This window comes from Halomonas rhizosphaerae, assembly GCF_030010555.1.
Lineage (GTDB): Bacteria > Pseudomonadota > Gammaproteobacteria > Pseudomonadales > Halomonadaceae > Halomonas > Halomonas rhizosphaerae.
Genome location: NZ_JASCQP010000025.1, coordinates 1 through 54,544, shown reverse-complemented (window position 1 = coordinate 54,544; position 54,544 = coordinate 1). Strand labels below are relative to the sequence as shown.

At 63.9% G+C, this 54,544-nt stretch carries 55 protein-coding genes and 1 pseudogene (1 of these 56 cut by a window edge); 30 read left to right on the top strand and 26 right to left on the bottom strand.

Going from position 1 to position 54,544, the window contains the following annotated elements; translation table 11 throughout:
* Nucleotides 1–802 carry the 3' portion of a uracil-xanthine permease family protein gene (locus tag QLQ83_RS09745; RefSeq protein WP_282735330.1) on the top strand. The gene continues 440 nt to the left of window position 1, outside the view, so 802 of the gene's 1,242 nt are visible here — the last part of the coding sequence; its start codon lies off the left edge, out of view; the stop codon is at nucleotides 800–802.
* 6 nt (nucleotides 803–808) lie between these two features.
* Here the strand turns inward: QLQ83_RS09745 and QLQ83_RS09740 are convergent, their stop codons facing one another.
* A complete protein-coding gene (locus tag QLQ83_RS09740) occupies nucleotides 809–1,393 on the bottom strand; it encodes a cupin domain-containing protein (RefSeq protein ID WP_282735329.1) in 585 nt (194 codons plus the stop codon).
* Nucleotides 1,394–1,586: 193 nt separating this feature from the next.
* Between QLQ83_RS09740 and mobA the strand changes: the two genes are divergently transcribed.
* The 7 genes from mobA (at nucleotide 1,587) to QLQ83_RS09705 (ending at nucleotide 6,933) form a co-directional block, all read left to right on the top strand.
* Nucleotides 1,587–2,219 carry a molybdenum cofactor guanylyltransferase MobA gene (gene mobA, locus QLQ83_RS09735; protein ID WP_282735328.1) on the top strand — a complete coding sequence of 211 codons (633 nt, stop codon included), beginning with the start codon at nucleotides 1,587–1,589 and terminating at the stop codon, nucleotides 2,217–2,219.
* The gene (mobB, locus tag QLQ83_RS09730) at nucleotides 2,216–2,812 is read left to right on the top strand and encodes a molybdopterin-guanine dinucleotide biosynthesis protein B (protein ID WP_282735327.1); all 597 of its coding nucleotides are present in this window, start codon (nucleotides 2,216–2,218) and stop codon (nucleotides 2,810–2,812) included. The genes mobA and mobB overlap by 4 nt, the downstream gene beginning before the upstream one ends.
* Entirely contained in the window at nucleotides 2,809–4,062 is a 1,254-nt protein-coding gene (locus tag QLQ83_RS09725; protein ID WP_282735326.1) for a bifunctional molybdopterin-guanine dinucleotide biosynthesis adaptor protein MobB/molybdopterin molybdotransferase MoeA, read from the top strand. The genes mobB and QLQ83_RS09725 overlap by 4 nt, the downstream gene beginning before the upstream one ends.
* Nucleotides 4,063–4,074: 12 nt before the next feature.
* Nucleotides 4,075–4,935, top strand: a complete 861-nt coding sequence (gene moaC / locus QLQ83_RS09720; protein ID WP_282735325.1) for a cyclic pyranopterin monophosphate synthase MoaC — start codon at nucleotides 4,075–4,077, stop codon at nucleotides 4,933–4,935.
* 2 nt (nucleotides 4,936–4,937) lie between these two features.
* Nucleotides 4,938–5,393, top strand: coding sequence for a molybdopterin synthase catalytic subunit MoaE (moaE, locus tag QLQ83_RS09715; protein ID WP_282735324.1), 456 nt, complete (start codon nucleotides 4,938–4,940; stop codon nucleotides 5,391–5,393).
* On the top strand, nucleotides 5,390–6,382 hold the full coding sequence (gene moaA, locus QLQ83_RS09710) for a GTP 3',8-cyclase MoaA (protein ID WP_282735323.1): 993 nt from the start codon (nucleotides 5,390–5,392) through the stop codon (nucleotides 6,380–6,382). The genes moaE and moaA overlap by 4 nt, the downstream gene beginning before the upstream one ends.
* 260 nt (nucleotides 6,383–6,642) lie before the next feature.
* A complete protein-coding gene (locus QLQ83_RS09705) occupies nucleotides 6,643–6,933 on the top strand; it encodes an H-NS family histone-like protein (RefSeq protein WP_133633719.1) in 291 nt (96 codons plus the stop codon).
* Nucleotides 6,934–7,303: 370 nt separating this feature from the next.
* On the opposite strand, the gene QLQ83_RS09700 is transcribed toward QLQ83_RS09705, so the two are convergent.
* From QLQ83_RS09700 to QLQ83_RS09685, 4 genes are all read right to left on the bottom strand, one after another.
* Complete coding sequence (locus QLQ83_RS09700; protein WP_282735400.1) at nucleotides 7,304–8,911, bottom strand: ribonuclease J; 1,608 nt, start codon at nucleotides 8,909–8,911, stop codon at nucleotides 7,304–7,306.
* 169 nt (nucleotides 8,912–9,080) lie between these two features.
* Entirely contained in the window at nucleotides 9,081–9,842 is a 762-nt protein-coding gene (locus tag QLQ83_RS09695; RefSeq protein ID WP_282735322.1) for an amino acid ABC transporter ATP-binding protein, read from the bottom strand.
* The gene (locus tag QLQ83_RS09690; protein ID WP_282735321.1) at nucleotides 9,839–10,513 is read right to left on the bottom strand and encodes an amino acid ABC transporter permease; all 675 of its coding nucleotides are present in this window, start codon (nucleotides 10,511–10,513) and stop codon (nucleotides 9,839–9,841) included. Before QLQ83_RS09690 ends, QLQ83_RS09695 begins: the two co-directional genes overlap by 4 nt.
* A gap of 17 nt (nucleotides 10,514–10,530) precedes the next feature.
* The gene (locus QLQ83_RS09685) at nucleotides 10,531–11,289 is read right to left on the bottom strand and encodes an amino acid ABC transporter substrate-binding protein (RefSeq protein WP_411971125.1); all 759 of its coding nucleotides are present in this window, start codon (nucleotides 11,287–11,289) and stop codon (nucleotides 10,531–10,533) included.
* A gap of 364 nt (nucleotides 11,290–11,653) precedes the next feature.
* On the opposite strand from QLQ83_RS09685, the gene QLQ83_RS09680 reads away from it, so the two are divergent.
* Nucleotides 11,654–15,637, top strand: coding sequence for a bifunctional diguanylate cyclase/phosphodiesterase (locus QLQ83_RS09680; protein ID WP_282735320.1), 3,984 nt, complete (start codon nucleotides 11,654–11,656; stop codon nucleotides 15,635–15,637).
* Nucleotides 15,638–15,715: 78 nt separating this feature from the next.
* Here the strand turns inward: QLQ83_RS09680 and QLQ83_RS09675 are convergent, their stop codons facing one another.
* Complete coding sequence (locus QLQ83_RS09675) at nucleotides 15,716–16,447, bottom strand: FadR/GntR family transcriptional regulator (protein WP_282735319.1); 732 nt, start codon at nucleotides 16,445–16,447, stop codon at nucleotides 15,716–15,718.
* Nucleotides 16,448–16,712: 265 nt separating this feature from the next.
* Between QLQ83_RS09675 and QLQ83_RS09670 the strand changes: the two genes are divergently transcribed.
* From QLQ83_RS09670 to QLQ83_RS09630, 9 genes are all read left to right on the top strand, one after another.
* Nucleotides 16,713–17,705: an asparaginase gene (locus QLQ83_RS09670; protein ID WP_282735318.1), complete on the top strand. Its 993-nt coding sequence runs from the start codon at nucleotides 16,713–16,715 to the stop codon at nucleotides 17,703–17,705.
* A gap of 97 nt (nucleotides 17,706–17,802) precedes the next feature.
* Nucleotides 17,803–18,804, top strand: coding sequence for a TRAP transporter substrate-binding protein (locus QLQ83_RS09665; protein WP_282735317.1), 1,002 nt, complete (start codon nucleotides 17,803–17,805; stop codon nucleotides 18,802–18,804).
* Nucleotides 18,805–18,807: 3 nt separating this feature from the next.
* Nucleotides 18,808–19,329, top strand: coding sequence for a TRAP transporter small permease (locus QLQ83_RS09660; RefSeq protein WP_282735316.1), 522 nt, complete (start codon nucleotides 18,808–18,810; stop codon nucleotides 19,327–19,329).
* Between the two features lie 38 nt (nucleotides 19,330–19,367).
* On the top strand, nucleotides 19,368–20,645 hold the full coding sequence (locus tag QLQ83_RS09655; RefSeq protein WP_282735315.1) for a TRAP transporter large permease: 1,278 nt from the start codon (nucleotides 19,368–19,370) through the stop codon (nucleotides 20,643–20,645).
* Between the two features lie 9 nt (nucleotides 20,646–20,654).
* The gene (locus QLQ83_RS09650; RefSeq protein ID WP_282735314.1) at nucleotides 20,655–21,938 is read left to right on the top strand and encodes a M20 family metallo-hydrolase; all 1,284 of its coding nucleotides are present in this window, start codon (nucleotides 20,655–20,657) and stop codon (nucleotides 21,936–21,938) included.
* Nucleotides 21,922–22,392, top strand: a complete 471-nt coding sequence (locus QLQ83_RS09645) for a RidA family protein (RefSeq protein ID WP_282735313.1) — start codon at nucleotides 21,922–21,924, stop codon at nucleotides 22,390–22,392. The genes QLQ83_RS09650 and QLQ83_RS09645 overlap by 17 nt, the downstream gene beginning before the upstream one ends.
* Before the next feature lie 16 nt (nucleotides 22,393–22,408).
* Entirely contained in the window at nucleotides 22,409–23,809 is a 1,401-nt protein-coding gene (locus tag QLQ83_RS09640) for an amidase (protein WP_282735312.1), read from the top strand.
* Nucleotides 23,810–23,867: 58 nt separating this feature from the next.
* A complete protein-coding gene (locus QLQ83_RS09635) occupies nucleotides 23,868–25,136 on the top strand; it encodes an amidase (protein WP_282735311.1) in 1,269 nt (422 codons plus the stop codon).
* Between the two features lie 206 nt (nucleotides 25,137–25,342).
* A complete protein-coding gene (locus QLQ83_RS09630) occupies nucleotides 25,343–26,506 on the top strand; it encodes a Fic family protein (protein WP_282735310.1) in 1,164 nt (387 codons plus the stop codon).
* A gap of 115 nt (nucleotides 26,507–26,621) precedes the next feature.
* Here QLQ83_RS09630 and QLQ83_RS09625 read toward each other — a convergent pair whose 3' ends face one another.
* The 5 genes from QLQ83_RS09625 to QLQ83_RS09605 all read right to left on the bottom strand — a co-directional run bounded on the left by QLQ83_RS09625 (nucleotide 26,622) and on the right by QLQ83_RS09605 (nucleotide 31,450).
* On the bottom strand, nucleotides 26,622–27,368 hold the full coding sequence (locus QLQ83_RS09625) for a M15 family metallopeptidase (protein ID WP_326521405.1): 747 nt from the start codon (nucleotides 27,366–27,368) through the stop codon (nucleotides 26,622–26,624).
* Nucleotides 27,369–27,384: 16 nt separating this feature from the next.
* Nucleotides 27,385–28,662, bottom strand: coding sequence for a TRAP transporter large permease (locus tag QLQ83_RS09620; RefSeq protein WP_282735308.1), 1,278 nt, complete (start codon nucleotides 28,660–28,662; stop codon nucleotides 27,385–27,387).
* Entirely contained in the window at nucleotides 28,659–29,150 is a 492-nt protein-coding gene (locus tag QLQ83_RS09615; RefSeq protein ID WP_282735307.1) for a TRAP transporter small permease, read from the bottom strand. Before QLQ83_RS09615 ends, QLQ83_RS09620 begins: the two co-directional genes overlap by 4 nt.
* Nucleotides 29,151–29,368: 218 nt before the next feature.
* Entirely contained in the window at nucleotides 29,369–30,403 is a 1,035-nt protein-coding gene (dctP, locus tag QLQ83_RS09610) for a TRAP transporter substrate-binding protein DctP (RefSeq protein WP_282735306.1), read from the bottom strand.
* 111 nt (nucleotides 30,404–30,514) lie between these two features.
* Nucleotides 30,515–31,450, bottom strand: coding sequence for a LysR family transcriptional regulator (locus tag QLQ83_RS09605; RefSeq protein ID WP_282735305.1), 936 nt, complete (start codon nucleotides 31,448–31,450; stop codon nucleotides 30,515–30,517).
* Nucleotides 31,451–31,615: 165 nt separating this feature from the next.
* On the opposite strand from QLQ83_RS09605, the gene QLQ83_RS09600 reads away from it, so the two are divergent.
* Nucleotides 31,616–31,774 carry a type II toxin-antitoxin system PrlF family antitoxin gene (locus tag QLQ83_RS09600; protein WP_282735304.1) on the top strand — a complete coding sequence of 53 codons (159 nt, stop codon included), beginning with the start codon at nucleotides 31,616–31,618 and terminating at the stop codon, nucleotides 31,772–31,774.
* Nucleotides 31,775–31,836: 62 nt separating this feature from the next.
* On the opposite strand, the gene QLQ83_RS09595 is transcribed toward QLQ83_RS09600, so the two are convergent.
* Nucleotides 31,837–32,127, bottom strand: coding sequence for a type II toxin-antitoxin system RelE/ParE family toxin (locus tag QLQ83_RS09595; protein ID WP_282735303.1), 291 nt, complete (start codon nucleotides 32,125–32,127; stop codon nucleotides 31,837–31,839).
* Nucleotides 32,115–32,393 (bottom strand): CopG family ribbon-helix-helix protein, encoded by a 279-nt coding sequence (locus tag QLQ83_RS09590; RefSeq protein ID WP_282735302.1) that lies wholly within the window; start codon nucleotides 32,391–32,393, stop codon nucleotides 32,115–32,117. Before QLQ83_RS09590 ends, QLQ83_RS09595 begins: the two co-directional genes overlap by 13 nt.
* A gap of 231 nt (nucleotides 32,394–32,624) precedes the next feature.
* Between QLQ83_RS09590 and purU the strand changes: the two genes are divergently transcribed.
* Complete coding sequence (gene purU, locus QLQ83_RS09585; RefSeq protein WP_282735301.1) at nucleotides 32,625–33,479, top strand: formyltetrahydrofolate deformylase; 855 nt, start codon at nucleotides 32,625–32,627, stop codon at nucleotides 33,477–33,479.
* A 76-nt stretch (nucleotides 33,480–33,555) separates the two neighbouring features.
* On the opposite strand, the gene QLQ83_RS09580 is transcribed toward purU, so the two are convergent.
* Complete coding sequence (locus QLQ83_RS09580) at nucleotides 33,556–33,960, bottom strand: type II toxin-antitoxin system HicB family antitoxin (RefSeq protein WP_133633763.1); 405 nt, start codon at nucleotides 33,958–33,960, stop codon at nucleotides 33,556–33,558.
* Between the two features lie 17 nt (nucleotides 33,961–33,977).
* Nucleotides 33,978–34,160: a type II toxin-antitoxin system HicA family toxin gene (locus tag QLQ83_RS09575; protein WP_133633765.1), complete on the bottom strand. Its 183-nt coding sequence runs from the start codon at nucleotides 34,158–34,160 to the stop codon at nucleotides 33,978–33,980.
* 267 nt (nucleotides 34,161–34,427) lie between these two features.
* On the opposite strand from QLQ83_RS09575, the gene QLQ83_RS09570 reads away from it, so the two are divergent.
* Nucleotides 34,428–35,099, top strand: coding sequence for an energy-coupling factor ABC transporter permease (locus tag QLQ83_RS09570; RefSeq protein WP_282735300.1), 672 nt, complete (start codon nucleotides 34,428–34,430; stop codon nucleotides 35,097–35,099).
* A 181-nt stretch (nucleotides 35,100–35,280) separates the two neighbouring features.
* Here QLQ83_RS09570 and QLQ83_RS09565 read toward each other — a convergent pair whose 3' ends face one another.
* The 3 genes from QLQ83_RS09565 to lexA all read right to left on the bottom strand — a co-directional run bounded on the left by QLQ83_RS09565 (nucleotide 35,281) and on the right by lexA (nucleotide 37,752).
* Nucleotides 35,281–35,718: an REP-associated tyrosine transposase gene (locus QLQ83_RS09565; protein WP_282735299.1), complete on the bottom strand. Its 438-nt coding sequence runs from the start codon at nucleotides 35,716–35,718 to the stop codon at nucleotides 35,281–35,283.
* Between the two features lie 297 nt (nucleotides 35,719–36,015).
* Nucleotides 36,016–37,074, bottom strand: a complete 1,059-nt coding sequence (gene dinB, locus QLQ83_RS09560) for a DNA polymerase IV (RefSeq protein WP_282735298.1) — start codon at nucleotides 37,072–37,074, stop codon at nucleotides 36,016–36,018.
* A gap of 24 nt (nucleotides 37,075–37,098) precedes the next feature.
* Nucleotides 37,099–37,752, bottom strand: a complete 654-nt coding sequence (gene lexA, locus QLQ83_RS09555; RefSeq protein WP_282735297.1) for a transcriptional repressor LexA — start codon at nucleotides 37,750–37,752, stop codon at nucleotides 37,099–37,101.
* Nucleotides 37,753–38,116: 364 nt separating this feature from the next.
* On the opposite strand from lexA, the gene QLQ83_RS09550 reads away from it, so the two are divergent.
* Both QLQ83_RS09550 and QLQ83_RS09545 read left to right on the top strand, forming a co-directional pair.
* Entirely contained in the window at nucleotides 38,117–38,785 is a 669-nt protein-coding gene (locus tag QLQ83_RS09550; protein ID WP_282735296.1) for a TetR/AcrR family transcriptional regulator, read from the top strand.
* On the top strand, nucleotides 38,785–39,303 hold the full coding sequence (locus tag QLQ83_RS09545) for a L,D-transpeptidase (protein WP_282735295.1): 519 nt from the start codon (nucleotides 38,785–38,787) through the stop codon (nucleotides 39,301–39,303). Before QLQ83_RS09550 ends, QLQ83_RS09545 begins: the two co-directional genes overlap by 1 nt.
* Before the next feature lie 140 nt (nucleotides 39,304–39,443).
* Here the strand turns inward: QLQ83_RS09545 and QLQ83_RS09540 are convergent, their stop codons facing one another.
* The 3 genes from QLQ83_RS09540 to pilB all read right to left on the bottom strand — a co-directional run bounded on the left by QLQ83_RS09540 (nucleotide 39,444) and on the right by pilB (nucleotide 43,149).
* On the bottom strand, nucleotides 39,444–39,635 hold the full coding sequence (locus QLQ83_RS09540; protein WP_282735294.1) for a DUF2283 domain-containing protein: 192 nt from the start codon (nucleotides 39,633–39,635) through the stop codon (nucleotides 39,444–39,446).
* A gap of 131 nt (nucleotides 39,636–39,766) precedes the next feature.
* Nucleotides 39,767–40,999, bottom strand: coding sequence for a type II secretion system F family protein (locus QLQ83_RS09535; protein WP_282735293.1), 1,233 nt, complete (start codon nucleotides 40,997–40,999; stop codon nucleotides 39,767–39,769).
* Nucleotides 41,000–41,352: 353 nt separating this feature from the next.
* Nucleotides 41,353–43,149 carry a type IV-A pilus assembly ATPase PilB gene (gene pilB, locus QLQ83_RS09530; protein ID WP_411971124.1) on the bottom strand — a complete coding sequence of 599 codons (1,797 nt, stop codon included), beginning with the start codon at nucleotides 43,147–43,149 and terminating at the stop codon, nucleotides 41,353–41,355.
* A 404-nt stretch (nucleotides 43,150–43,553) separates the two neighbouring features.
* Here pilB and QLQ83_RS09525 point away from each other — a divergent pair, with 404 nt between their 5' ends.
* Entirely contained in the window at nucleotides 43,554–44,015 is a 462-nt protein-coding gene (locus tag QLQ83_RS09525; RefSeq protein WP_282735292.1) for a pilin, read from the top strand.
* 575 nt (nucleotides 44,016–44,590) lie between these two features.
* Nucleotides 44,591–44,734, top strand: a pseudogene (locus tag QLQ83_RS09520) (ISL3 family transposase); the annotation flags it as partial.
* Nucleotides 44,735–45,008: 274 nt separating this feature from the next.
* Here the strand turns inward: QLQ83_RS09520 and QLQ83_RS09515 are convergent.
* Nucleotides 45,009–46,739 (bottom strand): PglL family O-oligosaccharyltransferase, encoded by a 1,731-nt coding sequence (locus QLQ83_RS09515; protein WP_282735290.1) that lies wholly within the window; start codon nucleotides 46,737–46,739, stop codon nucleotides 45,009–45,011.
* A 192-nt stretch (nucleotides 46,740–46,931) separates the two neighbouring features.
* On the opposite strand from QLQ83_RS09515, the gene mscL reads away from it, so the two are divergent.
* Nucleotides 46,932–47,378 (top strand): large conductance mechanosensitive channel protein MscL, encoded by a 447-nt coding sequence (gene mscL / locus QLQ83_RS09510; RefSeq protein ID WP_411971123.1) that lies wholly within the window; start codon nucleotides 46,932–46,934, stop codon nucleotides 47,376–47,378.
* 20 nt (nucleotides 47,379–47,398) lie between these two features.
* Here mscL and QLQ83_RS09505 read toward each other — a convergent pair whose 3' ends face one another.
* Both QLQ83_RS09505 and QLQ83_RS09500 read right to left on the bottom strand, forming a co-directional pair.
* A complete protein-coding gene (locus QLQ83_RS09505) occupies nucleotides 47,399–47,845 on the bottom strand; it encodes a CopD family protein (RefSeq protein ID WP_282735288.1) in 447 nt (148 codons plus the stop codon).
* Between the two features lie 86 nt (nucleotides 47,846–47,931).
* On the bottom strand, nucleotides 47,932–48,114 hold the full coding sequence (locus tag QLQ83_RS09500) for a hypothetical protein (RefSeq protein ID WP_282735287.1): 183 nt from the start codon (nucleotides 48,112–48,114) through the stop codon (nucleotides 47,932–47,934).
* 117 nt (nucleotides 48,115–48,231) lie between these two features.
* On the opposite strand from QLQ83_RS09500, the gene cysQ reads away from it, so the two are divergent.
* Together cysQ and QLQ83_RS09490 are read left to right on the top strand one after the other, a co-directional pair.
* On the top strand, nucleotides 48,232–49,125 hold the full coding sequence (cysQ, locus tag QLQ83_RS09495) for a 3'(2'),5'-bisphosphate nucleotidase CysQ (RefSeq protein ID WP_282735286.1): 894 nt from the start codon (nucleotides 48,232–48,234) through the stop codon (nucleotides 49,123–49,125).
* Between the two features lie 93 nt (nucleotides 49,126–49,218).
* A complete protein-coding gene (locus QLQ83_RS09490) occupies nucleotides 49,219–50,637 on the top strand; it encodes an MBL fold metallo-hydrolase RNA specificity domain-containing protein (RefSeq protein WP_282735285.1) in 1,419 nt (472 codons plus the stop codon).
* On the opposite strand, the gene QLQ83_RS09485 is transcribed toward QLQ83_RS09490, so the two are convergent.
* On the bottom strand, nucleotides 50,622–50,837 hold the full coding sequence (locus tag QLQ83_RS09485) for a hypothetical protein (protein ID WP_282735284.1): 216 nt from the start codon (nucleotides 50,835–50,837) through the stop codon (nucleotides 50,622–50,624). The genes QLQ83_RS09490 and QLQ83_RS09485 overlap by 16 nt on opposite strands.
* A 234-nt stretch (nucleotides 50,838–51,071) precedes the next feature.
* Here QLQ83_RS09485 and QLQ83_RS09480 point away from each other — a divergent pair, with 234 nt between their 5' ends.
* Both QLQ83_RS09480 and QLQ83_RS09475 read left to right on the top strand, forming a co-directional pair.
* Nucleotides 51,072–51,509, top strand: a complete 438-nt coding sequence (locus QLQ83_RS09480; protein ID WP_282735283.1) for a low molecular weight protein-tyrosine-phosphatase — start codon at nucleotides 51,072–51,074, stop codon at nucleotides 51,507–51,509.
* Nucleotides 51,510–51,857: 348 nt separating this feature from the next.
* Entirely contained in the window at nucleotides 51,858–52,973 is a 1,116-nt protein-coding gene (locus tag QLQ83_RS09475) for a Wzz/FepE/Etk N-terminal domain-containing protein (protein ID WP_282735282.1), read from the top strand.
* Nucleotides 52,974–53,463: 490 nt separating this feature from the next.
* Here QLQ83_RS09475 and QLQ83_RS09470 read toward each other — a convergent pair whose 3' ends face one another.
* Nucleotides 53,464–54,453: an IS481 family transposase gene (locus tag QLQ83_RS09470; protein ID WP_282735281.1), complete on the bottom strand. Its 990-nt coding sequence runs from the start codon at nucleotides 54,451–54,453 to the stop codon at nucleotides 53,464–53,466.
* Nucleotides 54,454–54,544 lie beyond the last annotated feature (91 nt).

Sequence of the window (54,544 nt, the reverse complement as noted above, 5' to 3'; positions counted from 1 at the left end):
CGGCGAGACCAGTGAGAACATCGGCTACGGCGCGGCGATCTTCCTCTCCATGACCAGCCTGCTGGTCACCCTGGTGCTGGCGGTGTTCGGTCGCGGCCTGATCCGCCTGATCCCGATCATGGGCGGTATCGTCACGGGCTATGTGCTTTCGCTGGTGATGGGGGGGGTGGACTTCACGCCGGTGCAGGAGTCGGCCTGGCTGTCGCTGCCATCGTTCACCGCGCCGAGCTTCCACTGGGCGGCGATCCTGTTCATGATTCCGGTCGCCATCGCCCCGGCGGTAGAGCATATCGGCGACATGGTCGCCATCGGCTCGGTGACTCGCAAGAACTACCTGGAGAAGCCCGGCTTGCATCGCACCCTGCTGGGCGATGGCCTGGCCACCACCGCGGCGGCGATCTTCGGCGGACCGCCCAACACCACCTACTCCGAGGTCACCGGGGCCGTGACCCTGACCCGTGCCTTCAACCCCAGGATCATGGTGGTCGCTGCCTGCATCGCCATTGTCCTGGCCTTCGTCGGCAAGCTCGGCGCGCTGCTGCAGACCATCCCCGGTCCGGTGATGGGCGGCATCATGACCCTGCTCTTCGGCTCCATCGCCGTGGTCGGCATGAACACCCTGGTGCGGGCCGGCAAGCCGCTCACCGCGCCGCGCAATCTGGTGGTGGTCTCCCTGGTGCTGGTCTTCGGCATCGGCGGCATGCAGTTCGGCAATGGCCAGTTCACCCTTCAGGGCGTCAGTCTCGCCGCTCTGGTCGGCATCGTCCTCAACTGGGTGCTGCCCCGTGCCGAGGAGGAGTGATCCTGCTCAGGCGTGGTGTTGCTCCTGGCCCGCGTCGGAGAAGGTCGGCGGGGTGCTGGCGCTGACGATCACGCACTCCTCGCGGCCGGGGTTACGGAAGCGGTGGGGCAGGCGGGAGTCGAAGTAGTAGGCGTCGCCTGCGCCCAGCACCCCCACCTCGCCGTTTACGGTGATCTCGATCTGCCCCGCGATCACCACGCCGCCTTCCTCACCATCATGCTCCAGCATCTCTTCGCCGCTGTCGGCCCCGGGCGGGTAGCGCTCGTGGATGATCGACATGCGCCGGTCGGGGCGGCGGGCGGCTACCAGCCGCCAGGAAAGCCTGCCATCGCCGATATCGGTCAGTTCGTCCTGCCGATAGAAGGGCTGCGGCTGGCTGGGCTCGTCGCCGGCGAAGAAGGCGCTGATCGACACCGGCAGGGCGTCCAGTATCTTCTTCAGCGAACTCACCGACGGGCTGACGTTGTTCTGCTCGACCAGCGAGATGGTGCTGTTGGTGACACCGGCCCGCTTGGCCAGCTCTCTCTGGGACAGCCCGCGCGAAAGCCTCAGCTGCTTGAGCCGGGCGCCTACATCGAATGCCTCTTCCATGGGTCGGTCCTTACCGCGGTTGTTGCCGCATTCGTGGAATATTTTCAACATAGTGTACCTCCTTGGCGGCACGGGGATAAGCCACGGCTTGACCGGCGTCAGGGCAGGGGACCAGCGTGGACGGCCGGCATGGCACCCGCCGCCGGGCTGAGGCATCATGACTCACAACATGACCGATTCGTCAGGAGCGCCAATGATCACCCGAGACGACCTCACTGGCCTGATCCTGGCCGGCGGCCAGGGACGCCGGATGGGCGGTCGCGACAAGGGGCTCGAACCCTTCGCGGGACGCCCGCTGGTGGCCCATGTTCATGAGCGCCTGGCGGGGCGGGTCGCCGAGGTGCTGATCAACGCCAATCGCAATGCCGAGGCCTATGCGCCGCTGGCCGACCGCGTGATCCAGGATGCCGAAGGCGGCTTCCAGGGCCCGCTGATGGGCATCTACAGCGGCCTGCGGGCTGCGATCACGCCCTGGCTGCTGGTGGTGCCCTGCGACAGCCCGGCCTTGCCCCATGACCTGGTGGATCGCCTGGTGGCCGGCATCGGCGAGTGCGATATCGCCGTGGCCTTCGACGGCGAGCGGCTGCATCCGGTGGTGGCGTTGATCCGTACCGCCCTGGCCGAGGACCTGGCGTCCTCCCTGGCCGATGGCGAGCGCAAGATCGACCGCTGGTACGCCCGCCACGCCTGGTGCCGGGTGGACGTCAGCGACTGCCCGGACGCCTTCGCCAACCTCAATACCGATGACGAGAAGCGACGGCTTGAGCGCGCCCTGAGCGAGGGAAACTCAAACCGCGGAGGAAAGAAGGAGTCCCTGAGCCCATGAGCGATGGCGTACCCGAGAGCCTCTCGTTCGACGACGATCTGCCACTGCTCGGCATCGCCGCCTGGAGCGGAACCGGCAAGACCACCCTGCTGGAGCAGCTGTTGCCACGCCTCGGCGAGCGGGGCCTGCGGGTGGCGGTGATCAAGCATGCTCACCATGCCTTCGACGTCGACCAGCCCGGCAAGGACAGCCACCGCCTGCGCCAGGCCGGCGCCTCGCCGATGCTGGTGGCGTCCCGCGCCCGAGTGGCGCTGATGATGGAGACCCCCGGGCGTAAGGAGGCGGATCTGGCCGAACTCATCGACATGGTGCGGCCTCAGCATCCCGACCTGATCCTGGTGGAAGGCTTCAAGGCCTGGCCGCTACCCAAGCTCGAGCTCTATCGTCCCGAGGTGGGCAAGTCGCTGCGCGTGGCCGAGGACCCCTGGGTGTGCGCCGTGGCCAGTGACGCGTCCCTCGCGCTGCCCGAGGGCGTCGCGGCACTGGACCTCAATGATCTCGAGGCACTCACCGACTGGATCGCCGCCTGGCCCGCTCGCTGGCCGAGCTGCCAGCTGCCCCGCGAGCGCAGGTGTGAGGAGACCGCGCCATGACGCTCTCCTGCTTCGATCTCGGCGAGCGCATGCTCCCGGTAGAGGAGGCACGCGTGCGTCTGGCCAGTCTCGTCGAGGCACCGCTACCCGCCGAACGGGTGGCGCTGGCCGAACTGCACGGACGTGTGCTTGCAGAAGATGTCGTCTCGCCCATCGATGTGCCCCAGAACACCAATGCCGCCATGGATGGAATAGCCCTGGCCTGGCCTGGGGACGCCGAGTTGCCGGGTGAGTGGCGAGTCGTCGGCGAGGTGCTCGCCGGCAGTCGCCTGGACGAGGCGCTGGGTGCCGGCGAGTGCGTGCGCATCACCACCGGGGCGCCGCTGCCGCCGGGGGCCGATACCGTGATCATGCTCGAACAGCTCGAGGAGCGAAGCGAGACGGTGGTGGTTCGCCAGCCCGAGAGCGTCAGGCGTGGCCAGCACGTGCGCCAGGCCGGCGAGGATATTCCCCGGGGCCAGACGGCGTTGCGCGCCGGTAACCGGCTGGGAGCGGCCGAATTGGGCCTGCTGGCTTCGCTGGGCCTGGTTGATGCGAGCGTGCATCGCCGCCCGCGGGTGGCCATCTTCTCCACCGGCGACGAGGTGACCGCTCCCGGTGAGCCCCTGCCGCCGGCAGGTATCTTCGATGCCAACCGCCATACCCTGGCCGGTCTGCTGGCCGAGCAGGGCGCCGAGTTGATCGACCTGGGCATCCTCCCCGACGACCGGGACGCCATGGTCGCCGCCCTGGGCGATGCCGCCGGGCGGGCCGACATGGTGATTACCAGCGGCGGCGTGTCGGTGGGCCACGCCGACTTCACCCGTGCGGCGCTGGAGGCAGTCGGTCGCCTGGCCTTCTGGCGGATTGCCATCCGTCCCGGGCGCCCCCTGGCCTGCGGCCTCTTGGGGGAGCGGGGCGTACCCTTCCTGGGGCTGCCTGGTAACCCGGTGGCGGTGATGGTGACTTTCCTGCAATTTGTGGCGCCGCTGCTGTCCAAGCTGCAGGGAAGGCCGGTGCGAGAGCCGCTACGGCTGACGGCTATCGCCGACGAGGCCCTGAAGAGCCGTCTCGGGCGAACCGACTTCCTGCGCGGTTGCTACCATGCCGACGCCGAGGGCCGCCTGCACGTGCGCAGCACCGGCGCCCAGGGCTCCGGGATCCTGTCCTCGATGGTGGCGGCCAACTGCCTGATCGAGCTCACCGACGAGCGCGAGGGAGTTGCCCCGGGCGAGACGGTGAGCATCCAACCCCTACATCGACTGCCATGAGACGCTGACCCCATGCCTCTGTCCAACCCGTCCCTGACCCATCTCAATGCCCGCGGCGAGGCCCACATGGTCGACGTCGCCGACAAGCCCGAGAGCCGCCGCGAGGCCAGCGCCTCGGGCCTCATCCGCATGCAGCCCGAGACCCTGGCGCTGCTCGCCGAGGGCGGCCTGCCCAAGGGCGACGTGCTGGCCACGGCGCGTATCGCCGGCATCCAGGCCGCCAAGCGCACTCACGAGCTGATCCCGCTCTGCCATGCCCTGGCCCTGTCGAAGATCGCCATCGACTTCGACCTCGACGAGCCAGAGTCCTGCGTCCATGTCACCGCGACCTGTCGCCTCAACGGTCGAACCGGGGTGGAGATGGAGGCGTTGACGGCGGTCTCGGTGGCCTGCCTGACTCTCTACGACATGTGCAAGGCGGTGGACAAGGGCATGGAGATCGGCGCCATCCACCTCGACACCAAGACCGGTGGCAAGTCCGGCGACTATCGGCGGGACGAGGCCCGCGGGGAGCGCGCGGTAGCGCCCTCCATCATCGAATCCGCCCCGTCGCCGATCGTCACCGGCGAGGGGGCTTCCGGAGAAGTCTCGGTGGGGCAGCGTTGCGATATCGCCGCGCCCTGCATCCGCGTCAAGTGCCTGGCCGAACTGCGCGAGCGTCTCGGGGTGGGCGATGTCTCGGTACCGGTCGAGCGTCTGCCGAGTTCCGATGTGGCCGGCCTCAAGACGGCCCTCAAGGCCCTGGATCCCCGCTTCGAGGGTCTCGACCAGGGGCGCGTGCTGTGTGCCGTCAATCAGGTGATGGCCAGCGATGCCACGCCGCTGACCGACAACGACGAGGTCGCCTTCTTTCCCCCGGTGACCGGAGGCTAGCGATGATCCGCGTGCAGGAAAGCGTCTTCGATGCCGGCGTAGAACAGCGCGCCCTGCTCGAAGGGCGTAGCGACATTGGGGCGGTGGTGAGCTTCACCGGACTGGTGCGCGACTTCAACGAGCGTCCCGAGGTTCAGGCGCTCACCCTGGAACACTACCCAGGCATGACCGAGGCGGCCCTCGGCGAGATTGTCGAGCAGGCCGAGTCCCGCTGGCCACTCCAGGGCGTAACCGTGATCCACCGGATTGGACGCCTCGCCCCGTCAGACCCTATCGTGTTGGTAGTGGTCGCCAGCGCCCATCGACGCGCCGCCTTCGAGGCCTGCGACTTCATCATGGATTACCTCAAGACCCGCGCGCCTTTCTGGAAGAAGGAGCACACCGCCAGCGGGGACTACTGGGTTTCGGAGCGCGACGGGGACCATCATGATGCCCGTCGCTGGGAGATGTCTTCATGACCGATGAGCTGATCGACGATTTCGGCAGGCGAGTGCGCTATGTGCGCATCTCGGTCACCGATCGCTGCGATTTTCGCTGCGTCTACTGCATGAGCGAGGAGATGACCTTCCTGCCGCGTGCCCAGGTACTGACCCTGGAGGAGTTGGGGATGGTCGCTCGGGCCTTCACCGAGATGGGCGTGGAGAAGGTCCGGCTGACCGGGGGCGAGCCTCTGGTGCGTCGTGACATCGATCGCCTCGTCGCGGATATCGGGGCGCTGCCGGGGCTCAAGGATTTTGCCATGACCACCAACGGCGCGAGCCTGCCCAGGTTCGCCACTCGCCTACGCGAGGGCGGGCTCAAGCGTCTCAATATCAGCCTCGACTCCCTGGATCCCGACCGTTTCCGTCGTCTCACCCGTACCGGCGACCTGCACAAGGTCATCGACGGCATTCGTGCCGCACGCGACGCCGGCTTCGAGCGGATCAAGCTCAACGCCGTCATCCTCAAGGGGCGCAATGATGACGAGGTGATCGACCTCGTCGATTTCGCGCGTGACGAGGGCCTCGATATCAGCTTCATCGAGGAGATGCCGCTGGGCGACGTGTCGGACCACTCCCGTGCCGAGACCTTCTGTTCCAGCGACGAGGTCCAGGCACACATCGAGTCCCGCCACACCTTGATTCCCACCACCGAGTCGACCCTCGGCCCGTCGCGCTACTTCATGATGCCCGACAGCGAGTCCCGGGTCGGCTTCATCTCCCCCCACAGCCACAATTTCTGCGATACCTGCAATCGGGTTCGCGTCACCGTGGAGGGGCGCCTGCTGCTGTGCCTCGGCAACGAGCACTCCGTGGACCTGCGTGCCGTGCTGCGCCGCTATCCCGGCGATATCGAGGCGCTTAAGCAGGCCATCGTGCGCGCCATGCCGCTCAAGCCCGAGCGTCATCACTTCACCACCGACGGCGACGTCCAGGTGGTACGCTTCATGAACATGACCGGCGGCTGAGCCGTCACCATCGCTACCCTGAAGCCAGCACCATGGCATAACGGGCGACATCATGATGTCGCCCGTTGCCTTACGGGCGAGGGAAATCCTGGCGGGATTTCGCCAATGTCCCTCGGCTGCCTGGCCCAGTGCATTCTAATTTCTCCCGGCTTTCTTCCATTTTTTAACGCGACTTTTCTTGCCAATGTCATGCAAGTGCATATACTTTTGACGTGTCATTACATAAAGCAACCGTCCAACATTCGGCATGGAGACCGCTAATGTCCAGCGAATCCCTGGAGCGCATCGCCCGCAACAAGAACGTGGCTCGTGCCGCGGCACGCCAGCTGAGCATGGAACAGCTCCACAAGCTGGCCGAGGTCATCGGTGAGGTGATCGAGCAGAAGAAGGACGAGGAAGTTCAGCGCCAGGAAGAGGAAGCCGAGAAGGCCAGGAAGCTCGCCGAGATCCGCGAACAGATCAATGAAGCCGGCCTTTCCCTGGATGACCTGGTGACCGAGCAGCCCAAGCGCAAGCGCGGTCGTCCGCCGAAGAATGCCAGCAAGGCCTGAGGGGTTTTATTCTGCGCCTTGCTGCCGTGGCTCCCACAACCTTATGCAGTTTCCGACCTCTCGTGGGAGCCGTCGTTTCGACGCTTCGACTTGCACGGCGATTGGGTGTTGGTCTCCGCTATTCGCGGTGCAAGCACCACTCCCACAGAGGCTATGAGACAATTGTAGGAGCCGTGCTTGCACGGCGAATTTTTGAAACCGGGCAGCCAATCGCCGTGCAAGCACGGCTCCTACAACTCCGTGTAGCCTTTCGAGGCACTTGTGGGTGCCGTCAGTTCGACGCATCGACTTGCACCGCGATGGGTCGGGTAAGAACGAATCGCCGTGTTAGCTGCAGCGTCGAACTCACGGCACTCAAGACTTCTCCGTTCTACTTCCCCAGCAGCTCGGCTTCGACTGCCAGAATCTGCAGGTGCACCTCGGGTACCCGGTGCAGGTGATCGGCGAGCCATCCGAGCAGTCTAGGCTGCAGGGCCAGGCGCAATTCCGCCAGGGAATCCACCTGGATCTCCTCGAGGCAGTCATCGAGCCAGTCGGCGAAGGCAGTCTCGTCCATGGGGCTCGCCTGGCTGGCATCGAGCATCAGTCGACCGATGCGGGTCCAGCCGGTGTCAGTGGCAGCCACCGAGATGGCCAGGTAAAGGCTCCCATGGCGTGAGCGGTTTCCGCTGTCGCTACTCCCCAGGCCGGGCAACGCGGATACGGCATCCTGGCTGACGATATGCGGCTTCTGGGGATGGCGCGTCTCCAGAAAAAGCCCTTGGGCATCCAGGCGGATCAAATCCCCGTTCACCGGCGTCACCGGTGCCTGGATGCCTAACGCCTCGGCCAGGGCACGGTGGGCCTCTTGGTGGCGTGGTTCGCCATGTACCGGCAGCAGGTGGCGTGGCTTCACCCAGCCGTAGAAGGTGCGTAATTCGTCCTGCGCCGGGTGGCCCGAGGCGTGCAGTTCGGGGTGATTCTCCTCGTCGAGGATAGCCACGCTAAATTGCTTCAGCCCGCGCTTCAGGCGGTCGATCAGTCGCTCGTTGCCAGGGATGGCCTTGGCCGAGAAGATCACCGTGTCGCCGGCCATCAGCTCGAAGTGTGGATGGCGGCCCCGGGAAAGGCGTGACAGCGCGGCCCGCGGCTCGCCCTGGCTGCCGGTGGCGATCACCAGCACCTCTTCCGGCGGCAGATAGCCCAGATCGGTCACCGGCACCAGCGGTGGCAGGTCGTCCATGTAGCCAAGCTGGCGTGCCACGCCCACCATGCGCTCCATGGAGCGCCCCATCAGGCTGACCCGGCGACCGCAGCGTTCTGCCGCGCGACCGATGGCCAGCACCCGTGCCAGGTTGCTGGCGAAGCAGCTCACCACCACGCGTCCCTCGCAGCCGGCGATGGTGTGGGTCAGCGCCTCGGCGACCTCGCCTTCGCTGCGGGAGTGGCCGGGCATGGGGGCGTTGGTGGAATCTCCCACCACCAGGTCCACGGGCGCGATGGCGCGAAAGGTCGCGGCCGAGATCGGGGGGCCGATCAACGGCTCGGGATCGAGCTTCCAGTCGCCGGTGTGCAGTACTCGATGCTCCCCGGCCGCGATCAGCAGCGCACAGCTCTCGGGAATCGAGTGGGTCAGCGGCAGGTAGCGCAGGGTGAAGGGGCCGGTCTCCAGCGCCTCGCCGGGTTCGATGACCCGGATGGCGTCGGTGGCCAGCCCGCGTTCGACGAACTTGGCTCTCAGCAGGCCGGCGGCCAGCGGGGTGGCGTGGATCGGGCAGCCCCACCGGGGCCAGAGCCAGGCGGCGGCCCCGATGTGATCCTCGTGGCCATGGGTGATGATCAGTGCCCGAGGACGGATCGACAGGGTCTCCAGGGTGGAAAGGTCCGGCACCTGGAGCGGATTGTCGGGCAGGTCCTGGCGGATCATCATGCCGCAGTCCACGGCAATCCAGTCGTCCTCGTGGCCCCTCTCCCCATACCCATAGAGGCTGAGGTTCATGCCGATCTCGCCACAGCCACCCAGCGGCAGGAAATGCAGGGGAGGGCGACGGCGAGGGCGGATCTGGACGCGTGGCTGTGGCATCGAGGAGGGCGAGGGCCTGGGAAAGTGTACGAACACTATACGGGAAGCCCGCCGGGCCCCACAACGCGCCCGTCAGCCGTTCGGCTTAGGTCGGGGAGTCGATCGACACCTGGGTCGCCAGTACCTTGCGCAGGAAGTCCCGGGTGCGGGGATCCTTCGGCGAGCCGAAGAGCTGGCTGGGTGGTCCCTGCTCGACGATGCGACCGCCCTCCATGAAGATCACCCGGTCCGCCACGTCCCGGGCGAAGCTCATCTCGTGGGTGACCACCAGCATGGTCTGACGCTCTCTCGCGAGTTGCTTCATCAGGCCCAGGACCTCCTCGACCCATTCGGGATCCAGCGAGGAGGTCGGCTCGTCGAAGAGGATCACCTCGGCCTGGGCCGCCATGGCGCGCCCGATGCCGACGCGTTGCTGCTGGCCGCCGGACAGGGCGGCGGGGTAGGCATCGGCCTTGTCGGCCAGGCCGATACGCTCCAGGATCTCCCTGGCCCGCGCATGGGCCTTCTCCTTGGGCCAGCGGTTGACGACGATCAGCCCCTCGGCGATGTTCTCCAGTGCCGTCTTGTTGGCGAACAGTGCATAGTTCTGGAACACGAAGGCCGTGCGCCTGCGTGCCGTCAGTATGTCGGCTCGGCTGGCCCGCGTGACGTCGACGTCCAGGTCGCCGATGGTCAGCCGGCCGGCATCCGGGCGCTCGAGGAAGTTCAGGCAGCGCAGCAGCGTCGACTTGCCGGTCCCCGAGGGGCCGATGACGACGATGATCTCGCCCTGCTCGATGGCCAGGTCGATGCCGTCGAGCACCGCGGTTCCGCCGAAGCGCTTGACGAGTCCCTCTACCTTGATCATCGGCGATATGCCTCGTTGAGTCGGATTTCCAGGCGCCGCTGGAACCAGGCCAGCAGCTCGACGATGACCCAGTAGAAGATTGCCACGGTGATGAAGGCCTCGAAGTAGAGGAAACTGCCGGCGGCCTCCTTCTGGGTGGCGCCCATCAGCTCGGTAACCCCCAGGGTGAATGCCAGGGAGGTCGCCTTGATCATGTCGATGAAGTAGTTCATCAGCGTCGGGACCGCGACCCTCGTGGCCTGAGGCAGCACGATGCGCCGCATCAGCTGGCCGTTGGTCATGCCGATGGAGAGCGCCGCCTCCGTCTGGCTCCTGTCGACCCCGACGATGGCGGCGCGGATGGATTCCGCCATGTAGGCCGAGAAATGCAGGGTCAGGCCCATGATGGTGGCGGTAATGCCATTGATCTGGGTCAGGAAGGCCAGCAGCTGGGGCAAGCCGTAATAGAACAGGAACAGTTGTACCAGCAGTGGCGTGCCGCGAAAGAAGGAGATGAACAGTAGCGTGGCGGCGTTCAGGCCCGGGATTCGCAGCACGCGGATCACCGCGAGGCCACAGGCCAGCACCAGGGCCAGTGCCATCCCCACCGCGGCCATCTGCAGGGTCAGCGGCAGATAGCGCAGCAGGATGGGCACCAGCCCCAGCATGTAGTCGACATCGAGCAAACGCATGGGAGCGACTCAGCGCCTCAGGGGCGAGTGATGTCGGTGCCGAACCACGCTTCCGAGATCGCTTGCAGCTCGCCCGACTCGCGCAGGGTGGCCAGGGCGGTATCGACCCGGTCACGCAGGGCGCGGTCCTCCTCGGTGTCCCGGAAGGGCAGGGCATTGCGGATCTTGGAGAAGGGCTGGCCGGCCAGCGCCAGGGGCAGCGGCTTCTCCTTGATCACCTGGCTGGCACTCACCCGGTCCATGACGAAGGCGTCGACGCGACCCAGGGCCGTGTCCTGCTCGATGTTGCTCTCGTAGGTGCGGATGTCGATCTCGTCGGCATAGGGCAACTCGCGCAGCAGTTCCTCGTAGTTGGAGCCGAGGTTGACGGCAACGGTCCTGCCTTTCAGGTCTTCGACGCCCTGGATCTCCTCGTTGCCTTCCCTGACCACGACCTGGGCGCCATCGTAGACGTAGGGCTCGGTGAAGGCGTACTTGGCGGCCCGCTCCTCTGTGATGGTGATCTGGTTGGCGATGGTATCGATCCGACCGGACTCGAGCATGCCGAACAGTCCCGAGAAGTTCGCCGTGACGAACTCGACCTCGACCTCCATCTCCTCGGCCACGGCCTCCATGACATCCACCTCGAAGCCCTGGAGCTTGTCCTGTTCGACGAAGGTGAAGGGGAAGTAGCCGCCGGACATGCCGACCTTGATGGCGTGGTCGTCGGCCTGGACCAGGCCGCCAGCGGTCATCAGGCCTGCGGCCATGGCGGTAAGGGCTATGCGCTTGAGCATGGGTTGCTCCTGTGTATTCGCTGAAACCAGGGAAGACGTCGCGGTGTTCGCGCCGTTGTTGGGAAAATACACTAGAGAATAAGAAACCGTTTTTCCAATAGCCTTTGGTTATTAGGCTCGTGGCCAGTAGCGAAAGCGTCATTCCCCCTTTGCCGTTCACCCTGACGCGTCTGCCCCGCCGGCCGAAGGTCGGCAACGCCATGGGCCGGGAATGGTAAGCTGAGGATTCTCAGCCTATTGGATGAGGACAGAGGCTGGTGTTCCCAGGCGAAGCACCGCACCATCTGGGGCACCGCGACAAGGCGGCGACTGGGCCGGGTAGTGCCAGGCACCTTGTAGATCACGCGCAGGGAGCACGACGTTCATGCCGTTCAAGACCCGCGATATTGCCCTGGATAGCTGGCTGCTGATGGTATCGGCGGCTTTCGTGCTGATGGGCCTGGCCGGGATGCTGGAGTGGTTCCACTACCCCCCGCAAACGCTGCTGGGCCCGGATGCCTCACTGGCCGCCATGTTGTCCGGTGTTGGCCTTCTCGCCGTGGTCCAGCACTGGCAGCGCACGCGCCTTCTGGCAGGTGGCGGCCTGCTGGTCTTGATGGGATATACCCTGCTGCACAATGCCGCGGTCGGCGGGAGCCAGGAGGGCGCCTCCTGGCTGTCCGGGGAACCGCGGGTTTCCTCACTCCTGGCCGCCTTGCTGGTGGTGGTAGCCGCCTGTCTAGTCTCGGGGCTCGGGCGACAGGGTCTGCGTCGGCTGTGGCAGGTGTGCGGGTGCCTGCTGCTGCTCTTCGGGCTCACCATGCTGGGGATGATGCGCGTCGTCTCGGGGGATGGTCCTGGATGGGAGGGCATGACCGCATCCCCGCTGGTGGTGGCGCTGTTCGCGCTGATGTTCGGCGGCGCCATGGTGGCGGCGACTGCCAGGACGGCCCAGCGACAGCTCAAGCTGGGAAGGGCGGCCGTCATGGCAGGCCTGGCCGGGGTGGTGGCCAGCAGTCTGGCGTGGTACCTGCTCAGCTGGCAGCAGCAGCAACGGATCGACCAGCAGGCGGAGTATCTGCTCGACAACGTTCGCCTCAATGCCGAGCAGGTGATGGGGTCGCACTTGATGCTGATGCAGCGCATGGCCGAGCGGTTGGATGCCTCCGCCATGGGCCTGGAGCCCGCCGTGCTGAACCGTGATGCGGCCAACTACCTGCGTGATACCCCCAGCCTCGAGGTCATCGGCCTGCTGGGCAGCGACCAGGACTGGCGCTGGGGCCGGGCGCGCAGCGAGGAGGCCCGGCGCTGGTGGGCGCAATGGGCGGATTCCGAGCGCGTGCGCGACTGGCTGGACATGCCGTTTCCCCAGCCGCGCATGATGGTGCCCGATGACGGCGCCCCGGGTCTGGCGATCATGGCGATCGCGGTCCCGCGTCGCGACCAGCAGCTGGTGGCCGTGCTGGACATGGCGACCCTCCTGGAGCGTGGGCTGCGCATTCAACTGGGCGGCTTTCAGGTCAACCTCTCCCGTGATGACGAGGCGCTCCTCTCGCTGGCGGCGCCGGGCATGGTCGCGCGAGATGTGACGGATTCCCCCACCTTTGCGGCACGCCACATCGGGCTGCCGGGCGGACCGATGCTCAGTCCCTCCGTGCACCCGGCGTCCGAGGCGAGCTGGCTGCAGGCCGTTATCGTGCCGTCAGCCGTTGGTCTGGGCGGGCTGACGCTGACCTATCTACTGGTCTTCAGCCTGGGGATGGTGCGCCTGGTCCTGGGGCACTCCCGGGAGCTGATGGCGGCGCGGGAGCAGCTCGAGCAGCAGCAATCCATCCAGGCGATGATTGCCGAGGAAGTCCCGCTCGACCAGACGCTCGATGCCATCTGCCTCATGCTCGAGGGGCAACTGCAGGGAGGGCTATGCTCGATCATGCTGGCCGACGACGAAGGTCGCGCGCTGCGCCTGGTGGCGGGCAACAGTCTGCCGGTGAGCTACCGGGAGGCGATCGGCTCGATTCCCATCGGCGCCGGCATGGGCGCCTGTGGCAGCTCGGCCCATGGCCGTGAAGTGGTGGTCTGTGAGGACCTCGCGCATGATCCACGCTGGAAGGGGTTCAGGACCCTGGCCATGAACGCGGGGCTCAGGGCCTGCTGGTCCTATCCGGTGATTGCCAGTGATGGTCGGTTGCTGGGCACCTTTGCGACCTACTATCGGCGGCCGGCCAGACCGGATGAGTCCGAACTGGAAATGACGCGCCAGGCCGTGGACCTGGTGGCCCTGGCGGTGGAGCGCGAGCAGGACCGGCGTTCGCTGTGGGAGAGCGAGCAGCGCTACCGCTCGTTGTTCGCCTATAACCCGGATGCGGTGTTTTCACTGGATCTGAGGGGACACTTCGCCACGGCCAATGAGCATTGTTCTGCGCTGACCGGCTTCCCCGTCGAGCAGATCATGGGCGCGCACTTTTCCCAGTTCCTGCAGCCCGACGACCTGGCGTATGTTCAACAGAAATTCGAGATCACCGCGGCCGGCGACCCCTGCCGCTATGAACTGCAGATCCCCCATCGGGACGGCAAGGTCCGCCGCCTGGACATCACGAATCTGCCGATCGTGGTCGGTGAGCGCATCCAGGGGGTCTATGGCATCGCCAAGGATGTGACGCAACGCCGGGAACACGAGACCCGGCTGCGGATCCTCGAGCGCGGCGTGGAAGCCAGCGTCAACGGGGTGCTGATCGCGGACGCAGGCGAGCCCGATCTGCCGATCATCTATGCCAACGACGCCTTCCAGCGCATGACCGGCTACACACGCGAAGAGATCATCGGCCGCAATTGTCGCTTCCTGCAGGGCGCCGAGACCGATACGGCGGCGGTTGAGCAGGTTCGCCAGCAGCTGGCTCGCCAGTGCGAGGTGCACGTCACCCTGTGCAACTATCGCAAGGACGGCACCCCCTTCTGGAACGATCTCTACATTGCCCCGGTGCGCGATGAGGAGGGGCAGGTCACCCACTATGTGGGCATCCAGCATGACATCTCCGAACACAAGGCCTATGAGGCCCGCCTGGCCCACCACGCCAGCCATGATGCCTTGACCGGCTTGGCAAACCGCGCGTTGCTCGAGGATCGGCTGGTCCATGATTTCGAGCTGGCCAGGCGTCAGGGGCATCTGCTGGCGGTCCTCTTCGTCGACCTCGACGAGTTCAAGCCGATCAATGACAGCCTGGGCCACGCCATCGGGGACCAGCTGCTGCTGGGGGTCTCACAGCGCCTGTCCGCGGCGATGCGCGCGGGCGACACCCTGGCGCGCCTGGGCGGCGACGAGTTCGTGGTGCTGCTGCCGGACCTGCACAACGAGGAGCAGGCGCTGCAGGTGGCGGAGCGGCTGCTGGCGCTCATTGCCCGGCCCTATCGGGTCGGCGAGCATGAACTTTCGCTGTCTTGCAGTATCGGCATCGCCGTCAGCAGTGCGGAGGTGTCCCAGCCCAACGAGCTCATCCAGCAGGCGGACATGGCCATGTACCGGGCCAAGCAGCAAGGCCGCAATGCCTACCATTGGTTCACGCCCGCGATCACCCATCGGCTGGGCGATCGCGTCGCGCTGCGCAATGAACTCCAGGAGGCGATCGATGTGCAGGCCTTCGAGCTGCACTATCAGCCATTGATCGACCGGCAGGGTCGGGTCGTGGGCGTGGAGGCGCTGTTGCGCTGGCCAAACCCCCTGCGCGGTTATGTCTCTCCGGCACAGTTCATTCCCCTGGCCGAGGAGACCGGCCAGATCATCCCGATCAGCGAGTGGGTACTCCGCCGGGCCTGCCATGACCTGCGAATGCTCGACGGGGCGGGGCAGGGCCTCCTGAATGTCGCCGTCAACCTCTCGCCGCTGCAGTTCCACCGCTCGAGCTTTCTCGGCAACCTGCGCCAGACCCTGGCCGTCACCGGCTTACCGGCGCCAAAACTGTCCCTGGAGCTGACCGAAGGCGTGTTGATGAACGATACCGAAAGTGCCATCGACACCCTGCATGCCCTCAGGGAGATGGGCGTGGGCGTCGCCATCGACGATTTCGGGACCGGCTTTTCCAGCCTCAGCTACCTCAAGAACCTGCCCATCGACACGGTGAAGATCGACCGCAGCTTCGTCAGTGAAGTGACGCGTAATGCCGAGGATGCCGCCATCATCCAGGGCATCATCTCCATGGCGCACCACCTCGGGCTTATGGTGGTCGCCGAAGGCATCGAGCATGAGGAACAGCATCGCCTGCTGATGGCGCATGGCTGCGATCTCTTCCAGGGCTTCCACCTTGCGCGTCCCATGCCACTGGAGCGCCTCATCGAATTCCTCGAAGAGAGCCGATCAGTCTCCCTGGGTGAGTAGCGTTGCCAGCAGCGGGAAGGCTCGGGAGTAGGCAGGTTCAGCGCGTCAGCATCAACTCGACCAGCTTACCCGTCGGACTCACTCCCGATACGTCAGGTTGGTCTCCCAGCTTTTCGCGCTTTCCTCGATGGCGCGTCTTACCCCCTCGGCATCACCCGCCTGGAAGGCGGCATAGATCGCCTTGTGATCGTTGAGGGCGGTTTCCGGCAGTGTCTGCATCGAGGTCTCGAGGGCCGCCTCGATCAACTCCAGTAGCGTCCGGCCGACCCGGATCGTCATGGGATTGTGGGTGGCATGCAGGATGGCGCGATGGAAGCTGACATCGTGGCGTGATGTCTGCTCGCCGTTGGCAATCGCCGTGGCCATGTCGTCAATGGCCTGCCGAATGCGCTGATGGTCTTCATCAGTGGCGTTGGTCATTGCCTGGAGGGTGTAGGCGGGCTCGAACATCGCCCGGAACTCGAGCACGTCGCGCGTCATGCCACGCGCCAGGATCATGCCGAAGGCCATGGGGTCGACCAGGGGATCCCCCGGCTCGCGCCGGATGATGGTGCCATGGCCTCGCCGGACCTCCACGATACCGATCGCCTGGAGCATCTTGATGGCTTCGCGAACGCTCGATTTGCCGATGCCCAGGCTCTGGGTCAGTTCGGTCTCGGAAGGCAGGTAGTCGCCTGGCTTGAGGTCACCACGAATCAGCGCGGACTTGATCCGCTCCAGTATCTGAAAGGCAATCGAGCTGCGTTCGATGGAGCCGCCGAAGCGTTCCGACGGCTCCGGCGAAATGGCCGGGTTGGACAAGGTGTTCATCAAAAGTTCTCTTGCTGTCGTTGGCCTACGAGAGCATGGGTCGCTGGCGTGCTGAGCCCGGTCGTTTGTGGCGAGACATCACTCTACGCAATGTGGAGCGTGACAAACGGCGCTTGCATCTCGGCATGAGCTGAGTCTAGCATGACCCAAGTCATCAGACATCAGATGTCTCATCAGTGGGCCGGCTCAGGGACGAGACGGTCGTCGAGATGACCTGCATGTGAAGCCCATCAGGGCGCGAGAAAATCAGATTCGGTGCCATGCCATGACCAAACAGCGCGTCATCGTGCTCACTACAGGTGGCACGATTGCCAGCAAACCCGGCGGGACCGGACGCAACGTGTCCGGGGCCATGTCAGGCGAGTCGCTGCTGGAACGTGTGGCCGTGCCGCAGACGCCCGACCTGGAGGTCGAGGTTCGATCGATACTCCAGAAGCCAAGCAATGCCATCAGCCTGGACGACCTGATGGAGATGGCTCGCCAGTGTCAGGCACTGGAACAGGATCCCGATGTGATCGGCATCGTTATCACGCATGGCACCGATACGCTGGAAGAGACCGCCCATTTCCTCGACATCACGCTCTCGCTCGAGGCCTGCGCCCTGGTCATGACCGGCTCGCAACGTGCCCCGCACGAGGAGGGCACCGATGCCTTTCGCAATCTTGCCAATGCCATCACCGTTGCCGCAGCCCCCCGAGCAAGAGGCATCGGCGTGACGGTCGTCTTCAACGAGTCGATTTTCGCCGCGCGCAGCGTCCGCAAGCTCAACAGTTATCACGTGAACGGTTTCGGGGCACCGGGTTTCGGCGCGCTGGGGTATGTGGATGGCCAGCGGGTCCACCTGGCTCAGCTGCCACGCCGGGCAACCCCGCTCCCACTCGGCGATCGCCTGCCCCGTATCGACATCCTCTCGAGCTACCTGGATGCCAGCCCGCGACTGATCGAGGCCGCAGTGGCCAGCGGCGCACAGGCGCTGGTGGTGGAGGGCCTTGGCCGCGGGCATGTGCCGCCGACGTGGTTGGAGACCATCGGCGAGGTAACGCGTGGCGGTATACCGGTCGTCGTGGTCTCCGGCTGCCACGAAGGGCCGGTCAACACTCGCTATGAGTTCCCAGGGAGTCTGGCCAGTCTCCAGGCACACGGGGCCATTGCCGTTCGCGACTTGAGTGCGCGCAAGGCTCGCCTGACCCTGGCTGTCCTGCTTTCCACCGAAGGCACGGAGGGCATTGCCGCTCGCTTTGAACAAACGATGTCCTGATCCTGCTGAGTCGGAGGTGTTGATTCGGCAGGTACTTGACGCCAAGCCAGCGCTTGGCCCCACCACCACAGCCCACCCACATAGATAGGTGCAAACAATGAATAACAAGTTGACCAAGGTATCACTGGCGGCCGCAATCGCGGCAGTATCTTTCGGGTTCAGCCAGGCGCAGGCGGCGGATTTCAACTTCACCTTCGCCCACGTGCTGATCGAGGAAACCCCGAACGGACAGGCGGCGCTGCGCTTCAAGGAGGAAGTCGAGGAAAAGTCGGACGGACGGATCAGCATCGAGGTGCTCCCCGCCGCGCAGGTGGGCGGTGATGTCGAGATCATCGAGCAGATCCAGATGGGGCTGGTCGATATCGGCATCCCGCCGACGGCCACCCTGGGGAATTTCGAACCGCGCATGCAGATCCTCGATCTGCCGTTCCTGTTGCCGGATTACGACACCATGGTCGAGGTGCTCGACGGTGACGTTGGGCGTGAGATCCTCGATACCCTCGATGACGACAACATGTATGGCGTGAACTTCTGGGGGGCCGGTTTCCGCCACATCACCAACAATGTCCGTCCGATCGAAACCCCGGAGGACCTTGCCGAGGTTCGCATGCGGACCATGCAGGCGCCAATCATCATCTCGACCTATGAAAATCTCGGTGCCAATGCGACGGCGATGGCCTTCACCGAGGTGTACAACGGCCTGCAGCAAGGGGTCGTCGAGGGTCAGGAAAACCCGCTGGCCAACATCTACACCATGCGCTTCTACGAAGTGCAGGATTACCTGTCGCTCACCAATCATGCCTATCACGCCTATGCGGCGGTCATCAACAGCGACTCCTGGAACTCGCTGCCCGAGGATCTGCAGGAAGTGATGATCGAGGCGTTCGATAACGGTCGCCAGGCGTCGCGCGAGCTCACCCTTCAGGATGAGGAACGAATCCTTCAGGAGATCGAAGGCGAGATTGCGATCAATGAGATCACGGACGAAGCGCGTGAAGCCTTCATCGAGGCGAGCATGCCGGTGCATGAAGAGTACGAGGATATCGTGACGACAGAGCTTCTGCACAAGGTCTACGACGCCGTGGGCATCGAGTACTGATCCATGTTCGAAGCGCTCAATAAACTCATTGATCGCTTGGAAAAGGTGGCGATGGTCGCTTTCATGTCGATTGCGACCATCATCACCACCTTCCAGGTCGTCTATCGCTACGGCTTCAATAGCTCGCTCTCCTGGGCGGAAGAGGTCGTGATCTACTCCATTGTCTGCATGAGCTTCGTCGGGGCCAGCATGGGGGTTCGCCATGGGGTCCATATCTCGGTGGACGTGCTGAATGCCTTCGCACCCCCTGCGGTGAATCGTTGGCTTCACATCCTCACGGCCGTCCTGGGCATCGCGTTCGCCATTGCCCTGGCCTATCTGGGGTTCAGGCTGTTCTTCAGTACCCTTGATCGTGGGATGCTGTCCCCTGCGATGCGCATGCCCATGGCCTGGGTGTACTTTCCCATTGGCCTTTCAGGGCTATTGCTCATCATCCGCTATTGCTGGGTGATCCGGGAAGTGTGGCATAAGCCACCTGTCTCGATGGCCGAAGAGCTGGCTGCCGAGAAAGACAAGCTGGTGTGACGGTCGTCCTGCCCATCGCGACTACCTGAGGAAACCTCATGATTACGGCCTTGTTGCCCATCTTCTTTGCGGTATTGCTGTTGGGGCTGCCGATCTTCGCGGCGCTGGCCTTTGCCGTGATACTCGCCATCCAGTTCTTTGGCAACACCGACCCGGTCATCGTGCCGATGCGCATGTTCTCGGGCATGAACAACTTTTCGCTGATGGCGATTCCCTTCTTCATCCTGGCCGCCGAACTGATGCGCATTGGCGGCCTGTCAGACCGCCTGATCGATCTGGCCAAGGCGCTCGTCGGCTGGGTGCCCGGTGGGCTGGCAGCGGCGACGGTGCTGTCCTGTCTGTTCTTCGGTTCCATCTCGGGGTCGAGTCCGGCCACGGTGGTCGCCATCGGCAGTATCATGTTCCCCGCCCTGGTGGCGGCCGGTTATGACAAGCGCTTTGCCATCGGAGTGATCGCCACGGCGGGGACCCTGGGGCCCATCGTGCCCCCCAGCATCGCACTGATCATCTACGGTTCGGTCACCGGCACCTCGGTGGGGCGCCTCTTCGCCGCCGGACTGCTGCCCGCGATCCTGATTGCCTCGATCCTCATCGCCTATTGCATCGTCTACGCGTCCTTCAAGGGCTATGGCCGCAGCACGTTCCCGTCGCTGCGCGAGATCGGTTCGGCATTCAAGGCGGCGGCCTGGGGGTTGGGCTTGCCGGTCATCCTGCTGGGCGGGATCTACAGCGGTGTTTTCACCCCTACGGAGTCCGCCGCCGTGGCCTGCATGTACGGCCTGTTCGTCGGGATGGTGGTCTATCGCAAGATCGACCTGAAGAACCTGCTGTCGACGCTCAACAGTGCGGGGCTGATGTCGGCGTCCCTGTTGCTGATCACCGCGGGGGCATCGGCCTTCTCCTGGTTGCTGGCAATTACCGGGGCACCGACTCAGCTGGCAGGGGAGGTGCTCTCATGGACCGAAGACCCAATCCAGGTCATGGCGCTGTTCAACGTGGTCATGCTCATTGCCGGCTTCTTCCTCGACAGTGCCTCGGCGATCATTGTGCTGTCGCCACTGCTGCAGCCCATTGCCGCTCAGGTCGGCGTGGACGCGACCCATTTCGGCGTGATCACGCTGATCAACTTCTCGGTCGGCATGATTACCCCGCCCGTGGGCCTCAACCTCTTCGTGGCCATGGCCATCTCCAAGATGACATTGCCCGAAGTGTTCAAGGCCTGTCTGCCGTTGATCGGCCTGATGCTGCTGTCCCTGGTGATCATTACCTACGTGCCCTGGTTCAGTACCTACCTGCCTGACTTGATCTACCGCTGAGGAGGCGTCATGACAGAGATAGCGCATCTTCATGAAGCGCTGGATGGGCAACGCCTCTGGGACGATGTCCAGGCGCTGGCGACCATCGGGGGCCTCGAGCCCAAGGGGATTCGACGGCTGGCCCTCGACGCCCAGGACAATCAGGCTCGCCTGTGGCTCGCCGAGCAGGGCCTGTCGCTCGGCTGCCGGGTCTATTTCGATGCCCTGGGCAATCTCTTCCTGCGTCGCGAGGGGCAGGATGCCTCCCTGGCCCCGCTGTTGATCGGTAGCCACATGGACAGTCAGCCCCAGGCCGGTGCGCATGATGGGGCCCTGGGCGTTCTGGCCGGCCTGGCCGTGCTCAGGACCTTGCAGGAGCAGGGCATTGAGCACCGTCGCCCGCTCGAGATCGTCTCCTGGACGAACGAGGAGGGCGCGCGCTTCGCACCAGGTGCCTCGGGATCTTCCTGGTTCGCCGGGCAGCGGGAGTATGACGATATCATGGCCGCCCTGGACGGCGACGGCGTGCGCTTCGGTGATGCCCTCCAGGAGTGCCTGACCCTGCTTGAGGACAAGGGGCTCGAGTACCGTCCGGCCCCCTTTGTACCGCACGCCTTTCTCGAGCTTCACATCGAGCAAGGGCCGGTGCTGGAACAGCAGGGGAAACCGGTGGGGGTCGTCAGCGGGATTCAGGGGGTCAACTGGTATCGCATCCAGGTCGAAGGCGTGGCCAATCATGCCGGCACCACGCCGCGACAGGCCCGCCGGGACGCCTTCGATGGTGCCCATGAGCTGGTGACAGCGCTGAAGGCGGCGACACGGGAACAGGACGATGACCTGCGCTTCACCATCGGCAAGTTCTCTCTGTGGCCCGATGCCGTCAACACCATTGCCCAACGGGCCAGCTTCACCATCGATCTGCGCCATCCCGACGCACGGGTGCTGGAGGCACTCGACCGCCACTTCCATGCCCTGGCCGAGGAGCAGTGGAGTGGCTGTGATGTCACCCTCGAGGTGACCTCGCGGGTGGCGCCGGTGGCATTTCCCGAGCCTCTGCTGGCCGTGCTCCGCGAGAGCGCCGACAGTGTCTGTGCAGAGGCGCCGGAACTGGTTTCGGGTGCCTTCCATGATGCCATCCATCTGGCGCATGTCTGCCCGACGGCCATGCTCTTCACGCCCTGCCGAGCGGGCATCAGCCATCACCCCGACGAGCATATCGAGCGTCAGGATGCCGACATCGCGGCGCGTGCCCTGGCACACGCTGCCGAGACACTACTGATAACAAGGAATAACGCCCATGACTCAGACCATTGACGCGGCCGTCGCCGCTCAGGGTCTCACCCTCCCCGCCATCCCGCGACCCCGCGGCGCCTTCCTGCCCTGGTCACGGCTGGGCAGCCAGCTGTTCCTGGCGGGCCAGATCTGTGAACGAGATGGCGAGGTCCTCTATCCGGGTAAGGTGGGCACCGAGTTCGACCTGGCGACCGGCAAGCTGGCCGCTCAGGCTTGTGCGCTCAATCTTCTCGCCTCGCTCAGCGATGCCGTAGCAGGCGATATGCGCCGTGTGGTGCGCTGTGTGCGCATGAACGGGTTCGTGAACGTGGCGCCCGGCTTCCACGACGTGCCGCTGGTGATCAACGGTGCCTCGGATCTCTTCATTGCCCTGTTCGGAGAGAATGGACGCCATGCCCGCACGGCGATCGGTGTCGCCACGCTGCCCGGAAATGCAGCCGTCGAAGTGGAAGCGATCTTCGAGATTCGCGACTGATACCAGGAGTCACGCCATGACGGATTCACCCCTGATGCGCCCGCTGCGCGAACAGTATGCCGGGCTTCGCAGCGGCAAGCTCACCGCCGCCGCCCTGGCCGAGGCCTCTATGGAGGCCAACAGAACCCGCGGCCAGCGGGATCATGTCTACCTGACCTGGAATGGCGAGGTCGCCCTGGAGACGGCCAGGGCCACCGATCGCGTGCTGGCAAGTGGCGGTGACACGGGGCCGCTGATGGGCGTGCCGGTGTCGATCAAGGATATCTATGCGGTACCGGGACTGCCGACCTATGCCGGATCCGCTCGGCGATTGCCGCGACACTGGGAGGAGCCCGGCCCCATGGTCTCGGCGCTGCTGCGGCAGTTGCCCAGCGTCATGGGCAAGACCCATACCGTGGAGTTCGCCTTCGGTGGTCTGGGCACCAATGCCCACTGGGGGGCGCCCCGCAATCCCTGGGACCAGGCCCATCACCGGACACCCGGTGGGTCCAGTGCCGGTGCCGGTGTATCCTTGGTCAACGGCACGGCCAGTCTGGCGCTGGGAACCGATACGGCAGGCTCGGTACGTGTGCCTGCCGCGATGACCGGTGTGGCAGGTCTCAAGACAACGGTCGGGCGCTGGTCCACGGCGCAGATCGTGCCATTGTCGGCCACGCTGGATACGCCGGGCTTGCTTGCCCGCAGTGTGGACGATCTGGCCTTTGCCTTCGATGCGCTGGACGGGGTCCTGACGTCGCGATCCCGCGGCATACCATCGCGCCCATCACTGGCCGACCTGACCTTCGGGGTTCCGGAGGCCTATTTCTGGGAGGACTGCAGTCCGGGCATCGCCGAGTCCGTTCAGGCCGCCATTCGTCAGCTTGAGGCCGCAGGGGCGCGCATCGTGACGCTCGATCTGCCCCGTACCGATGAGGTCTTCACCCTGTTCCAGCAGGGCGGGCTGGCAGCGGTAGAGCTGGCCGCCTTTCTCAAGACCCAATTACCGGAAGCCATCGACGGCCTGGATCCCAATGTGGCGGCCCGGGTCAAGGCGGCCGACGACATCCCCGGCTGGGAATACGTTCGTCGCTGTGACGTGCTCAAGTCGCTGTCGGCAAGCGCCGCCGAGTGCCTGACCCGCGTCGATGCCCTGTTGACCCCGACCGTGACGCTGACGCCGCCGACCCTGGAGAGCCTCGAGCCGGACGGGGCCTATGCCAGGGCCAACATGCAGGCCCTGCGTAATACCGTGGTGGGCAACTTCATGGGGCTGTGCGGGCTGACACTGCCGGTGGGCAAGGATGCTGCGGGCATGCCGGTGGGGTTGCAGGTGCTGGCCGGGCCCTGGCAGGACGCGCGGCTGCTGGCCATCGGTCAGGCCATCGAGGAGGAACTGGGTAACAGCCTGGCCATCCTCGGCGCTCCGCCGGCCCCGTGATATCGCCGTGACCGGGCCACGGCAGCCGGTGACCCAAAGCGCAGAGAGGAGAGCAGGCATGACCGACAGTGTCGACGACACCATCGACGCCTTCCGGGCCCGGGTGGCCCGAGGCGAATGCGAGGAGCTGACCTGGTGGCATGCCTGCCAGGCGCGCATCGAGGCGCGTGAAGCGGGTGTCCAGGCCTGGGAATACCTCATGCCAGCGACGTCGACCGCGATCCTTCCGGGTACGGGGCAGCGCTTGCGCGGGGTGCCGGTGGGCATCAAGGACATCATCGACACCGCCGAGATGCCCACCACCTGGGGGACCGGCGGCTATCTCGTGTCGCCGGAAGCCGTCGTGGATGCCGCCGTGGTCACCCTGCTCAAGCGTCAGGGGGCCATGCCGCTGGGCAAGACCGTGTCCACCGAGTTTGCCTACTTCACGCCCGGCAAGACGCGTAATCCCCAGGATCTCTCGCGGACGCCGGGCGGCTCCTCCAGTGGTTCGGCCGCCGCCGTGGCGGCCGGCATGGTGCCGCTTGCCCTGGGCACTCAGACGGCCGGCAGCATCATCCGTCCGGCGAGTTACTGCGGCGTCTTCGGCTTCAAGCCCACCGTCAATACGGTCTCCTTCTCGGGGATCAAGGCCTTCGCGCCCTCGATGGATACGCTGGGCTGGTTTGCCCGCCACATCGAGGACATCTGCACGACCTTCACGGCCCTGACTCGCGCCGAGTCCATCGAGGCGCTGCCCGATCTCGGCGGCATCCGGGTCGGGCTGCGCAGCCTGCCCGGCGACAGGCCGCTCGATGCCGGTGTCGCCCAGGCCCTGTCCAATACCGCCAGACACCTGGAGCAGGCCGGTGCCAGGGTGAGTGCCTTGCCCCTGGATCCCCGCTATGACGACCTCGTTGCCCACCACCAGGTGGTGCTGGCCTACGAGGCGGCGCAGTCGCTGGCCAGCGAGTTTCAGCAGCATGGCGAGGAGATGGGCGCCAGGCTGGTCGAGCTGATCGAGGAGGGTCTGGCGACCTCCTATGCCGAGTATCGGGCGTCCCTTCTGGCGGCCGAAGAGTGCCGACAGGCCCTGTCGCGGGTGTTTGCCGATGAGGTCGACGTGATCCTGGCGGCGAGCGCCCCGGGCGTTGCCCCGCCAGGGCTGGATGCCACCGGCGACCCGGTCTACTGCCGGGCCTGGACGCTGCTCGGCGTGCCGTGCCTCAACCTGCCGCTGAACACGGGGCAAGAAGGGCTACCGGTGGGGGTGCAATTGATCGCCGACCGCTGGCAGGACGAGCGTCTGCTGTCGATTGCCCGAACGCTGGTGCCGCCTGCAGGGTAGGGGGCCTTCGCACGGGACGCGCATGGGCATCCAGGCGGTTTGACGCCGATGATGACACGATCCGAGCGTTGATGGCCTGTCAGGTGGCCGGTAGCAAGGGGACCTCGCCACTTGCCTGCTGAGTCGAATGGGCGCATTATTCAAATCATAATGTGAGCCGAATATGGTGTGTAATCGGCTCTCTGGCTTCGTCCAGGTGATGTGAAATGACGGTTCAAGCCCCGAGATGGATCTGGCAGCATCACGACTGGCCTCGTTTCACCTGGCAGGCGGGAGAGATTCAGCCCCGCCTACAGAAGTGCTGGAGGAATCTGGGCATCTTGCTTGGCCGGTCAGGAGCGCTCGGCCTCGGTGATGAACAGGAGGCAGAAGCGAAGACGGCTCTGGATACGCTTTTGCAAAACATCGTCACCTCATCGGCGATTGAAGGTGAGCGCCTCAATGTCGCCTCTGTGCGTTCTTCTCTTGCACGGCAGCTTGGCATTGAGGAACCGGACGGCCCACCCTCGCCGCGGGCCGAGGGCATGGCTGAATTGATGCTGGATGCCATCCTGAATTCTGACTCACCGCTGGATGCAGAGAGGCTGCTTCAGTGGCATCGATGGCTATTCCCTGATGCTGAATCTTCCCTGACGGAACTGCGGCCTGGCCAGTGGCGTGGATTGGAGCCGATGCAGGTTGTATCGGGCCGAATGGATCGACCCAGGGTGCATTTCGAAGCGCCACCCAGAGAGGGTTTGGAGATTGAGATCGATCGGTTCCTGGAATGGTTCGAGTCCAGCCGTCATGATCCAGCGCTGGATCCTCTCATTCGAGCGGGCATGGCGCATTTTTGGTTTGTGACCCTTCATCCGTTCGAGGATGGCAACGGGCGTATCGCCCGGGCAATCGCCGATCGCGCCTTGGCGCAAGCGGACCAGCAGAGTATTCGCTTGTATGCCATGTCAGCAGCGATCCTGGCGCGAAGGGACGATTACTATCGCTGCCTGGAAGCGAGCCAGCGGGGAACTCCGGACCTTACCGCGTGGCTCGCCTGGTTCCTGGATACCTTGGACGCCACGCTGTTGGACGTACTCGACAGGGTCGGTCGTACCCTGGTCAAAGCCCGTTTCTGGCAGCGCTTCCGGATGGCCGGTCTGCTCCCCGCGCAGATCAAGGTGCTTAACCGGCTGCTTGATGGAGGGGAAAGGGGATTTGAGCAAGGCATCAGTGCTTCTCAATATCAGAAAGTGACGAAGGTCAGTAAGGCAACGGCCACGCGCCACCTGGCCGGGCTTGTGGAGAAAGGTTGCCTGGTTAGGCTCTCTGCAGGAGGTCGAAGCACGCGCTACCAGGTGCCGGAACTGCTTCGCCAGGAAGAGGATCAATAGGTCCACCAGAGCCGAGGGATTCCCATCCAGGCGTTGGAGTAAGTCTTCTCGGTGTAAGGCAGGGCCAGTTCTGTTTCGTGTGGCGGGTAGCGAATTGTCGCAGTAGGCCCCTGGCTCACAGCTGTCGCCGCCAGCGACTTTCAATGGTCTCGAGTTCCGCCGGCCCATAGAGGGCCTGGGCATGGCCACTGTAATGGGCCCATAGCTGGTCGCCCGCATCGTAGTGCCACCACTCGCTCGGCAAGTTGGTGAAGCCCTGCTCCCGCATCGCGCCATAGAGGCGGCGGCGGTTGTCGCGGGCCTGTCGCTGTCGGGCGTCCGGGCGAGGAATCTCCTCCAGCGCGACGGTGTGGGAGGCCGGCACGGCCTCGTCGAACAGGGTGCCCATGTCCAGCGGCAGCCCGTCGGCATCGCTCAGGGTCACATCCACGGCACCGCCGGTGAGATGGGGGCTCGGCGAGCTCGCCTCACGACTGGGCACGGAAACGAATTCCCGCGTTCGCTCCAGTAGCGTCTCGTCGCTGAGCTCGGGATGGTGAGAGCGGATGGCCTCCTGCAGCGTATCGAAGAGGTACTGCTGCACGCGCCAGGGTCGCCAGCCGTCCAGGACCACCAGCCCGTATTCGGCAGGCAGGGAGCGTGCCACCTCCAGCAGCCGCCGATAGACCCCTTCACGGACATAGCATTCGTTGATCGCCCCGGGAACGTCCTGCTTGGCATAGACCGGGAAGATCCTGATCGGGGACGGTGCCAGGCTCAACGGCACCAGGGGCTCGTCACTTCCCGTGATGGGGATGCGGCTCACCACCGACCAGTCGGGGTCGGGGTGGCGGTCGATGGGCGATGACAGGGAGCGGTTCACGGGCGTCTCCATGGGGTCAGCCAAGCTGGGTCGGTAGCCAGAGGGTCAGGGAAGGGAAGAGGATCAGCAGGATCAGTACCAGGATCGCCGTCACCACGAACGGCCAGATGGTACGAAACAGCGAGGTGATCTCGAGCCGACTCACCGCGGCCGCGACGAACACGCAGGCGCCCATCGGCGGGGTGATCAGGGCAATCGTGATGTTCAAGGTGATGATGATGCCCAGGTGCACCGGGTCGATGCCCGCCATCATGGCCACGGGAGAGAAGATCGGCGTCAGCAGCATCAGGGCCGAGACCTCCTCCATGAACATGCCGGTGACGAAGGTGATCAGGCTCAGCAGCAGCAGGATCACCACCGGCTGCTCGATGTAGGGCGCCAGCAGGGCCACGAACTCGTTGGGCACCTGGGCATAGGAGAGCAGCCAGCTGATGGTGGCCGAGGCGGCCATGATCAGGAAGATTGCCGAGGTCAGGCGCGTGGTGTCGAGCATGGCCTTCCAGAAGTCGGCGAGGCGCAGATTGCCCTGCGCCAGGCCGCACAGCGCCACATAGAGCGCCGTCAGTGCCCCGGATTCGGTGGGCGTGACGAAGCCCATGACGATCCCCGAGACGATGATGAAGGGTGCCACCAGCGCGGGCAGGGCGCCCAGGGCCGTGACGACCAGCTCCCGGCGAGAGGGGAGTCCGCCACGCTTTTCCAGTCCCTTGTGCCAGGCATACCAGGCATTCATGGCCATGAACGCCAGGCCCAGCAGCAAGCCCGGGATCACGCCGGCAAGAAACAGGTCACCGACCGAGGTGTTGGTGAGCGAAGCGTAGAGGATCATGAAGATGCTGGGCGGGATGATCGGCCCGATCAGCGAGCTGCCGGCCGTCAGGCCCGCGGCGAAGGCGGTGGAGTAGCCCTCCTTGCGCATGGGCGGCACGAGCAGCGAGCCCAGCGCCGAGGTGTCGGCCACCGCGGAGCCATTCACCCCGGCGAAGAAGATGCTGGAGACCACGTTGACATGGCCCATGCCGCCGCGCAGGTGCCCGACCAGCAGCTTGGCGAAGGCCATGAGCCGGTCCGTCAGCCGCGTCACGTTCATCAGGTTGCCGGCCAGGATGAACAGCGGAATGGCCATCAGCGAGAAGACATTGATGCCGCCGAAGAACTGCTGGGGCATCATGCGCGGGATCATCGCGGGATCGACGAACATGAAGCCCACCACCGCCGTGGCCAGCAGCGAGATGAACAGCGGCAAGCCCAGCAGGACATGCACGAGGAAGACGGCCAGCATGGTCAAGGTCATGCGGGATCCTCCGTGAGTGTCTTGAGGGGCGCCGGACCATGCCACAAGGCATGCCAGGCCAGCAGCGCGAAGCCGATCGGCACCGACAGCATGGGAAGGGTCCTGCTGATGCCCAGCCCCTGGCTGGTGAACATCGAGACGGACATTGCGTAGCGATAACTGACGATGGCGGCGCCAATGGCAATGACCAGCGTCAGGAGCCACTGGTAGAGGTTGAGGAGGCGGCACAGCGGCGCCGGAAGCAGGCGCTCGATCAGCGCGACGCGCATGTGGCCACCCTCCACCCAGACGGCTCCGGCCCCGAGCAGCACGCTGCCGATGATCAGAAAGCGGGCCAGCTCGTCTGTCCAGATCGGCGCTCCGCCGGCGAGGTAGCGCATGAACACGCCGAAGAGGATCACCGCCAGATCGATAAGCAGGAGGCTGCTGGCAACAGTCAGTGACACGGACCGGCTGACGGCCAGTACGCGGGAGTTAGATAACGTCATGAAGGAATGCCATTTGTCATGGGGCAGGGGGGTAGCCCCTGCCCGAACTACAGGACGTCTCAGGGACGGCGCGGCTTAGGCTCTGTCTGAAAAGTCGGCGAGCGAAGGCCAGACAAGGCAAAAATCGGCGAAAAGACGGAGTTTACGGGGTGTAAATGAGTACTTTGAGCCGGTTTTTAACGCCGTATGGACGAGCGCAGCCAGTTTTCGGACAAAGCCTACTCGGCCAGGTGGGTCATCCCGGCATCCTCGAGTGCCATGTCGATGAAGGACGGGTCGATGTCCTGCTCGCCGAGCCATTCCAGATAGGCCGGCTGGCCCTGCTCGCGAAACGCTGCCAGCTCGTCCTCGGAGGGCCGGATCACCTCCATGCCCTGCTCCTCGAGGTAGGCGATGCGCTCGTCGACACGGGTCTCGTTGTGCTCGCGGGCCAACTGGTTGGCCTCCTCCACCGCCTCCATGACGGCCTCGCGCGTCGCGTCGTCCCAGCCGTCGATCATGGCGCCGTTGCCGACCAGGAACTGGTCCGAGTACTGGATGTTGGCCAGCGTCAGGTAGTCCTGCACCTCGTAGAGGCTGCCCATGATGATGTACATCGGCGGGTTCATCTGGCCATCGGCGACGCCTGTCTTCAGCGCCATGTAGACCTCGGTCCAGGGGATCGGCGTGCCGGAGGCCCCGAAGGCTTCGTAGAGCGCGACCTGGCTGGGGTCCATGGCACGAAAGCGCAGCCCCTCGAAGTCGCTGGGCGAGGAGATGGGTTTCTCGTCGCTGGTGAAGGCCAGAAAGCCGCCTTCCTCGACCACGGCCAGCAGCTCCACGCCGGTGCGCTCGCGCAGGGCGTCCTCGACGGCCTGCCAGTACTGGCCTTCGTCGAAGAAGGTGCGTGCCGATTCGAAGTCATCGAAGAGGAAGGGAATGGCGCTGACGAACACTTCCGGCACCAGGGGAGACATGCCCGCGAAGGAGGCGATGTTCAGGCTGGGGCTGTTCATCGTCTGCTCCATGCGCTCCTGTTCCTCCCCCAGCATGCTGTTGGGGTAGAGCTTGAGCTCGATGTCGCCGTCGGTCTTTTGCTCGACCAGCTCCTTGAGGTTGGTGGCGAAGACATGCACGGCGTTCTTGTCGGGATCCGGGGCGCCGTTGTAGCTCAGGTCCACGGTCGTGGCGGCATGCGCCTGGCTGGCCAGGGTGCCCGCGGCCAGGACGGCGGCGGTGAGGGAGGACACGGCAAACGATCGAGTAGGATTCATGCTTGGACTCCGGGCGTTGTTGTTGGCGGAACGGCCGGCCTGTTGGCCGGTATATGGGCAGACTAGGCGTTGCTGCGTTGACTAATCAAACCCTAAAGCGTTGCTTTTACGTCAACACTTGGCGCTGAGCAGGCGCGGTGCATCGGCATTGAAAAAGCGCATCCCCCGGCAGAGGTGTTCCAGACAGGCCTTCGAGGCCACCGTGAGCTCGCGGCCGGTGAGGCTCACGATCTGGGCCCGGGCATCGCTGAGCACAGGATAGGCCATGGGGAGGACGGTGATATCCCCTTGCTGGATCTCCTCGGCCACGGTCAACTCGGGCATGAAGGTCACCCCGATGCCCGAACGCACGAAATTCTTCAATACGGCCACCGAGTTGGTGTGCAGGCGCGCCTGCAGGAAGATGCGCTCCTGGTGGGCCACGGCATTGACCATCTGGCGCATGCCGAAGGGGTTATCCATCAGGCCGATCGACCAGCGCACCAGGTCCTGCAGGGCGACCGGCCGCGGGCAGTGGGCCAGTTCATGGTCGGTGGGGACGATCAGGTCCAGTGGCTGGCGCGTCTCGACATGGCAGGTCAGCTGCGGGTCGACGGGGGGCGCATAGAGGAGGGCGAGCTCGACCTCGCGATCCTTGACCAGTGCCATGGCCTCGTTGACCCCGGCCATCACCACCTCCAGCTCGATCCCCGGGTAGGTGGTCATGAAGGATTGCAGGGGAGCGGAGATCAGGTCGGCGATGAAGCCTTCGCCCACCGCGATCCGGACCTGGCCGCTGACCAGGCCCTGCAGCGCCGACAGGCGGGAGATCACGGCGTCCTCTGCCGCCTGCTGGCTATGGTAATGATCAACCAGCATGCGCCCCGCCTCGGTCACCTTGATGCCACCGGCATGGCGTTCCAGCAGCCGGGTGTCGAGCTCTTCCTCGAGGTAGCGAATCTGCCGGCTGATCGCCGAGACATCGATGCCGAGGTAGGTGGCCGCCTTGCGCAGTGAGCCGCGACGAATCACTTCGCTCAGGTAGGACAGCGCGCGAGTGTTGAGCATCGGCCGCAGTGCCTCGTGAAACAGAGATGGAAAAGGAGAGCAGTGCGTCTCTGGGGCGGACCATACATTCTTTAAATGATGATCTCATGTTGGTAGCCATGCCGTGGCTGAATACCCTGCCACATAGGTATGTCAAGCCTGGATTCATAGAATAACCGCAGCACTTTGGACACCACAGAGGGCACCTTCCTAACGTTCTTGGAGAAGGGCCTGATAAATCGCCCAAACCGTATCCGACCCGTCAAGACCAAGACCTTTGTCGAGGCCGAGCGCCTGACGGCGGACATTGAGGTGGACCTCGCTGAGGCGCTTGCTGCTTACTAAAGACCGTTTGGGAATCACGCGAGATTGTAGCGGTGAGTAGGCACGCTAATGATTGCTACCCGTTAGAAGCCGGCTTCTCTCTGGTGACGGATGGCCAGTACCACCACTGTTTCCCCATCGAGACGGTACCGTGGGATGTAACCGCTATCACCAAAATCAATCAGCCAATCCCGGTATTCCTCGGGCAGATCATCAATCGGGCGGCCGATATGTGGGAATCTTCCAAGCTCCTGGAGGCCCTGGATGATCGCCTTGGCGGCTCTCTCGGCTGCTGCTGGATTCTTCGGCCGTAGGAACTCACGCAGTCGCTCCAGATCCCGGACTGCCGCCGGGGAAAAGATCACGTGTGGCATCTTGGGGCCGACGCCTCATCATCCTTCCCCCAACTGACCAGCCACTGCTCCACTTCGTCAGCGGTCGCATGCAGCCCAGTCGCTTGGTATTCCTCCCAAGCGTTGAGCGTGTCCTGCCTGAACGTCTCTCGTCTTTCCTCTTGCTCCACATACTGCTCGATGGCCTCACGCATGAGCCAGTGTGCCGAGCGCTGACGGGCGTCGGCGAGACGCTGCACCCGCTTTTTCAGATCGTCGTCGAGTTTGATGGATGTTGGTTTTGCCATGCCGACCTCCGTAGCAAAAGGTAATACCTGTAACTACTATAGGTCGTGTCGGCATACCTGTCGATGGCCAGCCCATGGTGGACTGGCTGGTGCCACGGCTGGAGGCGGCAGGCCGGGCAGGGGAACTGGACGGGAACCAGATGGGTGTTCGAGTCCGTCCCGCACGTGCCCGAAGCCCCTGTTTTGGCTACACTGTCGCCCCCAGCCACCGCCGCAACCCGGGATCATCCGATGTCACACTACTACCGCCTGGTGGTTTCCTGTCCCGACCGCCTGGGCATCGTCGCCAGGGTCTCCAACTTCATCGCCGGGCACGGTGGCTCGATCACCGAGGCCAGCCAGCACTCCGACCTGGAGGCCGGGCGCTTCTTCATGCGCTATGAGATCCTGGCCGACTCCGTGGGCATGCCGCCGGAGACGCTGCGCGAGGCCTTTGCGCCGATCGCCGACGAGTTCGAGATGACCTGGGCGCTCACCGATACTCGCCAGCGGCGTCGGGTGGTGCTGATGGTGTCGCGGGAGACCCACTGCCTGGTGGACCTGCTCTATCGCTGGACGGCGGGGGAGCTCGATTGCGACATCGCCTGCGTGATCTCCAACCACGAGGACATGCGCGGCCTGGTGGAGTGGCACGGCATCACCTACCACCATGTACCGGTCAAGGCCGACGACAAGCCGGCCGCCTTCGCCGAGGTACAACGGCTGGTCGACGACGCCCGCGCCGACTGCGTGGTGCTGGCGCGCTACATGCAGATCATGCCGCCCGCGCTCTGCGAGCGCTTCCAGGGCCGGATGATCAACATCCATCACAGCTTCCTGCCGTCGTTTGCCGGGGCCAGGCCCTACCACCAGGCGCACCAGCGCGGCGTGAAGCTGATCGGGGCCACCTGCCATTACGTCACCGAGGAGCTCGATGCCGGGCCGATCATCGAGCAGGACATCCATCGGGTCAGCCACTGCCACACGCCCAGCGACCTGGTGCGCTTCGGGCGCGACGTGGAGAAGGCGGTGCTGGCCCGCGGCCTTCGCTGGCACCTGGAGGACCGCGTGCTCATCCACGGCAACAAGACCGTTGTCTTTGCGTGAGGTGATCTCGTGACGTTGCGATCGCCCGCGTCGCGGTCGACGCGGGCGATCTCTCTATCGGTAGGGCGCTCGTTCGCTATAAGTGACGCAGCTTCTCCAGAGCGGCGTTGCTCAGGAACGTTGACCGGCTTTTTACGCCATGCAGCGTCACGTACTCGTCAATCTGCCGGAGCACCGTGCCTGGCAAGGTGACGGTGACCTTCTCGGCTTTTCCCAGGTACGGGGTCAGGTCGATATCGATCATCCCCCAGCCCCAGCCCTCGAAGTCCGGATTCCGGCGGTGTTCGTCGATTCTGCCCGGTTTGGGGACGGGCTCGCCGCGAGCCACCATCTCTTGAAGCACAATATGCGCGGCCTCGACGGCATTATCGTAGGCTTCCTCCGGGGTATCCCCGGCACTGATGGCGCCGGGAATGTCGGGGAAAACGATGCCTGTAGCGGTGTTCTCGTCTCCCCACTCGATAGCGATGGGATATTGCATCGTGTGCCTCCGCAGGGTCAGGAAAGCCCCGCCTGTTTGCGAATCTGGTGGACAGTGCCTTTCGGCAAGTCTTTCTTCGGGTGTGGGACAGGAAGGGCACCGGGCCTCTTGGGATGTTTGAAAACGTGGTGGCTGCCCCGTATTCGATCCAGCACCCAGCCAGCAGCTTCCAGCTCTTTGATGAGTTCGCTGCTTTTCACCGCTTTCTCCCGCTGCATTGTAGCCCAAATTATACGGCCAGCCGTATTGTGGTGTACACCCCGCTACCTCTTGCCGCCAACCAGGATGGTCTCCCTTGATGACTCTCCTCGTCACGTCCACGGCGCAGGCCCGGGCGTGCCCGAAGCCCCTGTTTTGGCTACACTGTCGCCCCCAGTCTTAGCCGCAACCCGGGATCATCCGATGTTACCCGACTACCGTCCCACCACAGCTGCCTGCCGCTGGTCCTTGCCTGACGGAGTGACCCCATGACGATTGCCGAGCCGGTTCTCGCTCCCTGGCTGCTGTGGCTCTGCGGCCTGGTCTCGCTGGTCGTCGTCGGCCTGGCGCTGAGCCGCCGGCCGTGGGTCGCGCTGCTCGAGGACCATGCCCTGCAGCACCGTTGGCTCGCCGCCACCGTGATGGTGATGCTGCTCTGGCAGCTGCGCGCCCAGGCGGTGGACTGGCTGACCCTTCACCTGATGTTCACCGCCTTGCTGACCCTGGTCTTCAAGGCGCCGCTGGCGCTGCTCTCGATCACCGCGATCAATATCGCCATGGTGCTCTTGGGGCGCATCGAGTGGTCGCTGCTGGGGGTGAACGTGCTGGTCACCGGGGTGGTGCCGGCGCTGGTGATGGGCATCGTCTGGCGACTGGTCGACCGTCGCCTGCCCGACAACCTGATGGTCTTCCTGTTCGTCTGCGGCTTCTTCGGCTCGGCGCTCGCCACCCTGGCGGCGGGCCTTGCCGCCGTGGGGCTGATGGCGCTCGGCGCCTCCGATGCCGAATCACTGCGCCAGGCGCTGGAGTACGCCCGCTTCCTGCCGCTGCTCATGCCGAGCGAGGCCTTCATCACCGGCATGCTGATGAGCATTCTGCTGGTTTACCACCCCGGCTGGGTCGCCACCTTCAATGATCATCGGTATATCGATACGAAGTGAGCAGCCAAGCGGCCAAGCACGCCGCTTTGCGTAGGAGCGGACGGTTCGACGCTTCTACTTGCGCCGCGAAAGGTGTAGTGCTCCGAATCTGTAGGAGCGGTGCTTGCACCGCGAAAGGCTGAGAGCAATGAATCGCCGTGCAAGTCGAAGCGTCGAACCGACGGCTCCCGCATCCACCTCCCTACAGCCACGCCGCATTCCAGTATGGGTAGTCCATGATGTTGTCCACCAGGCCTGCCCGAAGGGGGTTGGCCACGATATAGCGGGCAACCGACTTCAGGTCCTCTTCCTTCCTCAGGGCATGGTCATGAAAACCGCGCTGCCACACGGCTTCGCCGATATCTCGGGCTACCTTGGCCTTGTAGAGCTTTACCGCGGTAGAAATCGAAGACCCCTTGAGCTGAATCAGCCAGTGCAGGTGGTCAGGCATCAGCACAAAACTCAGGGTATCCACATGCCGGTGAACCGCATCGCAATACAGGTAGCGGCAGGCCAGGCTCGCCCTGATCGCGTTGCTGAAATGAGGTTTCCGATCCTGGGTGACAATTGTCAGCAGGTAACAGTACCCGGGAATGGACCTGCGGCCCTTTCGAAGATCATGGCTGTGGAGCTGGTGCATGCATGTGGATCCCTCGATTGCCGTGATTTTCAGTCTAGATCTCAGCTGGGCTTCTGTGACATTCCCCTTGTAGGAGCGATGCTCGCATCGCGAAAAGCGGATATCGGCATACAATCGCCGTGCGAGTCGATGCGTCGAACCGACGGCTCCTACACCAGGTTCAGGTCATCAGTAGGAGCGGTGCTTGCACCGCGAAAGGCTGAGAGCACTGAATCGCCGTGCAAGCACGGCTCCTACAAAAGCGAGGTAGCATTTAGGCGGCCGCACATCGCCGTGCAAGCACGGCTCCCACAAGGTCTAGATCGGCAGGTCCAGCTGCTGCCGTGCCTCCTCAGGCACCAGGCGCACCCCGACGCCGAGCAGGCGCACCGGGCGTCGGGCACGGGCCCAGGCCTGTTCCAGCAGGCGAGTGTAGCTCTCGGCATCGGGAATGAGGCCACGGCTCTCCAGGGTGGTGAGGCTGAAGTCGTCGAAGCGCACCTTGACGAAGAGCCCGGCCATCGGCGGGTGGCCGTGGCGCTCCAGGCGGCCCTGCAGCTTGTCGCAGAGCGGGGCGAGGGCGGCACTGGCGGTCGCGAGGTCGGGCAGGTCGTGGTCGAAGGTGGTCTCCACGCTTACCGACTTGCGCTCGCGCTCGACCCGCACCGGGCGGTCGTCGATGCCGCGCGATAGCTCGTAGAGCCGGCGCCCGAACTTGCCGAACTCGTCCAGCAGGCGCTCGATGGGAAGCTCACGCAGCTCCGCGCAGGTGCGGATGCCCATGGCGTCGAGCTTGGCGCCGGTGGCCGGCCCCACGCCGTGGAGCTTCTTGACCGGCAGCTCGCGCACGAAGGCATCGACCTGCTCCGGCGGGATCACCGTCAGGCCGTCGGGCTTCTCCCAGTCGCTGGCGATCTTGGCCAGGAACTTCGACGGGGCCGCGCCCACCGAGACGGTGATGCCGGTGCGCCGATAGCACTCCTCCTTGAGCCAGCGCGCCATCCAGGTGGCGCTGCCGCGAAAGCCCTCGACCTCGGTGACGTCCAGGAAGGCCTCGTCCAGCGACAGCGGCTCCACCAGCGGGGTGAGTTCGTGGAACACCGCCTGGATCTGCCGCGACACCTCGCGATACTTCTCGAACTGGCCGCGCATCAGCGTCAGGTGAGGGCAGAGGCGCAGCGCCCGGGCGGTGGGCATGGCGGAGTGGATGCCGTAGGTACGGGCAGGGTAGTTGCAGGTGGCGATCACCCCGCGCTGCTCCCGCGAGCCGCCGATGGCCAGCGGGATGTCGCGCAGGTCGGGGTTGTCGCGCATCTCCACCGCGGCGAAGAAGCAGTCGCAGTCGGCGTGGAGGATCTTGCGGACGCGCTCCGTCATGTGACCATGGGCAGCCGGCGCCGATCAGAGCGCCTGGCCGCTGCCGCCCCGGATCACGCCCACGCCGATGCCCTCGATCTCCAGCGGGTCATGGCGCAGGTCCACCTCGATGGGCGCGAAGTCGGGATTCTCGGCCTCCAGGGTGACCACATGACCCTGGCGATGGAAGCGCTTGACGGTGACCTCGTCCTCCAGGCGCGCCACCACGATCTGGCCGTCGCGGATGCGCTCGGTGCGGTGCACCGCCAGCAGGTCGCCCTCGAGGATGCCGGCATCCTTCATGGAGAGGCCGCGCACCCGCAGCAGGTAGTCGGCCCGCGGGGTGAAGTACTCAGGGGGCAGCGGGCAGTAGCGGTCGATGTGCTCGGCGGCGAGGATCGGGCTGCCGGCGGCCACCTCGCCGATGATCGGCAGGCCCTGGGCCGGCTCGTCCAGCCCCTCGTCGTTGGCGGCCTCAGGCTCCTGGGCGGGCAAGCGGATGCCCCGGGAGGTGCCGCGGATCACCTTGATCGCCCCCTTGCGCTCCAGGGCGCGCAGGTGCTCCTCGGCGGCGTTGGCGGACTTGAAGCCCAGCGCCCGGGAGATCTCCGCCCGGGTCGGCGGGTAGCCCAGCTCGTTCATGGTCTTGACGATGAAATCGAGCACGTTCTGCTGCCGGGCCGTGAGTGAGCGACTCATGGAACCTCCAGGGTCGGTAACCAGGGGGTGGCGATCGCCTCGCCACGCGTCTGGTCAAGTATACAGCATGTCTTTCTGTCCAGTAAAAGCTCGAAGCGCCGAGCGCCCAAGCGCCGAGCAGGATGATGGCACCGCCCGTTACGGCGTCGATATTATCTCCCGAACGAATCACCAAGGCCGAGAGCTGTACCTGGCCCCTTGGTTTGCTTGGGCCCTTGGCCGCTTGGCTGCTTGGCTTGCTTGGCTGCTCTTTTAGCCCCCGTTTTAAACGTCCGCCACCCTGCGGCATTGAGCCGCGCCCATGGCTGTCATACACTCCCGGGACATTCAAACAATTGTTTCCAATGACAGGGAGCCGCTGCACATGGCCCAGCAGCCCGACACCGTCACGCGCATCCTCGATACCGCCGAGGTGCTGTTCGCCGAGCGCGGCTTCGCCGAGACCTCGCTGCGCAACATCACCAGCAAGGCCAAGGTCAACCTGGCGGCGGTCAACTACCACTTCGGCTCCAAGAAGTCGCTGATCCAGGCGGTGTTCGCGCGCTACCTCGACCCCTTCACCGTACGCTTCCACGCCGCGCTCGACGAGCTCGAGGCGCGCCACGAGGGCGGCGTCATCCCGCTGGAGGAACTGCTGGAGACCATGGCGCGCAGCGTGCTCGAGGTGCCGGCGGAGCGTCACAGCCTCAAGGTGTTCATGCGCCTGCTGGGGCTCGCCTACAGCCAGGCCCAGGGGCACCTGCGCCGCTACATCCAGGAGGAGTACGGCAGCGTCTTCACCCGATTCACCGAGCTGGTGCGCCGGGCCACGCCCGAACTGCCCGACGCCGAGCGCTTCTGGCGGCTGCACTTCATGTTGGGCACGGTGATCTTCACGCTTTCCGGCCTGGATGCCCTGCGCGATATCGCCGAGAAGGACTACGGCGAGCACGTCAGCGTGCGCGACCTGGTGCGTCGCCTGCGTCCGGTGGTGGTGGCGGCCATGAACGCGCCGCTGCCCGAGCCCGCCCCGGCCCAGCGCGAGGCCGGCTGATGCGCACCCCCCTGCTGACCGAGCTGCCGCCGGAGGAGGGCGTGTGGCTGGAGATCGCCACCGCCACCCAGCGGCTCACCGTCTGGCGGGGGCGCGAGGTCGAGTGGTCCTGCGAGGTCTCCACGGGCGCCAACGGCACCGGAGAGGAGGAGGGCAGTGGTGCCACGCCTCTGGGCTGGCACACCATTCGCGCCGCCATCGGGGCGGGCAACCCGCCGGGCACCGTCTACCGCGGGCGCCGGCCCACCGGCGAGGTCTTCAGCGAAGCCCTGGCGGCCGAGCATCCGGGCCGCGACTGGATCCTCACCCGCATCCTCTGGCTGAGCGGCCTGGAGCCGGGCCGCAACCGTGGCGGCAAGGTGGACTCCCAGCGTCGCTACATCTACCTGCACGGCACCCCGCCGAGCGAGCCCATGGGGGTGGCCCGCTCCCATGGCTGCATCCGTGTGCGCGATAGTGAGCTGCTGGCGCTGTTCGAGATCGCCATGCCGGGCACGCCGGTATGGATTCACGATTGAAGGGCAACGGGCAGTGTGTTGTAGGAGCCGTGCTTGCACGGCGATGCGGTGCCTCCGCCTTTCGCGGTGCAAGCACCGCTCCCACAAAACCACCTGCATGTTATGGGAGCGGCGATTGACATAATGCGCTCGGCGCTAAATCACGCCGCCTCGCTCTTGAGCAGCGGCCAGGCGCCCTGTTTCGAGGCTTCCAGGATCACCACCTCCACAATGGTGCCATCCTCTGCATAGCTGATATGGGTATACCAGTCCTGGGAGCGCTCACGAACGATCGGCTTGTCTGCAAGGTGCAGGACCAGGATGTCATCCGCCTCGTCATAGGTGGTGCGCATGCTCAACCCTCCTATTGGATCAGATTCCTGGTCCTTTATATCCTCGGCTGGCCGCTTGGCCGCTTGGCCGCTTGGCCGCTTGGCCGCTTGGCCGCTTGGCCGCTTGGCCGCTTGGCCGCTTGGCCGCTTTGTTAAATCACGCTCCCCAGCTCGAAGATCGGCAGGTACATCGAGATTACCAGGCCGCCGACCAGCACGCCCAGCACCACGATGATGAAGGGCTCGAGCAGCGAGGTGAGGGTATCCACCTTGTTGTCGACCTCCTCCTCGTAGTAGTCCGCCACGCGGTTGAGCATGGCGTCAAGCGAGCCGGCCTCCTCGCCGATGCCCACCATCTGCACCGCCAGCGCCGGGAACTGCTCGGTCAGGCGCATGGCGAAGTTGAGCTGCTGGCCGGTGGCCACGTCCTCGCGGATCTGGGCGATGGCGCGCTCGTAGACCATGTTGCCCGCTGCGCCCTCGGCGGTCTCCAGTGCCTCCACCAGCGGCACGCCGGCGCCGAAGGTGGTGGCCAGCGTACGCGAGTAGCGCGCCACCGAGGACTTGTCGAGGATGTCGCCGATCACCGGGATGCGCAGTGCCAGCTTGTGCATGCGGAAACGGAAGGCCTCGGATTTTTTCATGCCGGTGCGGATCAAGAAGATGAAGGCCGCGAAACCCAGCAGGCCCCACCACCAGTATTGCTGGGCGAACTCCGACAGCGAGATGGTCATGCGGGTCATGGCGGGGAGCTCGGCGCCGAAGCCCTGGAAGAGGCTCTCGAACTGGGGCACTACCTTGATCAGCAGCAGGGCGGTGACGCCGATGCCCACCGCGATCACCGCCGCGGGATACCAGAGCGCCTTCTTGACCCGGCTCTTGAGCGACTCGATCTTCTCCTTGTACGTCGCCACCCGTTCGAGCATGCGGTCAAGCGAGCCCGACTGCTCCCCGGCCTCCACCATGTTGGCGAACAGCCGGTCGAAGTGCTCCGGATGGCGCCTGAGCGCCTCGGAGAAGCTGGCACCGGCGGCTACGTCGTTCATCAGCTCCTGCACCAGTGCGCTCATCGCCGGCTTCTTGAGGCTCTCCGCCACCACCTGGAAGGCCTGCAACACCGGCACGCCGGCGCGGATCATGGTCGCCATCTGGCGCGCGAATAGCATGATGTCCTTTGGCTTGATCTTGCCCATGCCTCCGCCGATCCCGCTCTTGCGGCGGATCTGCTTGACCATGATGTTCTGGCCGGAGAGGACCTTCTCCACCTCGGCCCTCCGGGGGGCGATGATCTCGCCCCCCACCTTGCGGCCGTTGGGTCCCTTGCCCGTCCAGCGCCAGCGGTAGAGCTTGGTCTTCTGTGACTTGCGCATGGTCGATGTTGCCATGTTCATTTCCCTGTCCCCGCGTTGTGGTTTGTCAGCGTCTTGCACGGCGGTTGGTGATTGGAGTAGTGGGCGCCGTGCTTGTACGGCGTGAAGTACCACCGTCATTGACGGTGGCCGATGCCTATCGCGATGCGAGCATCGCTCCCACAGGTGCTGATGCCGCCACTGAGCCCATTGTGGGAGCTGTGCTTGCACAGCGATTGGTTGCCGGAACAAATAATTCGCGATCCGAGCATCGCTCCTACAATACTGTGCCGCTTGGCCGCTTGGCCGCTTGGCCGCTTGGCCGCTTGGCCGCTTGGCCGCTTGGCCGCTTGGCCGCTTGGCCGCTTGGCCGCTTGGCCGCTTGGCCGCTAGTCCTTCGTCACCCGGTTCACCTCGGCCAGGCTGGTCAGCCCTTGCATTACTTTCAAGAGCCCGCTTCTACGCAGGTCCGGGTGGCCCTCCTTTCGTGCCTGGACGTCGAAGTCCCGGGAGTTGCCTTGGGTCATGATCAGGTGGCTCATGTCGTCACTGATCGGCACCACCTCGTAGATACCCACCCGGCCCTTGAAGCCCTGGGTGCAATGCTTGCAGCCCACCGGCTCATAGATGGTGGCGCCGGCCACCTCCTCCTCGGTGAAGCCCTGCTGCAGCAACACCTCGCGAGGGATGTCCGCCGGCTGCTTGCAGCGCTTGCACAACCGCCGCGCCAGGCGCTGGGCGATGATCAGGCTCACGGAGCTCGCGATATTGAACGGCGCCACCCCCATGTTGGCCAGGCGGGTCAGCGTTTCCGCCGCCGAGTTGGTATGTACCGTGCTGAGCACCAGGTGGCCCGTCTGGGAGGCCTTGACGGCGATCTCGGCGGTCTCCAGGTCGCGGATCTCGCCGACCATCACTACGTCCGGGTCCTGGCGCAGGAAGGCGCGCAAGGCGCTGGCGAAGTCCAGGCCGATCTTGGGCAGCACGTTCACCTGGTTGACCCCCGGTACCTTGATCTCCACCGGATCCTCGGCGGTGCAGATGTTGCGCTCCACCTGGTTGAGGATGTTGATGCCGGTATAGAGGGTCACCGTCTTGCCGCTGCCGGTGGGGCCGGTGACGAGTATCATGCCCTGGGGGTCGTCGAGCACTCCCTCATACATCGCCTTCTGTTCCGGTGTGAAGCCCAGCTGCTCGATGCCCAACTGGGCGGAGCTGGGGTCGAGGATACGCAGCACCACCTTCTCACCGTAGACCGTGGGCAGCGAGTTGACGCGGAAGTCGATGGAGCGGGTAGTGGAGAGCTTGAGCTTGATGGCGCCGTCCTGGGGCAGGCGGCGCTCCGAGATGTCCAGCCGCGACATCACCTTGAGGCGCGCCGAGATGCGCGAGCGCATGGCGAAGGGCGGGTGGGCCACGTCGTGGAGGATGCCATCGATGCGAAAGCGCACCCGGTAGCTGGTCTCGTAGGGCTCGAAGTGGATGTCCGAGGCGCCACGATGGATGGCGTCCAGCAGGATCTTGTTGACGAACTTGACGATGGGCGCGTCGTCGCCGGCCGCGGCCACCGCCGCCTGCTCGTCGTTGGCGTCCACCACGCCCTCGTCGAAGGCCAGTTGGCCCACGGCGTCGTCGACGTCGCCCAGCTCGTCGAGCATGCTGCGCTCGCTGCGGGCGAGATACCCCTCCAGCACCGGGCCGAGCTGATCCACCGGGGCCAGCACGCCTTCCGGCGTCAGGCCGGTGGCAAACTGCAGCTCGTCCAGCAGGGCGAGAGTCGAGGGGTAGGGCACCGCCACGGTGAGGCGATGGCCGTGGCGCACCAGCGGCAGTACTCCCAGCCGGCGCAGGATCTTGTCCGGGTAGTCCGCCGCCGGCGGCAGGCTCTCCAGGCGGATGGCGTCCAGGTCGATGATCGGCAAGCCATACTCCCAGGCGGCGGAGAGCGTGGCCCTGCGCGCCGGCACCATGCCCGCCTCGATCAGGTGCTCGAGCAGCGACATCTCCGCCTCGCGGGCTTCAGACTCGGCGCGCACCGCCGCCGCCTCGCCGAGCAGGCCGTCGGTCACCAGGCGACGGGCCAGCCCGCGCAGCCCGTGGCGATGGGTAGCGCCATGCAACGCGGTATGTGTGGGCTCCGGCGCGGCCGGGGGCATCTCGGGAGAGGGGGGGCGGTAATCGTTCATGGCGCCTCATGGTGTCGCAGCATGGTGCAGCTGAAGCTGGAGTGTGTCGTCTGCGCTGATTCTAGCCCCTGTGGCCCACCCCCGCCCAGCGCCACGCCACGCTCCTTCAACCTTTTCCTCGCACTTCGGCTCATACACTAGTATGAAAATTCTGCTACTCACTCACCTTTCGGCTACAATGCCTCTTGCAAGGTTGCAGATCGTAAATTAATGTAACCTTTACCGGGCGGCATGACGCTCGATGAACCCGGTGGCAGGGCGAGGGGCTTTTTGTGGGAGCGCTGCTTGCAGCGCGATGACGAGGCTACCGACTCTGATCTGCCATCAAACATTAACCCGCACGGGCGACGAGAAGAAGGCTTACGCCAGACGCGCCACGGCGGACAGGAGCAAGGGGCAGGATAATGAAAAAACAGGGCATGCAGAAATACGTTAAGACCGGGCAGGGCGGTTTTACCCTGATCGAGCTGATGATCGTGGTGGCGATTATCGGGATTTTGGCTGCTTTAGCTATTCCCCGATACCAAGACTATACTACACGAGCTAGAGTTACAGAGGGTCTTAATCTAGTTCAGCCCGTCCGTTTGGCTATTGCAGAATACTATTCTTCAGAAGGAGAGTGGCCTTCTGCTGCCTCTATAGGTTATGGTACTGCCGCTTCATTCGCCACTGAGAATATTACTAGTGTAACTATCAATGGCGGAGGTGCTACTGCAAACGATATTGACATTTTGTACACAACAAACGTTGTAGACCCCGCTGGTACGCTTGAGCTTCAAGCAGCAGAGGAGTCACAGAGCATTTCTTGGACATGTAGTATTGTCAGTAATTTTGAAGTTCGGCAAGTGCCAGCTAATTGTCGATAACATTTGATAGATAAAGTAAAGAACCTCGTTTCACATCTAGCTTGGGTTCTTCAGCGGCTGGCAAGTATGCTAGCCGCTGTTGCTCTTTTCTAAAGTGTCAAGTCATAAGTGGCTGGCTACCCGCTTGGTATATATTGGCTCTTCGTCGTTGGGTGTGGAACTCACCCCCTTGGACTATGGTATGGCCTCCACGATGACAGGAAACATGACATGGACAGCAAGCATCCAGATTCTGACCCTCGGCATGGGCCTGGAAGCGCCCTAAGTACTCAAGGACCACCACCTTGGATACCTCCATGTTGCGCACCGCCCGGGTCTCTATGTCTACAACGGTGGCGATGCGCTTGACGCCCCAGCCACAGGTCTTCAGCCGAGCATGGCGGCGTCACCCGCTGGGCTCTGAAGGTTCCCCTTGTACCTGAGTGTGGGGAACCTTATATCCGGGTTGGTACATGAATGGACCCTCCTGATGAGATCACGGAGGGTTCAATTCTGGCTCTTCGTCGTCGTTGGGTGTGGAATTCGCCCCCTGACCTGGGCCAGGATATGACCTCCACATGGACAGGAGGTATGGCATGGACGGCACCCAGATTCTGATTCTCGGCCTGGGCCTGGAAGCGCCCTGGATCCTCAAGGACCAGCACCTGGATACCTCCGTGCCGCCCCAACGGTTGGACCTCTACGTCGAAGCCGAGCGGGGCAGCCTCTACCCATGCCCTTAGTGCGGCGAGGCCTGCCCGGCCCATGACTTTGCCGTAAACAATGGGATGGAGTCCTCCCCACCCAATCCCGGCGTCATTGCGCCACACTGAGCGGTGAGAGGCCACTGGCAGAGGAGAGCGTCCCATGCCCATTTCACGCGTAGGTGTCGGGGCCCGGATGATCAAGAAGTCGGTCGCAGGTCCGAGCACCTTTCAATAGCGTTGCACTTGTAACTTGAAACCGCCGTCATTTTATCAATCGTGATTCTATAATATAAAGGTGTTTCCGTGATCAATCAGCTCTCCCTTTCTCGTTTTTATTGACTGTTCTTTCGATAGCTTGAGTTGAGATACGGTTTCCCGAGAATAGATGCTCTATTTTCTCCACTAACTCCGGGGCTTTGCTTTGGTTGAAGTATTTGGCTTCGAGTTGTTTGATATATAGTTCTGGTGAGGGCACTTTTCTTGCTTCACTTTCCGCCCATTCTTGATAGTCCTGCACTGCCATTTCCATCTCTAGAGCTCTTGCTACAGCAAGCTGTTGCGACATGACGAGAAACTGAAGATCATGAGGGATGCCTAAGGGGTTTACGACTTTTGCCAGTGCACTGCTATCTTGTCCCTGTGTTTTAATATGAGACGTCACTTGCCAGAGCGTATGTAGATGCGTCGTCATGAAAATCCATAATATCGGTACTCCTAGTCCGGCGCTTACCCTAATGGCTGAGGTATATCGGTTGTGTTTCTCCCTTACCTGCCAGCGTCGGCTCGTGATCTTGCCCAGTAATAAGAGAAATGTCAGCCAGTTTAACTGTGAGTGATAGAAAGGGAGTTCCGTCATCGCATGTAGTGCTAGCGGTAGCAACAGGGCGGTGAGCAGCAAACTTTCTCCGATAGGGCCATGGGCCCAGAGTCGCCAAACCACCCACCCGGTGAAGGAGAGTATCGCCAGCATCGGCAGTACCCCCCCCTCGATACCCCAGAGCAATAGCTCATTGTGAGGATGGGCATAGTTCTCGACGATATAGGGCTCGACGATATCCGGCTGGTTGATCGGTTGTGCGGCTCGCCAGTCGGCAAAACTGTGCAGGAAGTCGTGCTGAAAGCGCCCATACCCCCAGCCGAAAAGGGGTTGCTCGGCGATCATCTTCAGGCCGTGGGTGTAGACATACTGGCGATAGCCGGAAGTCCTGGAAAAGGATTCGAGGCTTCTTGGGCTGCCCAGGGCTTCCAATGCCCAGAGGGCACACGCGAAGAGTAACCCCATCAACAGGGCGACCCCCCAAATCTTGAAGGCTCGACGATCATGACCACGCAAGTGAATCAACAGCAGAGGAAGCACAACCAACGTGGCCAGCCAGCCGGTGACCGAGCCTGCGAACCACAGGATGGCCGGCATGAACAGTGGAGCCAGTAGCGAGGTGGCGCGTTCCCAGCCTCGTTGTGCCTCGCCGATCAGCCAGGCCGACACTGCCAGGCCAGTGACCAGGAAGCTGGCCAGCACGTTACGCTGCTGGAAGATGCCATAGGGTTGCTGGCGTTCGACGTCGTAGCCGAGCCAGTTTCCCGGCTCCAGTAGGTAGAGTTGCGCATAGCAGAGCGCGGTTTCTATCAAGGCGCCGAGCAGGATGGCCATTCCCAGCCACCACCAGTCGCGGCGGGTCAACTGTAACTGGGCCAGCCCCAGCAGCAGGATGGCGCCGGCAGTGACCGTCAGCATCCGTGGCAGGGCGATCAGCGAGGCCTCGTTCCAGGTCCACAGGAAGGGCAGCCACAGGGCGAGCAGCAGTAAGCCAAGCCCGATATGGAACTTGCTGTAGCGGATCACACCGCGGGTGGCGGGCCACATGGCCAGCGCCATCATCAGCCCGAAGCCTATCCACACGGCAGCGTTATGAGGCATGCGAAGCCCGGTACCACCCAAGTTTGGGAAGGTGACATGCAGCAGCACGGTAAAGGTGAAGATCGCCGTGCCGATGAACCACTTGATCAGGCGGCGGTTGGGGGCGGTGTCGGTGGTCATGGCAGTCCCTGCGGCCCTTGGGGTGGTCTTTTCACTACACATTCGTATCAGAATGTAACGCTGCTAGTGTCGCGGGGCGGGCAGTCGATGTAAAGCGCTGCGAGGCCTTACGGGAAACGGTTTCCCATGCTTTCGCGCTACACTCCATCAAACCGGCTGCGCAGGGCGGCGGATTGCGAGGGAGACGTGAGCATGTTCAAGGAATTCAAGGAATTCGCCGTGCGCGGCAACGTGGTGGACATGGCGGTGGGGATCATCATCGGCGGGGCCTTCGGCACCATCGTGCAGAGCCTGGTCAACGACGTGCTGATGCCGCCCATCGGGCTGCTGATGGGCGGCGTCGACTTCTCGGATATCTTCCTGGTGCTCAAGGGCGAGGGGCCCTACGCCACCCTGGCGGATGCCACGGCGGCCGGGGCGGTGACCCTCAACGTCGGGGTGTTCGTCAACAACGTGATCAGCTTCCTGATCGTAGCCTTCGCGGTCTTCCTGCTGGTCAAGGGCGTCAACCGCCTGCGCCGCCAGCAGGCCGCGACGCCCACCGAACCCACGGCGCCGCCGGAGGAGATCCTGCTGCTGCGCGAGATCCGCGATGAACTGCGCAGGGAGCAGGCACAGGTGCCATCATCGGGTGACTGAAGTAAGGGGCTCAGGCGTGCTCAGAGGCTCCAGCGCACCCGGAAGGATAGCCCCACCACCACGAACAATACCGAGAGCAGCGTGACGGCGAGGATATGCCAGCCCATCAGTGGCAGGGTGGCGGGCGAGAGGCGCGGGATGACCCGGAAGCGGGCATGGGCCGCCACCAGGGCGGTGAGGCCGAGCAGCGCGAGCTTGAGCTGGATCAGCTGAGCCACCGGGCCGCCCTCGGCCGAGAACCACAGCGCCAGGGAGGGCAGCTTCTGCCACGCCAGCCACAGCCCGGTGATGATCTGCACCACCAGCGCCGGCATGCCAAGCTTCTCGTAGCCTTCCTCGAACCAGTGAAGCGCCGCCACGTCCTTGCCCTTCAGCACCCGTGGCAGGATGGTTACCGCCAGCACCAGGTGCCCGCCCGTCCAGATGGTGGCGCCCAGCAGGTGCAGCAACAGCAGGGTGGCGGTCATGGTGGCTCCTGGCTCCGTGTCCGGTCATACGCCAGGCTTACCAAAGAAGCTAGCCCGGCACGAGGCCAGGCTAGCAGAGAGAGCGCTTAGATATAGAACTGCGGCAGGCGACGGCCGCGGGATGCCTGGGCGGTCTTCTGCGGCAGGCGGGCCTCGGGGCGGCTCCAGATGGTCAGGAAGCGCTCGGTGCTGCGGCGACGACGGGCCGAACGCAGCGGGCGCGCGGGGAGGGACTGGTCCCAGATGGTGGCGAAGGCGATATCGGTCATGTTGGCGCTCCGGGGCCATGGCGGCCCGCTAATATATGTGAAAGTGTTTTCCATTATACCCGAATTCAAACGTTTGTCTACGACTTAGGTCGTAGACGGCGACAGGGGAGGCAATGCATGAGGCTGGACCAAGACACCATCGAGCGGCTGATCGCCGGGGTGGAGGCCGCCGGGCGCGAGGTGATGGCGATCTACCGTCGTGAGTACGCCGTCGAGCACAAGGCCGACGACAGCCCGCTCACCGAGGCCGACATGGCCGCCCACCACGCCCTGCTGGCGCTGCTGGCGCGCGAGACGCCGGGCATCCCGGTGCTCTCGGAGGAGTCCGACCAGGTCTCCTTTGCCACCCGCCGGGGCTGGTCGCGCTACTGGCTGGTCGACCCCCTGGACGGCACCCGGGAGTTCATCGCCGGCAACGGCGAGTTCACCCTCAACCTGGCGCTGGTCGAGGATGGCGTGCCGGTGTTCGGTATCGTGCATGCCCCGGCGCTGCCCGAGGGCGCCGTGACCTGGTGGGGCCAGGTAGGGCAGGGCGCCTTCCGTCGCGGGGATAAAGGAGAGGTCGCAGGAGAGGGCCAAAGAGAGGGAAATGGCAACAGCGAACAGCAGATCCGGGTGCGTGAACTGCCCGACCCCGCCATCGAGCCCTGGCAGGTGGTGGGCAGCCGCCGCAACGGCAGGGAGGCCTTCGAGGTCTTCTGCCAGGCGCTGCCGGCCCACGCCACCCAGTCGATCGGCAGCTCGCTGAAGTTCTGCCTGATCGCCGAGGGCAAGGCCGATCTCTACCCGCGTCTGGCACCCACCCACGAGTGGGACACCGCCGCGGCACAGGCCATCGTCACCGCCGCCGGCGGCCAGGTGCTGGAGGCCGAGACCCTGTGCCCGCTGCGCTGCAACCAGCAGGAGAGCCTGCTCAACCCCGGCTTCATCGCCTGCGGGCAGCGCGATGCGCGCTGGGAGCGGGCGCTGGGAGCGGGCGCTGGCCAAGGCGCTGGCGGCCGACCCCGATAGCCGTTGAAGCGGCTTGCGTCCCAGGTCGGCTAGCCCCGAAGGCAACCTTGCCTACACTGAGGGCATCGGACGTTCGGCAGGGAGGCCACCCGGATGCAATATCCACGGATTGTTCACCATGGCGCCGCAAAAGGCGTCACCGGCAGCTGCCACCGCCTGCAGGTGAGCGAGGACCGCGCGCTGCTGGTGGATTGCGGGCTCTTCCAGGGCCAGGACGCCGACCACCTCGACAGCCTTGCGCAGCACCGGGTGCGCTTCTCTGTGGACGACGTGCTGGCACTGGTGGTCACCCATGTGCACATCGATCATATCGGCCGGCTGCCCTACCTGCTGGCCGCGGGCTACCGGGGGCCGATCCTCTGCTCGGTGCCCTCCGCGCGGCTGCTGCCGCTGGTGATCGAGGACGCGCTGAAGATCGGCTTCACCCGCGACCGGGCGCTGATCGAGCGCTTCCTGGCCGAGGTGGCGGGGCGGCTGGTGCCGCTGGACTACCGGCAGTGGCATACCGTGCTCGATGACGCGCGCCATCGGATCCGCGTCAAGCTGCAGCGTGCCGGTCATATCCTCGGTTCGGCCTATGTGGAGGTCGACGTGCGCGACCACGCCACGGGCGAATCCCAGCGCACGGTGTTCTCCGGCGACCTGGGCGCGCCTTACGCGCCGCTGCTGCCGGCGCCGAGGCCGCCGTATCGTGCCGACACCCTGGTGATCGAGAGCACCTACGGAGATCGCCGCCACGAGGATCGCACTACCCGCCGGGCGCGGCTCAGGGGCGCCATCGACCGGGCCCTGGAGAACGCCGGCAGCGTGGTGATTCCCGCCTTCAGCATCGGCCGCACCCAGGAGCTGCTCTACGAACTCGAGGGGCTGATCCATGGCGCCAGTGATTCGCGCTGGCGGGAGCTCGAGATCATCGTCGACTCGCCGCTGGCCGCGCGCTTCACCCGGGTCTATCGCGAGCTCAGGCCCTGGTGGGACGCCGAGGCCCAGCGACGGCTGCGCGGCGGCCGCCACCCGCTGAGCTTCGAGAACCTCTACACCGTGAATGACCATGCCGAGCACGAGCAGACCGTGGACTACTTGGCCCGCACCCATCGCCCGGCGGTGGTGATCGCCGCCAGTGGCATGGTCACCGGCGGGCGGGTGGTCAACTACCTCAAGCGCATGCTGGGTGATCCGCGCCACGCCGTGGTGTTCATCGGCTACCAGGGCGCCGGGACCCCGGGCCGCGACATCCAGCGCTATGGGCCGCGTGGCGGCTGGGTACTCCTCGACGGCGAGCGCATCGATATCCGTGCGCATATCGAGACCGTCAGCGGCTATTCCGCCCACGCCGACCAGCAGAACCTGCTCGACTTCATCCGCCGCATGCGTCACCCGCCGCGCCAGGTGCGCCTGGTGCACGGCGAGCACGACGCCCAACTTGCCTTCAAGGCGAGAATCGAAGAGTGGGCGAGAGAGGCGGGTCGTGAGGTCGAGGTGACGCTTGGCTTAGATCACCAAGTGGACTGAGGGATCTCCTGCTCGGCGTCGAGCTGGCCCAGCCGGGCATTCCGGTCGCAACGGCCGCAGGTGACCACGGCCAGGTCGTTGTCGAGCGCCTCGACCGTGAATTCCTGCCAGTCGCTGGCCCGGGCGATCTCGATGGTGCCGCAGTCGCAGGACAGGATGCGCCGGCCCTGGGGGTCGACGTCGAGCGTGATGGGTCTCATGGGCAATCCCTCCCTGCATCTGCCCCGATGGTACGCCGTCGCGCTGCCCGAGCCCGTGCGAGAACGCGGCGGTAGGGTGTAGGCGATCTCGTCGGTTGTGGCGTTGAGTCCGCGCATCATTGTGGGAGCCGTCGGTTCGAGGCTTCCACTTGCACGCCGATGGCGTGAATCATACTCACCTACACGCTGTGAGCACTGATACACTTCCCAGCGAACCATCATGGAAGTGTCGCGATGTTCCACTACATCCTTGTCGTCTGCACCGGCAACATCTGTCGCAGTCCGGTCGCGGCGGCAATGCTCGCCCGTGCATTGCCGGGCCGTAAAGTGGAGTCCGCCGGGCTGGGGGCGCTGGTCGGGCAGGGGGTAGAGCCTAACGCTCGAGCATTGGCGGAATGCGATGGCCTGGAAGTGGTCGGTCACCGCGCCCGCCAGCTCACCCCCGAGATGATCAGTGGCGCCGATATCGTGCTGGTGATGAGCGATGGGCAGCGCCAGGCGGTCGGTGACCTCGTTCCCGAGGCGCTGGGCAAGACCCTGCTGCTCGGGCACTGGCTGGAGGAGAGTCAAGGGCGGCAGATCCCCGACCCTTACCGCAAGAGCCGGCAGACCTTCGAGCATGTGCACCAGCTATTGCACCAGGCCGTTGATAGCTGGGCAACCAGGCTTTGATGCAAGCGTAGCCGATGGATTTTCCACTGAATTTTCCTTGACCAGCGGCTGATGCGGCTGGCGTGCACCGCAGGTGTGGTCGGTCGCTTTGAACCGCGGGGCAAAGGTTGTATCCTTCCCCGGCCAAGTAGAATTAGTGCCACGTCACCGTGTGTGAAGCTTGCCATCGGACGGTGTAGAGGCCGCTATGTCGCTGCTTTAGAATGGCTTCTCGCATCAAGGGCTGCTTCGGCTTACGCCAGGCTGAGCGCAGGCCACCAGACATATGACAGGGCATGGGAATGCGTCCGGTACAATCCCCGGGCGGTAGCGTGTCCACTCGATAGGCATATTAAGGAAAGTTTACCGATGAGCCCCGAAGAACAGCCGACCCCTGGCTACCACGACGATGAGATCGACCTGCGGGACCTGGCGCTGATGCTGATCGAAGGTTGGTACTGGATCGTTGGCATGGTGGTACTGGCCGTGGTGGCAGCCTTCGCCTACCTGGCCGTGACCACGCCCACCTTCGAGACATCGTTTCACGCTGTTCCGGCTTCCGTCTCGAACTTCTCCGGCTATAACCTGATGAATGGTTTTGAGATTACCCCGGGAGAGGCGTATCGGACACTGGGCAATCGGCTTTCCAGTTTCCAGAACTTCGAACGTTTCGTTGAAGACAACCAAGATCGTTTCCGGATTGACCCTGAAGCCGATCTGGGACAAGTGTTTGCTAATCGCCTTACTGTCGGAGGACTTGCTGCCGATGGTAACAGTCAGCTGATGATGAACATAGGATACCGGTACCCCGAAGGCGAAGAAGGTGCTGAGATTCTCAATGATTATGTTGGTGATACCGCGGAACAGGTTTGGGCGACACTGCGAAACCGTTTTGAAGATCATAATCGTGCGCAGCTTGCTAGTCTTTTTAATGATCTGCAGTTGCAGAAAGAAACCCTGAAGCGCTCTCGCGAAGACGAGCTCTTCACACTCGAGCAGGCCATTGCTGTAGCACGCCGACTTGATATTGAGAAACCAACGACCCCTCAACAGTTCGGACGTCAGCCCAGTGGCAGTGAAGTGATCTATGCCAATATCGGCAACGACGGCTCACTTCCTCTTTACTTCATGGGGTATGAAGCCCTTGAAGCTGATCGAGACACAATGAAAGCATCTATTGACGATGGATTGAGCAACATGATGATTCGCGAAATAGAGCAAAAATTCGAGCAGAGAAAGCGCATCTCCAGACTGCTTTCCAGCAATCGGCTCTATGGCGTGGATGAGGGCGTAGAGCCCAACCACACGGAACGTGTCGTGGATGTTGTCGAGTATGCCTTCCGGCCTGCATCACCGAGCGAACCGCCTAAAGCCTTGATCCTTTCTCTCTCGCTGATAGTAGGAGGCATGGTCGGCGTCATGCTTGTCTTCCTTGCACGGTTTGCGGGGAGTTTGCGGGGCTATCGTGAAATGAAGCGAGGCTAAGTTGAAGGCGATTAAGAGGACGCCGATTTTCTAAGATTGTGATAACTTGCGGTTTTCGAAAAATATCCAGGAAATAAGCAGATTTTTATACGCGATGTTGCAGCCCTCTAGAATATTTCTTTAGCGCTGCAAGCCAATCTGTGAAATTCTTTATTAATATATTGTAGATCCAGTCGTGTCCAGCAACGATGTCAATGTTGTCTGGTTCTATTTCTTTTTAGCTTAGCACTGCAGTGTTTATCGGGATTTGTATTGGACAGTATTCCGTGCGGTCTTTGTAGGGCTAAATGTTTTGTAGAATGGAGTTTTTTCGGTAGTAAGGGAGAGGTTAGTATATTGTGAGGTTGTTGAGATTTGGCTTAATAACTGAGTTGTCTGTTTCTGGCGTTAACGATCCTTCTGCTTGCATCAGTATTGAGGTAATGATTTAAAATTTTCCGTAGTGGCAGAAGATAATGCGCTGGTTAATAATTATCAGTTTTGGTGTTAGCTATATGTAGGGTCCCGGATGATTGACTACTCGCTTGGTAAATAGCGCTGGCCGTTTAGCCTCCCATTCTTTCATCGCTGCAATTGGTGATTGATGGTGCAGCGCCTTCTGGGGGATATGGTGATTGTACAACCAACAATACCGCTTCAGCGTCTGCTCTAGATCCTCACCTGATGCATAGCATCGAGTGGCCAGCACATCGCTGATACGACCGTTGAAGCGCTCCACCATGCCGTTCGTCTGAGGCCGCCCAGGCTTGATCAAGCGATGCTCGATGCCATGTGCCTGGCACTCCTGGTCAAACGGATGCCGGCCGCTGGGCTTGCGCTCACCGGCCCGTGTGAAGCGATCGGTGAAGGATTTGCCGTTGTCAGTCAGCACCGTCTGGATCTTGAAGGGCGCCTTCTCTTCCACCTGTTTCATGAACGCGCGAGCATCCTTCGCGGACTGGCTGCTGCGGACCTCCAGATACACCCAGCGCGTTGCCCGGTCGATGGCCACGTACAGGTAGCGCTTCTGCTGCTCGTCAGGCATCTGGGGCAGGTGCTTGATGTCGATGTGCACATACCCCGGTTCGTAGTCCTTGAAAGGCTTGTATCGGGGCGTCTCATCACCGCCGACATCTTGACGGGCCAGCTCCGCGAGCGTTGGCACGTCACGCCGCTTGAGCATGCGGTGCAGGCCGGAACGTGACAGCCGAGGGTTCAGGAACTCGCGGGCAACGATCAGCAGATCATCGAGGCCGAGCCGAAGAAACTCGCGAGCGGCGACCAGCACTTCCTCCTGCTCGTGGGTGAGCGTGGTCAGCAGGTTGTGGCGCGTGTGGGGTCGATCATGGACATCGCCTCGGTAGCGCCAACGGCGAATGGTCGAGTCGGACACACCGTACTGACGGGCCAGTTCGCTGTCACTGATACTGGCGGACGCTGCCTGGATCTCAGCACGAATCTTCGGTGTCGTCGTCGCTTGCTTATGCAGCTTGATGTCCATGAACCTGCTCCCGGATGAATTGCTGTAGAAGCTCTCTGGCTGCCAGCAGAGGATAACTCCTATAGCTCAGTTGATCATCCGGGACCCTACA

Excerpts from the sequence above, each read along its gene's own strand:
- QLQ83_RS09480 (WP_282735283.1), top strand. The coding sequence starts at position 51,072 with ATGTTCCACTACATCCTTGTCGTCTGCACCGGCAACATCTGTCGCAGT.
- QLQ83_RS09620 (WP_282735308.1), bottom strand. The coding sequence starts at position 28,662 with ATGACCTTGACCATGCTGGCCGTCTTCCTCGTGCATGTCCTGCTGGGC.
- QLQ83_RS09690 (WP_282735321.1), bottom strand. The coding sequence starts at position 10,513 with ATGCGTTTGCTCGATGTCGACTACATGCTGGGGCTGGTGCCCATCCTG.
- QLQ83_RS09505 (WP_282735288.1), bottom strand. The coding sequence starts at position 47,845 with ATGACCGCCACCCTGCTGTTGCTGCACCTGCTGGGCGCCACCATCTGG.
- QLQ83_RS09470 (WP_282735281.1), bottom strand. The coding sequence starts at position 54,453 with ATGGACATCAAGCTGCATAAGCAAGCGACGACGACACCGAAGATTCGT.
- QLQ83_RS09740 (WP_282735329.1), bottom strand. The coding sequence starts at position 1,393 with ATGGAAGAGGCATTCGATGTAGGCGCCCGGCTCAAGCAGCTGAGGCTT.
- QLQ83_RS09630 (WP_282735310.1), top strand. The coding sequence starts at position 25,343 with ATGACGGTTCAAGCCCCGAGATGGATCTGGCAGCATCACGACTGGCCT.
- QLQ83_RS09485 (WP_282735284.1), bottom strand. The coding sequence starts at position 50,837 with ATGAGACCCATCACGCTCGACGTCGACCCCCAGGGCCGGCGCATCCTG.
- QLQ83_RS09680 (WP_282735320.1), top strand. The coding sequence starts at position 11,654 with ATGCCGTTCAAGACCCGCGATATTGCCCTGGATAGCTGGCTGCTGATG.
- QLQ83_RS09525 (WP_282735292.1), top strand. The coding sequence starts at position 43,554 with ATGAAAAAACAGGGCATGCAGAAATACGTTAAGACCGGGCAGGGCGGT.
- QLQ83_RS09650 (WP_282735314.1), top strand. The coding sequence starts at position 20,655 with ATGACAGAGATAGCGCATCTTCATGAAGCGCTGGATGGGCAACGCCTC.
- moaE (WP_282735324.1), top strand. The coding sequence starts at position 4,938 with ATGATCCGCGTGCAGGAAAGCGTCTTCGATGCCGGCGTAGAACAGCGC.
- cysQ (WP_282735286.1), top strand. The coding sequence starts at position 48,232 with ATGAGGCTGGACCAAGACACCATCGAGCGGCTGATCGCCGGGGTGGAG.
- QLQ83_RS09475 (WP_282735282.1), top strand. The coding sequence starts at position 51,858 with ATGAGCCCCGAAGAACAGCCGACCCCTGGCTACCACGACGATGAGATC.
- QLQ83_RS09535 (WP_282735293.1), bottom strand. The coding sequence starts at position 40,999 with ATGGCAACATCGACCATGCGCAAGTCACAGAAGACCAAGCTCTACCGC.
- QLQ83_RS09590 (WP_282735302.1), bottom strand. The coding sequence starts at position 32,393 with ATGGCAAAACCAACATCCATCAAACTCGACGACGATCTGAAAAAGCGG.
- mobB (WP_282735327.1), top strand. The coding sequence starts at position 2,216 with ATGAGCGATGGCGTACCCGAGAGCCTCTCGTTCGACGACGATCTGCCA.
- QLQ83_RS09550 (WP_282735296.1), top strand. The coding sequence starts at position 38,117 with ATGGCCCAGCAGCCCGACACCGTCACGCGCATCCTCGATACCGCCGAG.
- QLQ83_RS09615 (WP_282735307.1), bottom strand. The coding sequence starts at position 29,150 with ATGACGTTATCTAACTCCCGCGTACTGGCCGTCAGCCGGTCCGTGTCA.
- QLQ83_RS09725 (WP_282735326.1), top strand. The coding sequence starts at position 2,809 with ATGACGCTCTCCTGCTTCGATCTCGGCGAGCGCATGCTCCCGGTAGAG.
- QLQ83_RS09685 (WP_411971125.1), bottom strand. The coding sequence starts at position 11,289 with ATGCTCAAGCGCATAGCCCTTACCGCCATGGCCGCAGGCCTGATGACC.
- moaA (WP_282735323.1), top strand. The coding sequence starts at position 5,390 with ATGACCGATGAGCTGATCGACGATTTCGGCAGGCGAGTGCGCTATGTG.
- QLQ83_RS09700 (WP_282735400.1), bottom strand. The coding sequence starts at position 8,911 with ATGAACCTCAGCCTCTATGGGTATGGGGAGAGGGGCCACGAGGACGAC.
- QLQ83_RS09640 (WP_282735312.1), top strand. The coding sequence starts at position 22,409 with ATGACGGATTCACCCCTGATGCGCCCGCTGCGCGAACAGTATGCCGGG.
- QLQ83_RS09675 (WP_282735319.1), bottom strand. The coding sequence starts at position 16,447 with ATGAACACCTTGTCCAACCCGGCCATTTCGCCGGAGCCGTCGGAACGC.
- purU (WP_282735301.1), top strand. The coding sequence starts at position 32,625 with ATGTCACACTACTACCGCCTGGTGGTTTCCTGTCCCGACCGCCTGGGC.
- QLQ83_RS09540 (WP_282735294.1), bottom strand. The coding sequence starts at position 39,635 with ATGCGCACCACCTATGACGAGGCGGATGACATCCTGGTCCTGCACCTT.
- QLQ83_RS09500 (WP_282735287.1), bottom strand. The coding sequence starts at position 48,114 with ATGACCGATATCGCCTTCGCCACCATCTGGGACCAGTCCCTCCCCGCG.
- QLQ83_RS09490 (WP_282735285.1), top strand. The coding sequence starts at position 49,219 with ATGCAATATCCACGGATTGTTCACCATGGCGCCGCAAAAGGCGTCACC.
- lexA (WP_282735297.1), bottom strand. The coding sequence starts at position 37,752 with ATGAGTCGCTCACTCACGGCCCGGCAGCAGAACGTGCTCGATTTCATC.
- QLQ83_RS09595 (WP_282735303.1), bottom strand. The coding sequence starts at position 32,127 with ATGCCACACGTGATCTTTTCCCCGGCGGCAGTCCGGGATCTGGAGCGA.
- QLQ83_RS09695 (WP_282735322.1), bottom strand. The coding sequence starts at position 9,842 with ATGATCAAGGTAGAGGGACTCGTCAAGCGCTTCGGCGGAACCGCGGTG.
- pilB (WP_411971124.1), bottom strand. The coding sequence starts at position 43,149 with ATGAACGATTACCGCCCCCCCTCTCCCGAGATGCCCCCGGCCGCGCCG.
- mobA (WP_282735328.1), top strand. The coding sequence starts at position 1,587 with ATGATCACCCGAGACGACCTCACTGGCCTGATCCTGGCCGGCGGCCAG.
- QLQ83_RS09545 (WP_282735295.1), top strand. The coding sequence starts at position 38,785 with ATGCGCACCCCCCTGCTGACCGAGCTGCCGCCGGAGGAGGGCGTGTGG.
- QLQ83_RS09705 (WP_133633719.1), top strand. The coding sequence starts at position 6,643 with ATGTCCAGCGAATCCCTGGAGCGCATCGCCCGCAACAAGAACGTGGCT.
- QLQ83_RS09655 (WP_282735315.1), top strand. The coding sequence starts at position 19,368 with ATGATTACGGCCTTGTTGCCCATCTTCTTTGCGGTATTGCTGTTGGGG.
- QLQ83_RS09645 (WP_282735313.1), top strand. The coding sequence starts at position 21,922 with ATGACTCAGACCATTGACGCGGCCGTCGCCGCTCAGGGTCTCACCCTC.
- QLQ83_RS09665 (WP_282735317.1), top strand. The coding sequence starts at position 17,803 with ATGAATAACAAGTTGACCAAGGTATCACTGGCGGCCGCAATCGCGGCA.
- dctP (WP_282735306.1), bottom strand. The coding sequence starts at position 30,403 with ATGAATCCTACTCGATCGTTTGCCGTGTCCTCCCTCACCGCCGCCGTC.
- QLQ83_RS09515 (WP_282735290.1), bottom strand. The coding sequence starts at position 46,739 with ATGACCACCGACACCGCCCCCAACCGCCGCCTGATCAAGTGGTTCATC.
- QLQ83_RS09635 (WP_282735311.1), top strand. The coding sequence starts at position 23,868 with ATGACCGACAGTGTCGACGACACCATCGACGCCTTCCGGGCCCGGGTG.
- QLQ83_RS09580 (WP_133633763.1), bottom strand. The coding sequence starts at position 33,960 with ATGCAATATCCCATCGCTATCGAGTGGGGAGACGAGAACACCGCTACA.
- QLQ83_RS09605 (WP_282735305.1), bottom strand. The coding sequence starts at position 31,450 with ATGCTCAACACTCGCGCGCTGTCCTACCTGAGCGAAGTGATTCGTCGC.
- moaC (WP_282735325.1), top strand. The coding sequence starts at position 4,075 with ATGCCTCTGTCCAACCCGTCCCTGACCCATCTCAATGCCCGCGGCGAG.
- QLQ83_RS09660 (WP_282735316.1), top strand. The coding sequence starts at position 18,808 with ATGTTCGAAGCGCTCAATAAACTCATTGATCGCTTGGAAAAGGTGGCG.
- QLQ83_RS09565 (WP_282735299.1), bottom strand. The coding sequence starts at position 35,718 with ATGCACCAGCTCCACAGCCATGATCTTCGAAAGGGCCGCAGGTCCATT.
- QLQ83_RS09670 (WP_282735318.1), top strand. The coding sequence starts at position 16,713 with ATGACCAAACAGCGCGTCATCGTGCTCACTACAGGTGGCACGATTGCC.
- dinB (WP_282735298.1), bottom strand. The coding sequence starts at position 37,074 with ATGACGGAGCGCGTCCGCAAGATCCTCCACGCCGACTGCGACTGCTTC.
- QLQ83_RS09570 (WP_282735300.1), top strand. The coding sequence starts at position 34,428 with ATGACGATTGCCGAGCCGGTTCTCGCTCCCTGGCTGCTGTGGCTCTGC.
- mscL (WP_411971123.1), top strand. The coding sequence starts at position 46,932 with ATGTTCAAGGAATTCAAGGAATTCGCCGTGCGCGGCAACGTGGTGGAC.